General features: G+C 48.6%; 67 protein-coding genes and 1 pseudogene (1 of these 68 running past the window's edge). 25 read left to right on the forward strand and 43 right to left on the reverse strand.

The features are described from left to right. The 5 genes from ACMGGP_RS20340 to ACMGGP_RS20360 form a co-directional block, all read right to left on the reverse strand. The coding region (locus tag ACMGGP_RS20340; RefSeq protein WP_498798782.1) for a hypothetical protein at window positions 1-680 on the reverse strand (680 nt) is incomplete at its 3' end. Between the two features lie 14 nt (window positions 681-694). Continuing rightward, window positions 695-1,447, reverse strand: a complete 753-nt coding sequence (locus ACMGGP_RS20345; protein ID WP_498798783.1) for a DUF6651 domain-containing protein — start codon at window positions 1,445-1,447, stop codon at window positions 695-697. 107 nt (window positions 1,448-1,554) lie between these two features. Further along, window positions 1,555-2,958 (reverse strand): DUF4055 domain-containing protein, encoded by a 1,404-nt coding sequence (locus ACMGGP_RS20350; protein ID WP_498798784.1) that lies wholly within the window; start codon window positions 2,956-2,958, stop codon window positions 1,555-1,557. 12 nt (window positions 2,959-2,970) lie between these two features. Beyond that, window positions 2,971-4,443 carry a phage terminase large subunit family protein gene (locus ACMGGP_RS20355; RefSeq protein ID WP_498798785.1) on the reverse strand — a complete coding sequence of 491 codons (1,473 nt, stop codon included), beginning with the start codon at window positions 4,441-4,443 and terminating at the stop codon, window positions 2,971-2,973. Beyond that, entirely contained in the window at window positions 4,430-4,999 is a 570-nt protein-coding gene (locus ACMGGP_RS20360; protein WP_498798786.1) for a terminase small subunit, read from the reverse strand. Before ACMGGP_RS20360 ends, ACMGGP_RS20355 begins: the two co-directional genes overlap by 14 nt. A gap of 25 nt (window positions 5,000-5,024) precedes the next feature. On the opposite strand from ACMGGP_RS20360, the gene ACMGGP_RS20365 reads away from it, so the two are divergent. Continuing rightward, window positions 5,025-5,615, forward strand: a complete 591-nt coding sequence (locus ACMGGP_RS20365) for a hypothetical protein (RefSeq protein ID WP_139221420.1) — start codon at window positions 5,025-5,027, stop codon at window positions 5,613-5,615. On the opposite strand, the gene ACMGGP_RS20370 is transcribed toward ACMGGP_RS20365, so the two are convergent. From ACMGGP_RS20370 to ACMGGP_RS20425, 12 genes are all read right to left on the reverse strand, one after another. Beyond that, a complete protein-coding gene (locus ACMGGP_RS20370; protein WP_498798986.1) occupies window positions 5,608-5,751 on the reverse strand; it encodes a lysis system i-spanin subunit Rz in 144 nt (47 codons plus the stop codon). The two genes, ACMGGP_RS20365 and ACMGGP_RS20370, sit on opposite strands and share 8 nt — an antisense overlap. 62 nt (window positions 5,752-5,813) lie before the next feature. Then, a complete protein-coding gene (locus ACMGGP_RS20375; RefSeq protein ID WP_498798787.1) occupies window positions 5,814-6,197 on the reverse strand; it encodes a hypothetical protein in 384 nt (127 codons plus the stop codon). A gap of 92 nt (window positions 6,198-6,289) precedes the next feature. Further along, on the reverse strand, window positions 6,290-6,547 hold the full coding sequence (locus tag ACMGGP_RS20380) for a hypothetical protein (RefSeq protein ID WP_498798788.1): 258 nt from the start codon (window positions 6,545-6,547) through the stop codon (window positions 6,290-6,292). Further along, window positions 6,544-6,777: an Rz1-like lysis system protein LysC gene (gene lysC, locus ACMGGP_RS20385; RefSeq protein WP_442417730.1), complete on the reverse strand. Its 234-nt coding sequence runs from the start codon at window positions 6,775-6,777 to the stop codon at window positions 6,544-6,546. Before lysC ends, ACMGGP_RS20380 begins: the two co-directional genes overlap by 4 nt. After that, a complete protein-coding gene (locus ACMGGP_RS20390) occupies window positions 6,683-7,084 on the reverse strand; it encodes a hypothetical protein (protein WP_498798990.1) in 402 nt (133 codons plus the stop codon). The genes lysC and ACMGGP_RS20390 overlap by 95 nt, the downstream gene beginning before the upstream one ends. Beyond that, window positions 7,074-7,508 (reverse strand): lysozyme, encoded by a 435-nt coding sequence (locus ACMGGP_RS20395; RefSeq protein WP_498798789.1) that lies wholly within the window; start codon window positions 7,506-7,508, stop codon window positions 7,074-7,076. The genes ACMGGP_RS20390 and ACMGGP_RS20395 overlap by 11 nt, the downstream gene beginning before the upstream one ends. Window positions 7,509-7,580: 72 nt before the next feature. Then, window positions 7,581-7,802: a phage holin gene (locus tag ACMGGP_RS20400; protein ID WP_122889451.1), complete on the reverse strand. Its 222-nt coding sequence runs from the start codon at window positions 7,800-7,802 to the stop codon at window positions 7,581-7,583. A 215-nt stretch (window positions 7,803-8,017) separates the two neighbouring features. Further along, window positions 8,018-8,719: an antitermination protein Q gene (locus ACMGGP_RS20405; protein ID WP_122889452.1), complete on the reverse strand. Its 702-nt coding sequence runs from the start codon at window positions 8,717-8,719 to the stop codon at window positions 8,018-8,020. 54 nt (window positions 8,720-8,773) lie between these two features. Then, window positions 8,774-9,058, reverse strand: coding sequence for a hypothetical protein (locus ACMGGP_RS20410; RefSeq protein WP_010670497.1), 285 nt, complete (start codon window positions 9,056-9,058; stop codon window positions 8,774-8,776). A 16-nt stretch (window positions 9,059-9,074) separates the two neighbouring features. After that, complete coding sequence (locus ACMGGP_RS20415) at window positions 9,075-9,671, reverse strand: helix-turn-helix transcriptional regulator (RefSeq protein WP_498798790.1); 597 nt, start codon at window positions 9,669-9,671, stop codon at window positions 9,075-9,077. A gap of 1,252 nt (window positions 9,672-10,923) precedes the next feature. Continuing rightward, window positions 10,924-11,745, reverse strand: coding sequence for a DUF2254 family protein (locus ACMGGP_RS20420; protein WP_498798791.1), 822 nt, complete (start codon window positions 11,743-11,745; stop codon window positions 10,924-10,926). 639 nt (window positions 11,746-12,384) lie between these two features. Then, window positions 12,385-12,645: a hypothetical protein gene (locus ACMGGP_RS20425; RefSeq protein ID WP_498798792.1), complete on the reverse strand. Its 261-nt coding sequence runs from the start codon at window positions 12,643-12,645 to the stop codon at window positions 12,385-12,387. A gap of 269 nt (window positions 12,646-12,914) precedes the next feature. On the opposite strand from ACMGGP_RS20425, the gene ACMGGP_RS20430 reads away from it, so the two are divergent. Next, a complete protein-coding gene (locus ACMGGP_RS20430) occupies window positions 12,915-13,118 on the forward strand; it encodes a hypothetical protein (RefSeq protein WP_498798793.1) in 204 nt (67 codons plus the stop codon). A 2-nt stretch (window positions 13,119-13,120) separates the two neighbouring features. Here ACMGGP_RS20430 and ACMGGP_RS20435 read toward each other — a convergent pair whose 3' ends face one another. The 3 genes from ACMGGP_RS20435 to ycgZ all read right to left on the reverse strand — a co-directional run bounded on the left by ACMGGP_RS20435 (window position 13,121) and on the right by ycgZ (window position 14,046). After that, entirely contained in the window at window positions 13,121-13,381 is a 261-nt protein-coding gene (locus ACMGGP_RS20435; protein WP_122889457.1) for a biofilm development regulator YmgB/AriR family protein, read from the reverse strand. Window positions 13,382-13,459: 78 nt separating this feature from the next. After that, window positions 13,460-13,762 carry a hypothetical protein gene (locus ACMGGP_RS20440; protein WP_244213004.1) on the reverse strand — a complete coding sequence of 101 codons (303 nt, stop codon included), beginning with the start codon at window positions 13,760-13,762 and terminating at the stop codon, window positions 13,460-13,462. A gap of 44 nt (window positions 13,763-13,806) precedes the next feature. Next, window positions 13,807-14,046, reverse strand: coding sequence for a regulatory protein YcgZ (gene ycgZ, locus ACMGGP_RS20445; RefSeq protein ID WP_122889458.1), 240 nt, complete (start codon window positions 14,044-14,046; stop codon window positions 13,807-13,809). 710 nt (window positions 14,047-14,756) lie between these two features. Between ycgZ and ACMGGP_RS20450 the strand changes: the two genes are divergently transcribed. Next, the gene (locus ACMGGP_RS20450; RefSeq protein WP_498798794.1) at window positions 14,757-16,418 is read left to right on the forward strand and encodes a methyl-accepting chemotaxis protein; all 1,662 of its coding nucleotides are present in this window, start codon (window positions 14,757-14,759) and stop codon (window positions 16,416-16,418) included. Window positions 16,419-16,808: 390 nt separating this feature from the next. Here ACMGGP_RS20450 and ACMGGP_RS20455 read toward each other — a convergent pair whose 3' ends face one another. The 4 genes from ACMGGP_RS20455 to ACMGGP_RS20470 all read right to left on the reverse strand — a co-directional run bounded on the left by ACMGGP_RS20455 (window position 16,809) and on the right by ACMGGP_RS20470 (window position 21,648). Next, window positions 16,809-18,386, reverse strand: coding sequence for a sensor domain-containing diguanylate cyclase (locus ACMGGP_RS20455; protein ID WP_498798795.1), 1,578 nt, complete (start codon window positions 18,384-18,386; stop codon window positions 16,809-16,811). A gap of 589 nt (window positions 18,387-18,975) precedes the next feature. Next, entirely contained in the window at window positions 18,976-19,644 is a 669-nt protein-coding gene (locus ACMGGP_RS20460; RefSeq protein WP_498798796.1) for a winged helix-turn-helix domain-containing protein, read from the reverse strand. A 528-nt stretch (window positions 19,645-20,172) separates the two neighbouring features. Next, on the reverse strand, window positions 20,173-20,448 hold the full coding sequence (locus ACMGGP_RS20465; RefSeq protein ID WP_346551633.1) for a hypothetical protein: 276 nt from the start codon (window positions 20,446-20,448) through the stop codon (window positions 20,173-20,175). Between the two features lie 168 nt (window positions 20,449-20,616). Then, on the reverse strand, window positions 20,617-21,648 hold the full coding sequence (locus tag ACMGGP_RS20470) for a P63C domain-containing protein (protein WP_498798797.1): 1,032 nt from the start codon (window positions 21,646-21,648) through the stop codon (window positions 20,617-20,619). 324 nt (window positions 21,649-21,972) lie between these two features. Between ACMGGP_RS20470 and ACMGGP_RS20475 the strand changes: the two genes are divergently transcribed. Continuing rightward, entirely contained in the window at window positions 21,973-22,395 is a 423-nt protein-coding gene (locus tag ACMGGP_RS20475; RefSeq protein ID WP_498798798.1) for a VOC family protein, read from the forward strand. A 200-nt stretch (window positions 22,396-22,595) separates the two neighbouring features. On the opposite strand, the gene ACMGGP_RS20480 is transcribed toward ACMGGP_RS20475, so the two are convergent. The 14 genes and pseudogenes from ACMGGP_RS20480 to ACMGGP_RS20545 all read right to left on the reverse strand — a co-directional run bounded on the left by ACMGGP_RS20480 (window position 22,596) and on the right by ACMGGP_RS20545 (window position 35,879). After that, window positions 22,596-23,300, reverse strand: coding sequence for a PIG-L deacetylase family protein (locus tag ACMGGP_RS20480; protein ID WP_498798799.1), 705 nt, complete (start codon window positions 23,298-23,300; stop codon window positions 22,596-22,598). 2 nt (window positions 23,301-23,302) lie between these two features. Then, window positions 23,303-23,896 carry a sugar transferase gene (locus ACMGGP_RS20485; RefSeq protein WP_498798800.1) on the reverse strand — a complete coding sequence of 198 codons (594 nt, stop codon included), beginning with the start codon at window positions 23,894-23,896 and terminating at the stop codon, window positions 23,303-23,305. 756 nt (window positions 23,897-24,652) lie between these two features. Continuing rightward, window positions 24,653-24,925 (reverse strand): hypothetical protein, encoded by a 273-nt coding sequence (locus tag ACMGGP_RS20490; RefSeq protein ID WP_498798801.1) that lies wholly within the window; start codon window positions 24,923-24,925, stop codon window positions 24,653-24,655. Further along, window positions 24,862-25,686 carry a hypothetical protein gene (locus tag ACMGGP_RS20495; protein ID WP_498798802.1) on the reverse strand — a complete coding sequence of 275 codons (825 nt, stop codon included), beginning with the start codon at window positions 25,684-25,686 and terminating at the stop codon, window positions 24,862-24,864. Before ACMGGP_RS20495 ends, ACMGGP_RS20490 begins: the two co-directional genes overlap by 64 nt. A 166-nt stretch (window positions 25,687-25,852) precedes the next feature. Further along, window positions 25,853-26,707, reverse strand: a complete 855-nt coding sequence (locus ACMGGP_RS20500; protein ID WP_498798803.1) for a hypothetical protein — start codon at window positions 26,705-26,707, stop codon at window positions 25,853-25,855. Between the two features lie 18 nt (window positions 26,708-26,725). Then, complete coding sequence (locus ACMGGP_RS20505; protein ID WP_498798804.1) at window positions 26,726-27,673, reverse strand: hypothetical protein; 948 nt, start codon at window positions 27,671-27,673, stop codon at window positions 26,726-26,728. Next, complete coding sequence (locus ACMGGP_RS20510) at window positions 27,674-29,701, reverse strand: ORC-CDC6 family AAA ATPase (RefSeq protein ID WP_498798805.1); 2,028 nt, start codon at window positions 29,699-29,701, stop codon at window positions 27,674-27,676. It abuts the gene before it with no gap. A gap of 13 nt (window positions 29,702-29,714) precedes the next feature. Beyond that, window positions 29,715-30,659 carry a phosphoribosyltransferase-like protein gene (locus ACMGGP_RS20515; RefSeq protein ID WP_498798806.1) on the reverse strand — a complete coding sequence of 315 codons (945 nt, stop codon included), beginning with the start codon at window positions 30,657-30,659 and terminating at the stop codon, window positions 29,715-29,717. Further along, a complete protein-coding gene (locus ACMGGP_RS20520; RefSeq protein ID WP_498798807.1) occupies window positions 30,646-32,049 on the reverse strand; it encodes a hypothetical protein in 1,404 nt (467 codons plus the stop codon). The genes ACMGGP_RS20515 and ACMGGP_RS20520 overlap by 14 nt, the downstream gene beginning before the upstream one ends. A 245-nt stretch (window positions 32,050-32,294) precedes the next feature. After that, window positions 32,295-33,473 (reverse strand): annotated as a pseudogene (locus ACMGGP_RS20525) (IS3 family transposase). 233 nt (window positions 33,474-33,706) lie between these two features. After that, window positions 33,707-34,426: a replication protein P gene (locus tag ACMGGP_RS20530; protein WP_498798808.1), complete on the reverse strand. Its 720-nt coding sequence runs from the start codon at window positions 34,424-34,426 to the stop codon at window positions 33,707-33,709. Beyond that, complete coding sequence (locus ACMGGP_RS20535; RefSeq protein ID WP_498798809.1) at window positions 34,423-35,235, reverse strand: helix-turn-helix domain-containing protein; 813 nt, start codon at window positions 35,233-35,235, stop codon at window positions 34,423-34,425. Before ACMGGP_RS20535 ends, ACMGGP_RS20530 begins: the two co-directional genes overlap by 4 nt. 38 nt (window positions 35,236-35,273) lie before the next feature. Beyond that, on the reverse strand, window positions 35,274-35,600 hold the full coding sequence (locus ACMGGP_RS20540; RefSeq protein WP_498798810.1) for a hypothetical protein: 327 nt from the start codon (window positions 35,598-35,600) through the stop codon (window positions 35,274-35,276). A 51-nt stretch (window positions 35,601-35,651) separates the two neighbouring features. After that, on the reverse strand, window positions 35,652-35,879 hold the full coding sequence (locus ACMGGP_RS20545; RefSeq protein WP_498798811.1) for a helix-turn-helix domain-containing protein: 228 nt from the start codon (window positions 35,877-35,879) through the stop codon (window positions 35,652-35,654). 77 nt (window positions 35,880-35,956) lie between these two features. On the opposite strand from ACMGGP_RS20545, the gene ACMGGP_RS20550 reads away from it, so the two are divergent. The 19 genes from ACMGGP_RS20550 to ACMGGP_RS20640 all read left to right on the forward strand — a co-directional run bounded on the left by ACMGGP_RS20550 (window position 35,957) and on the right by ACMGGP_RS20640 (window position 48,212). Beyond that, entirely contained in the window at window positions 35,957-36,682 is a 726-nt protein-coding gene (locus ACMGGP_RS20550; protein ID WP_498798812.1) for a LexA family protein, read from the forward strand. A 765-nt stretch (window positions 36,683-37,447) separates the two neighbouring features. Further along, window positions 37,448-37,717, forward strand: a complete 270-nt coding sequence (locus tag ACMGGP_RS20555; RefSeq protein WP_122889474.1) for a hypothetical protein — start codon at window positions 37,448-37,450, stop codon at window positions 37,715-37,717. Window positions 37,718-37,785: 68 nt separating this feature from the next. Continuing rightward, window positions 37,786-38,004, forward strand: a complete 219-nt coding sequence (locus tag ACMGGP_RS20560) for a hypothetical protein (RefSeq protein WP_148037982.1) — start codon at window positions 37,786-37,788, stop codon at window positions 38,002-38,004. A 53-nt stretch (window positions 38,005-38,057) separates the two neighbouring features. Continuing rightward, window positions 38,058-38,324, forward strand: coding sequence for a hypothetical protein (locus tag ACMGGP_RS20565; RefSeq protein ID WP_122889476.1), 267 nt, complete (start codon window positions 38,058-38,060; stop codon window positions 38,322-38,324). Between the two features lie 71 nt (window positions 38,325-38,395). Then, a complete protein-coding gene (locus tag ACMGGP_RS20570) occupies window positions 38,396-38,539 on the forward strand; it encodes a hypothetical protein (RefSeq protein ID WP_167467444.1) in 144 nt (47 codons plus the stop codon). Window positions 38,540-38,544: 5 nt separating this feature from the next. Continuing rightward, window positions 38,545-38,751: a ParE family toxin-like protein gene (locus ACMGGP_RS20575; protein WP_122889477.1), complete on the forward strand. Its 207-nt coding sequence runs from the start codon at window positions 38,545-38,547 to the stop codon at window positions 38,749-38,751. A gap of 244 nt (window positions 38,752-38,995) precedes the next feature. Beyond that, window positions 38,996-39,220: a hypothetical protein gene (locus ACMGGP_RS20580; RefSeq protein ID WP_283545030.1), complete on the forward strand. Its 225-nt coding sequence runs from the start codon at window positions 38,996-38,998 to the stop codon at window positions 39,218-39,220. 131 nt (window positions 39,221-39,351) lie between these two features. Beyond that, window positions 39,352-39,561: a hypothetical protein gene (locus ACMGGP_RS20585; RefSeq protein WP_122889479.1), complete on the forward strand. Its 210-nt coding sequence runs from the start codon at window positions 39,352-39,354 to the stop codon at window positions 39,559-39,561. After that, window positions 39,558-39,851 carry a host nuclease inhibitor GamL gene (gene gamL, locus ACMGGP_RS20590; protein WP_033779864.1) on the forward strand — a complete coding sequence of 98 codons (294 nt, stop codon included), beginning with the start codon at window positions 39,558-39,560 and terminating at the stop codon, window positions 39,849-39,851. Before ACMGGP_RS20585 ends, gamL begins: the two co-directional genes overlap by 4 nt. Continuing rightward, window positions 39,848-40,654 (forward strand): PD-(D/E)XK nuclease-like domain-containing protein, encoded by an 807-nt coding sequence (locus tag ACMGGP_RS20595; protein ID WP_498798813.1) that lies wholly within the window; start codon window positions 39,848-39,850, stop codon window positions 40,652-40,654. Before gamL ends, ACMGGP_RS20595 begins: the two co-directional genes overlap by 4 nt. Window positions 40,655-40,668: 14 nt before the next feature. Then, window positions 40,669-41,748 (forward strand): RecT family recombinase, encoded by a 1,080-nt coding sequence (locus ACMGGP_RS20600; protein ID WP_485520144.1) that lies wholly within the window; start codon window positions 40,669-40,671, stop codon window positions 41,746-41,748. Window positions 41,749-41,783: 35 nt separating this feature from the next. Further along, complete coding sequence (locus ACMGGP_RS20605; protein ID WP_485520146.1) at window positions 41,784-41,999, forward strand: ANR family transcriptional regulator; 216 nt, start codon at window positions 41,784-41,786, stop codon at window positions 41,997-41,999. A gap of 175 nt (window positions 42,000-42,174) precedes the next feature. Further along, window positions 42,175-42,483 carry a hypothetical protein gene (locus ACMGGP_RS20610; protein ID WP_485520148.1) on the forward strand — a complete coding sequence of 103 codons (309 nt, stop codon included), beginning with the start codon at window positions 42,175-42,177 and terminating at the stop codon, window positions 42,481-42,483. Between the two features lie 106 nt (window positions 42,484-42,589). Continuing rightward, entirely contained in the window at window positions 42,590-43,366 is a 777-nt protein-coding gene (locus ACMGGP_RS20615) for a fimbria/pilus periplasmic chaperone (RefSeq protein WP_498798814.1), read from the forward strand. A gap of 26 nt (window positions 43,367-43,392) precedes the next feature. After that, a complete protein-coding gene (locus ACMGGP_RS20620) occupies window positions 43,393-45,876 on the forward strand; it encodes a fimbria/pilus outer membrane usher protein (RefSeq protein WP_498798815.1) in 2,484 nt (827 codons plus the stop codon). Window positions 45,877-45,892: 16 nt separating this feature from the next. Next, complete coding sequence (gene afaD / locus ACMGGP_RS20625; protein ID WP_498798816.1) at window positions 45,893-46,336, forward strand: AfaD family invasin; 444 nt, start codon at window positions 45,893-45,895, stop codon at window positions 46,334-46,336. 73 nt (window positions 46,337-46,409) lie between these two features. Beyond that, the gene (locus ACMGGP_RS20630) at window positions 46,410-46,922 is read left to right on the forward strand and encodes a hypothetical protein (protein WP_498798817.1); all 513 of its coding nucleotides are present in this window, start codon (window positions 46,410-46,412) and stop codon (window positions 46,920-46,922) included. Window positions 46,923-47,364: 442 nt separating this feature from the next. Continuing rightward, window positions 47,365-47,745, forward strand: a complete 381-nt coding sequence (locus ACMGGP_RS20635) for a SecDF P1 head subdomain-containing protein (RefSeq protein WP_498798818.1) — start codon at window positions 47,365-47,367, stop codon at window positions 47,743-47,745. A 173-nt stretch (window positions 47,746-47,918) separates the two neighbouring features. Next, window positions 47,919-48,212: a hypothetical protein gene (locus ACMGGP_RS20640; protein WP_498798819.1), complete on the forward strand. Its 294-nt coding sequence runs from the start codon at window positions 47,919-47,921 to the stop codon at window positions 48,210-48,212. A 593-nt stretch (window positions 48,213-48,805) separates the two neighbouring features. Here the strand turns inward: ACMGGP_RS20640 and ACMGGP_RS20645 are convergent. Then, window positions 48,806-50,053 carry a tyrosine-type recombinase/integrase gene (locus tag ACMGGP_RS20645; RefSeq protein WP_498798820.1) on the reverse strand — a complete coding sequence of 416 codons (1,248 nt, stop codon included), beginning with the start codon at window positions 50,051-50,053 and terminating at the stop codon, window positions 48,806-48,808. Between the two features lie 214 nt (window positions 50,054-50,267). On the opposite strand from ACMGGP_RS20645, the gene ACMGGP_RS20650 reads away from it, so the two are divergent. Next, on the forward strand, window positions 50,268-50,483 hold the full coding sequence (locus ACMGGP_RS20650; protein WP_010246960.1) for a YdgH/BhsA/McbA-like domain containing protein: 216 nt from the start codon (window positions 50,268-50,270) through the stop codon (window positions 50,481-50,483). Window positions 50,484-50,546: 63 nt separating this feature from the next. Here the strand turns inward: ACMGGP_RS20650 and ACMGGP_RS20655 are convergent, their stop codons facing one another. From ACMGGP_RS20655 to pdxR, 4 genes are all read right to left on the reverse strand, one after another. Beyond that, on the reverse strand, window positions 50,547-51,749 hold the full coding sequence (locus tag ACMGGP_RS20655; RefSeq protein ID WP_187500348.1) for an MFS transporter: 1,203 nt from the start codon (window positions 51,747-51,749) through the stop codon (window positions 50,547-50,549). 166 nt (window positions 51,750-51,915) lie between these two features. Further along, entirely contained in the window at window positions 51,916-52,656 is a 741-nt protein-coding gene (locus ACMGGP_RS20660; RefSeq protein ID WP_010246958.1) for a nitroreductase family protein, read from the reverse strand. An 83-nt stretch (window positions 52,657-52,739) separates the two neighbouring features. Then, the gene (locus tag ACMGGP_RS20665) at window positions 52,740-54,116 is read right to left on the reverse strand and encodes a glycoside hydrolase family 10-like protein (RefSeq protein WP_242640429.1); all 1,377 of its coding nucleotides are present in this window, start codon (window positions 54,114-54,116) and stop codon (window positions 52,740-52,742) included. A gap of 97 nt (window positions 54,117-54,213) precedes the next feature. Then, window positions 54,214-55,749, reverse strand: a complete 1,536-nt coding sequence (pdxR, locus tag ACMGGP_RS20670; RefSeq protein WP_498798821.1) for a MocR-like pyridoxine biosynthesis transcription factor PdxR — start codon at window positions 55,747-55,749, stop codon at window positions 54,214-54,216. Between the two features lie 65 nt (window positions 55,750-55,814). On the opposite strand from pdxR, the gene gabT reads away from it, so the two are divergent. After that, window positions 55,815-55,829 carry the start of a 4-aminobutyrate--2-oxoglutarate transaminase gene (gene gabT, locus ACMGGP_RS20675; RefSeq protein WP_163641182.1) on the forward strand. It continues 1,272 nt past the right edge of the window, so 15 of the gene's 1,287 nt are visible here — the first part of the coding sequence; it begins with the start codon at window positions 55,815-55,817; its stop codon lies beyond the right edge, outside the window.

The raw sequence follows: 55,829 nt of genomic DNA on the forward strand, positions 1-55,829 counted from the left end.
TCACCCGACTCACTTTTCACCTGAGCGACGCCGGCTGATTCACGCAATGTAAAACCATGTAACTCCAGAAGTGTGCCCTGAGAACGCAGTGCTGTGGTTCCGGCCTCATTGGCTTTGGTCAGCTGCGCCATGGTTCGCAGTGCCGCGCCTGCAGTGGTATCGATGACACACTGCAAATCGCTGAGCGGTGCGCCATTGTCCGTCAGGATTTTGCGCACCTGTGCTGTGTCAGTCAGGGTATCTTTAAATGGTGTTTTACCCGCTTCACCGGATGCGCGTGAAGCGCGACGGAACAGCTCGCCCAAATCTTCTTCGATTTCATTAACCAGCGTGCGCATCGCCTGGGTAACCTGGTCGCGGCGGATACCATGGTAACCCGGACCGGATTTAATGCCCTTCTGCTGTTCGCCTTCCCAGCGGAACGGCACCATACGCGATTTGGTAATGGCCAGCGGCACATTACCAATATCCTGGTCACCGTCATCCGGGGGCAGTTGTCCGGGCTTCACATCTTTAGCGTCTGAAGCCGGTGTCACAGGGATACGGATCGGCTGGTTGAGCGCTGCGCGTTCTGCTGTGGCGTCCAGCGTGATGGAGGGAATAAACCCGCAGAGTTCACGGGACACGATGTCCAGGGACTGATACAGGTCGGGAATGAGTTGAGTCAGGGTATTAGACATGCAGGGTTATCCTGTTAATCGGTAATCTGTACACCCGCACAGGCCCGTTCGCTCTGCTCCTGAGGGCTGAGGGATTCGAACTGTTCACGGGTAAGTGTGTTGGGGCTGCTGTTGCCATTCCCCCCAGCAGAGCCGCCGCCTGATGCGCCAGTGCCCTTGAGGATCTGGTCTTTATACGGGTAGTGCTCAACGAGAATGCTCAGCGCTTCATCAAACCCCGCCGCTTCGCCGGGTCTGACCGCACTGAAGATTTTGTTTCCGTCCCGATCAAACGCCGTGACGGCGTCACCGACTACCTGAAAGTTGCTGCCGAACCGGGCTTCCACCAGGTCAGCCGGAATACTCATTTTCTCGGCAATGAATTTTGAACGGGCGAAACTACCGCCAATTTTCTCCGCCGTGAGCTTCTGACTCAGGTCGTCACGCTCTTTTACGATGGGCGCATACTTCTCTTCCAGCGCACGGACGGCTTCAGTGCGGACCTTTTCGACTTCACCGGCATCCACCAGCGTTTTGTCTTCCAGGTTCTTCACGGTGTCCAGTGCTGCCAGCGCCGCTGACGGATCATCAATCCCTTCAAAGGTCTTAAGCAGCGTTTCTGCACTTTCCGCACGCTCACGGTGTGACTTTGCTTCACCGTTAAGACGTGAGATGGTCTGCAGGGTGCCGGGGGCATCAAATGTCAGCTCTTTGCCGTCCTCCTGCACGTAGACAGGTTTGCCATCGTTTACGACCACATGGCCGTTCTCATCGAGTTTCAGTTTCATCAGGGTCATCCAACCATTAATGAGCCATCCGGCCCGTGGCACCGCACTGCATCCGCAGCGAGCGGCAATAAAAGAAGGCCCATGCATCTGCACGGGCCCGGAGAAGGTTAAGCCGGCGTTGTTGTGGCCTGTTTATCTGATACCGGGGACGGCATTGCGCGGATACGCGCCTGCTCTTCCGCCCAGCGGAGTTCGCTGTTAATAAGGCCACGGCGCTGTATCTCGTTAAACAGCGTCTCGTCTGACAGCGCCCGCGTTTTATACATGTCCACCAGGAAGTCAGCTGACGCTTCAGCCAGGGTAGTGGCACCAAAGTCACTGAAGATAGTGACGTGTCCGCCTTTGGACTCACCAATCCACTCCGCCAGATACTGCAGCGCCAGTCGGGCCGCATCGGTGAGGTCACACACCATGCGCTGCAGCGCACTGGTGCTTGCTTCGTTATCGGTCAGCGTCTGCACCACGGTACGGTGGCCGGGTTTTACCACCAGCAGCTCGGCTCCTATCTGGCGCATTTTCTCTTCAAGATCGATAATATCTGTGCGCCCGGCCTCGATGGCTTTGCCGCTGTGCTCTACATAACGCAGGTCTGCTTCATCCTCTTCTGACAGGATGGCCGATGCCGCACCCACCGAAATGGGACCATCACCGAGCATTTTGCCGAACAGCACCGGTACACGGGCGACATGAAGAATGGTCTGCTGGTCGCTACGGGACTGCCAGTGTTCGACGTTGAGCCAGGCCAGTTCAGCCAGCGGCGGCCGGCCATTCATAAACCCGCGTTTGTCACCGTAGACCGGAACAAAGGTGATTTTCTTCAGGCTGGTGGTGCCTTCATCGTGCAGCTGCCACTCCAGCACCCCGCTCGTTTCATTCAGCTTTTCGCGATAAATCCGCCAGCGGCCGGGATTCAGCACCCTGACCTGCTCAATGTTTTTCACGACAAATTCATTCTGCGGGTCACGTTCACTGACCGTCTCGACGAAGCGCAGCAGCGTGAACGTCTCCTGTCCGTTGACCCGTTCTGAGTCGTAATCCAGCAGGCTGGTGGCATTCACCCTGGCGAAATAAGGCCGCAGTCCGCGCTGGCGCTCTTCAGCCAGGGAGAGCGGTTTATCCGCAGGTGGATGCTCGACAAGGATGCCGCAGAGTCCGTAGGCCATCGCTTCTTCAAAGGTGTCAGCCAGAAAGGAGTGTAGGTTAGTGCCCTGCATGTCCACATCCCCGAACATCTCACGTATGCGTGCAGGCACCGCGTCTTCATTCCAGGTGACTGGACGGGAAAAAGGTTTGCCACTCAGCACCTCGACCGTACGCGAAAAGGCCGGGAATAGCGTCGCCACCGACAGCCGGTTCTGATAAAACGCCTCTTCTTCACTGGGCCATTTGGGCAGATACGTTTTGCCCGCAGCACGCATGGTGGCCGTGCCGCCCAGCAGCGTGCTGATCATCGGCCAGCAACCAGCCATCGCCTCGATTTTGGGCGATCGCTTCCGGACGTCGTTGCTCATAATGATGTTCTGTCAGGCAGAGAATGGACGGACTGTTGTGCCCTTCGGCTGGAACAGTTCTGTGATGGCCCAGACCAGCGCATCCAGGCGGTCGGGTGATTTCTTCGCGGTAGCGGGCACGTATTCCAGCAGCTGATTTTCGAGCTGGTAGAGGTTGCCGCGGTGCGCCACCCGCCCCTGCTCATACAGCGCTGAAATGGGCTCAGCCCGGGCAAACTTACCCTTACTGGCATGGACACGGACGATGCGCCCGCGGAAGCCTGCATTGCGCAACGTATCTTCAGCCATGTCGCCGCCCTGGTTGGTTTCAATGACGATGGCTTCAGCGTGATGCTCTTCATAAGCGCGGACTGCCCGCTTCGCCCAGTCGTTCGGCGAGTATTTCCCGGAGTAATCCGCGTCAGCCGAGAATAACCGGTCATTACCGCGCCCGTAACTGCTCGCCACGACAATACCGGTTTCGTCGCTCTCTTCGCTGTTCGTCGCCTGCGGGTCGATGGCAACGACCGTTCGCGACGGCTGCAGGGTGATCTCCAGCGCACGCGCACCGGAAACCATCGCTTCGGTCCAGAGTGCCCCGTCGGCATTAAACCGTCGGGGCCGCTGCATGTACTGCGCTTCCGCGGTGCGCCGGTGTGAAAACAGAGAGACGCGATGCGATTCGTTGTGCTTGTACGGCCAGAGCCAGCCGTCAGGCAGACCATGATCGATGGGGATCGCGTGCGTGTTTTCCGGGTACACCAGCGAATACGGTTCGCTGTTATCAATCAGCACTGGCAGGTTCAGGTGGTGCCACTGTTCGCCACTGCCACCGCGCAGCAGATAGCCACTCAGGTCGTGGTAGTGAATGCGCTGCATGATGACCACGATGGGTGTGGTCTCAATAGCCAGACGGGAACGGATGGTTTCGTTGAAGCGGGTGTTCACCCCGACGCGTATGGTTTCGCTGTAAGCGTCGTCTGGCTTCACTGGATCATCAAGGATCAGACAGCCCTGCCACCCCGGCTCCATATGCCCGGCACGAAACCCGGTAACCTGCCCTGCAGCGGATGAGGCATACACCCCGCCGCCATATTCGGTCCACCACATTGCTTTACTGTCGGCATCATCGCGTAGCGCCATCGGCCACATGGCCTGAAAGGCAGCAGACTTCACGATGCTGCGCGTGGTAGATGAGTTCAGTAATGCCAGGTTGTGGGAATACGACAGGTGCATAAAGCGGGCACGGCGGTTCAATGCCAGACCCCGGCCCATCATGTTGATGGTGGCCAATTCGGTCTTGGTGTAGCCCGGTGGAACGTTGATGATTAGTCGCTGAATGTCACCATCAATCACGCGGTCCAGCGTCTGCTGTATGACCTGATGATGTTGTGCCACAATCATTCTGCTGCCGGTGCGCTGCCTGAAGAAGTAGCGGGCGAAGTACATCCCGTCCTCTTCACACTCTATACGGCGTGCAGCGGTCTTAAAGTCAGCAGTCGTCATCCTCTAACATTTCCCGGCGTGCCTGCCGGTATTCCTCGCGGGAGAGCAGCTTAACTTCAACCGGACCACCATCCTTGCCCGTTAGCGCATGCGTGGCCTGCTCTCTGAAGGCCTGCACTGAGATGTGCTTACCCAGCAGTTCAAGGTTCTTCACTTTATCCGGCCACTTGATTTTTTTTAGTATGTTTTCAGTGGTGGTTTCGTCGAAGTTAGTGATGGTCGTCAGCACATCCAGACCACTTAGTGTCGTACGCCAGACTTTTGGCCACTCATGAACAAGTTTGAGGCCACCGTCGTCTTTCAGGATGTCGAGTACGTCCATTTCATCGATCTGAACCAACCGCTGCAGTACGTAATCTGCATTAATCTCTACCCTTTCATTTCGCGCTGATTTAAGTTCTATGATGCGCTTCGCAATATCAGGTTTAGAGAGGTTTTCAGAACCCATACGGCTTGCTGTTTTCTGACTGTAACCTGCCCGAATGGCCGCTTGCGTGGCGTTCAAATCGATGAGGTACTCGCGACAGAACATTTCTTGTTTGTCGGTGAGTGCCATATTTAACCTTTGGGATTATTTCGCTATGAATCTTTTTATATTTCGCAAGCTGTTTGATACAGACGCTGTAAGGAATGCCTTCATTGCGTCTACTGACAGCACTGACGATTTGGGTGTTGTGCTGAGGCTTCATCTCGTTACCGAAAGTTTTCTTGAAGCTTTTATTTGTTCAGCAATCCGAAGAGAAGATTTATTCGACACCGAACCGAAGGAAGGCAGGGCATTCAAATTAAATTATTTTAAAAAGTTAGAGTTGGCAGCCAAGCTTGGTCTTCCCTTGCCTACCTTTAAGGCATTGGACAAGCTAAACCTATTAAGGAACAACCTTGCACATAAAATCCAAAATGATTTCATAGAAAATAGCGTCATTGAATCTTTGTCTTCGCATGTCAAATCAATAGGCGGAGAAGACAAGGTTTCCTTAGCTGAAGAAGCCGCTGAGTTCTTCAATGAGGATGGCAGTAAAAGAGCCACCTATCATTTAAAAGATTCTGAAACTCCAAACCGCGTCAAACTAATGATTCTGATATCGTCCCTGATACGCCGTACAACCGGGGAAACTTTAGGTTTCTATCAGCTTCACGCCTATCATCAGTTCACAATGAAATCTACTTAAGGCATTGTTCCCTAATGTACTGCTGCAAGCCGGCTATTTGCTTTCCGGCAACTTCGATTCGACGTCTGAGAGTGAAATAATTGCGTTCAAGGGCGTCATCAGATCGGGGGCTGGCTGCATCATCCATACCGGGGATACCGGTAGCAGATTATTTCTGACATGTAGCGTTGAGCTGCAGTCGGCGCTAGTCTGGGAAAGTCACTTTTTACTGAATTCAACACTGTCTGTGGTGCAATCCAGCATTCCAAAGTATTCCCCGATAGCTGACTGGCCGTTACGCTGAGTAAAAGGGACTAACCAGATATCGTTCCCGAATGTCAAATGCCCATAGTCAATCAGAATCCCGTTCTTTTCAGCGGCGTCCTGAGCGTCAGAGAAAGTTTTCCATTCAGCCTGGTCTCCGGTCTTGGCCCGGATCACCTTAGCCATAATGGTCTGATTATCATAATGCCGGCAGGCTTCAATCTGGGCAGCATCAACTTTTGAAGGTCTGATCGATACTATCAACAGAATCATTACAGCAAATGCGAGCACTGCCAGAACTGTGATGGCGATGACTAAAATTTTGACTACCCTTTTCATATGATCCTCATCCTGAGCTATTTAGATGCGAATCATACCTGAAGCTTCTTGTAATGATCACTCTGCCTTGCACGACAGGTGCACTGCATTGCTCACAGATACTTAATCGCCAGCGCTTTTACATCGTCCTTTGCTGCGTCACCCAGCAGAGCAACCCCACTTTCAACAAACGCCAGCGCAGCTTCAAAATCATGAACGCCCACTTTGACTTCAGCTGAAGGTGGCGTCTGCGCTGCTTCGGCAGAGAATTCTGACTGTTCAACGACTTCGTCATTCAATGATTCTGACATTTCATTACTCCCTTCTTCAGGATGAATAAACTGACCTTTCAGCCAGCTGAGGATGTTCATTTCTGCCGCTCCCGTTCGATTTGCCGGATGGCGGCTTTGTCGTGGTTACACTGTTCCAGAGCGTTAAGCAGACGCTCATTCAGCTCCAGGCTGTCTCCCCAGGTCAACGGATCAGGAATCAAAGGTACAGTGCAGTCAGCCAGCAGACTCACCGGTATCGGTACTGGCGGAACCGGTACGTACTTTGTCCCGGTGCGCACGCAGCTGGTCAGCAGCAGGACGAGGCACATGTTCAGTGGCACAGCTGTTATCCTTGACCAGCTTGTGAATAACCACGACCCTGCGCTCGCTTTCTTCATTGCCTGCCTGATTTGCACCCTGAGTTGCCCGGGCAATGTCGCTGAAGAGGGCTGTTACCCTGAGGACATTAGTCGCGAGTATCTCTGCTGAGGCTTTTTCCTGTGCCAGTTGCCTGTTCTGCTGGGTGAGCAGCGCTTTCGATAAAGACTGAAGCCTCAGGATGACACCAAGCGCCATGACCAGCAGAAGCAGACCCGTGATGGTAACGGCACCCCACTTAACCCTGCTAAAGATCATCACTGGTTTCCGCCAGGCAAAGTGCACGCTCGGTTTGGCGGCGGTTCATCAGCCCTTTCCACTTCCTGCCGCCCGCAAAAACCCAGCGGCGCAATTCACTGCACGCACCTGTCGTGTCGCCTGCGTTGAGTTTTTTCAGAAGTGAAGATCGGGAAAAAGCGTCAGTACCGGTGTTATAGACAAAGCTGTAGAGTGCGGCGCGCTGGTAATCGCTGAGAGTAACCGTGACGAGGCTGTTTACTTCTGACTGAACAGGTTTCAGGTCAGCGCGCAGCAGAGCGTCGCATTCCTGGTCGGTATAATTTTTGTTTCTGACAATATCCGGGCCTGTATGACCATCACAGACGGTGAGCACACCGGCGACATCCGGATAAGGAACATAACGACGCCCTTCTAAACCATCCGGACCACCCAGCAGCGTCATTGCCAGAGTCAGAGCACCCGCACCGGCTGCAGCCAGAAGTCTGTTACGCAGCGCAGCGGAAATAGCCATGATTTATTGCGGCTTGTTCTGGCAGGTACAGCGCAGCGCCCTGATTTCTGCCAGTGTCGCCTTGCGCCGGTAATACCCGTTGATGACGCAGGTTACGGTCGCAAGACTAATACCGGCCAGAACGCCGACGGCGCTCCACTCTTCCGGACTGAAAAAGGTCAGGATGCCGTGGACGATTTCGCCCGCGGATACGCCATAAGCGACACCGGTTGTGAGTTTGCTCATCAGGATTTGCCGCGCAGAATAGGAGAAAGGTAGCCGGAGCCGGTGGATGAGCAGGATACAGTGACGGCATCCGGTCATAAAAAAAGCCCTGACAAAAATGCCAGGGCTGAATAGAAATCTCTCGAGGGTCATTTACCCATCGTTGGAACCAATCTAACACAAAAAATGGAAAAGTAAATAGTGAGCTATAACATCGTTACATGAATTATCGCTCGCTATTTAGTAATGCGCGATAACGCCTTCTCTGCCCAGGCCTCTTCCCGGTGCAGCTCGGCGACCAGAAACTCCAGTAGCTGCTTAACGCTTTTGTTCCACGTATCAAGAGTAAGAGCCTGCGTGACCTGACACACCGCCCTGAACACAACAGCGGAAGGGATACGTTCAAAGCCGCGCCCGGAACACCGCTTACAGGGCTGATAAACCGGCACACCCTGAAATCGTGTCATCACACGGTTAACGGATTCCCCTCGCCCTTTGCAGTCCTTGCAGGCAGCCCGCACGACACCTTTTCCGTTACATTTGCTGCAGCACTTTCCGTTGCACAGGCCTGTGCCGTCACAGGCATGGCATGGCGATTCGGTATCCGGGCTGCGCGCATAATCGAGAAAGGCATAGCCCGCAATAATCGTGATGACGGCCATGCGCTCTTCTTCGGAAAGTTTTGTGAGCGCAGGATAACGTGAGGATGCCTGCAGGCCTGTCATCGCCAGCAACCGTATGGCGCGCGCTCTGTCCTGACCGGAGACATTCATTTTTCCAAAAAAGGCAGAGTACCCGAGCGGAGCACGTTTCTGTGTCATGCCCAGCGCAGCCATTACATCGCTGCCGGACATGGCATCAGGTGACAGGGATGACTGACAGACGATTGGGGTAACGGAACGCGGGGAATGGTACTTAACAACACTTTCAAGTTTCATGGTAAAGACTCTGTGCCGGTAAGAATGTCACCGGCACTATGAGTCGTGTCAGATTCATTTTTCTGAATGCCTGCAGGCACGTTCTGACGAATGAAAAATGAATTTCTGCACAAATTTTTCTCTGGGCAGCTGATGCCTGCCCTTCTCCGTCACCCGGCACCACAGTTCAATGAGCGCTTCGCCAGAATGGTGACGGGGGCTGGCCCCTTTCTTCCACCCGATAAGTGTGGAGGCAACCACATCCAGTTCATCTGCGATGTCCTGAAGGGAGTAACCGGAACGGCTCAGGTCTGTGAGGATCCGGAACCAGTCGATTTTGTGGATATTGATGACAGGCACGCGACTTCCCCTGCTGTTACAGCCTGAGTAAATCTTTGAGATTTCTGACGCCCAGCTTATTAGCACAGTTTTTCCGGTGCTGATAGAGCGTTCGCGTTTCTATGCCCAGTTTTGAAGAGTGATTTACTGCTTCGACACCGTTCAGAAACCCATCAATAACGGCGAGTTCACGCAGAGATATTTTACAGTTTTCCCTCAGAGAGCGCTTCCTGTTGAGATAGTGCTCAAGGACAAAAGCGATGTAGGAGACCGGCATTGATACATCCATGACATATTCCATCTCACAGACACGATCCAGAAGGCTTCTTTTACGGCTGTTCAGCAGAACATGACTGTCCGTGAAGACCAGCACATTACCGTTTGTTTTTCGGAGCAATGTGAGAAATGAGCTGAACCACCGCGGGAAAAAGTCACTGTATCCAAGGCACATCACCGCCAGATGAAAGTATCCTGAATATCTTTTTTCTGCATCAGTACGAAACAGCCGATAATCCTCGCATGGTAATACAGCCAGTTGCTTCCTGCTGCATTCTGTGTCTATAAGGCTGAACAGCCCATAATGTAAAATATTATTATCCCCGATAACGACAACACAGCGTTCGTTGCTTTTCATATCCTGCTTTCCATTTCATGTAGTTCAGGTTGCGGTAAATAACTCATACTCCCTTTAACGAGAGTAATTACTACTCACATCCTTAAAGTTATTCAATGCAATCGTTTGCCTGCATTTATCATGAAACAACATCATGTCAGCATAACTAATTGAATGTTAATAAATAAATTTAAAAATAAGACAACTATTAGGAACAATTTTCAGACTTCTGTTAGCACCTTATCTCACTCAAATAAACGTCAGTGACTCAGTAATAAAGCTGAATATTTCTGTTTTTTTTAAGCGGCTAACTAACTTCTGCTTTTTAATGTAAAAAATCACCCATGTTGAGTGATAAATTAAATTTAACTGAATAGGAAGGCATATTGACACTGAAATATGAATCGGCGGCTGAATAGAAAACACACAGGCAGGCTTTATTAACATTAACCTTACATACCAGATAAAGAGTCAGAACATACAGTGGCTCACCAGCACACATTTAACCGGCCGGAGGATGGCAGATCTTTCCCCTCGTGCTAAATCAGCTTTGTGTTGCAGTAACACTTCGTCGATCTGGCTCTGCATCCCCCATATCCGGACGGCTACGGCGGATTGGCAGTCAAACAGAAAGACTGCAGTGGCTGAAGTAAAATTCTACATCACCCCTGGCAGCTCCGAAAGACTCTGCTAAGGACCCGGAAATCATGCTTTCGTGTCGCAATCTGCCTGCCGGGATTGAAGCGTCTTCACTGCTGTGAATGGGTTAAGGCAGTTCAGCAAATGGTATGGCAGGCTTTAAGGCCTGTATCCAGCTGCGTCCGGCAAGCGGCGTCGTAAAGTATCGGCACTTCTGGCAGCGCCATGCTGCTAATTTTCGTCATACGGGCAAACATGCACCTGCAGCTGACTGCCGGAACACGACTTCAGATGATTTCTGTTTTGTCACGAAAAGCAGGCTCAAAAAAAATACCTGCATCAGAGGACGATAGCAGGCATAAATTGCGGTGGAGATGATGAAACTCTTAAGCGGCTTCTGGGTGTTGTATAAGAAATGCCAGGCGAGCCAGCCAGACATTACTTCAGCCAGCGGTAGGAGCACAGGCTGTTTTACAACACTCTCAGGTTAGAGGGTAGTGCTGAGATGACAAGCGTAGGCGGTAAAATATATCTTAAGGTCAGCGTTTCTATGATTTGCAAACAGGAGAGAAGGAGCAATGTCAGGATCTAAAAAAAGAGGAGCTGCCTCCTCTTTTTAAAACTCCCGATTTCGTCAGCGAACAATATGCAGGAAGTGCAGATGCTTCTCATACTGGTCGAGAATATCGTTGATAATCTGCTCCTGATTCCAGCCCATCACATCATAATCCTGACCACCTTCCTTGAGGCAGACAACAGCACGGTAATATTTCTGCTCTTCAGCTTTCTCGCCCTCAGACATGCCTGCCAGTGCAAAGGCGGGTTGCAGATAAGCGCGCGCACGGACTTCATAGACAAAGTTGAGTTCATTACCCAAATCTACCTCATAAGCGCAGCCCATACAGCGCGCCTGTAGGCGATTATGCAGTGCCGTCGTCGTGGCTTCCTCAACGCGACGTGATGTGTCAGACATACGACCAAACTGTGCCAGATGCTGTATGCAGCGCAGTAAGGTAATAACAATCATCGCAATGACCGCCAGGGTAACAAAGAAAAGAACAGCGCGCCCCTGTGAGCCATACGCGCCCATGCCGAGTGCGATAATGCCCACCAGAATGTAAAGGAAGGATCCGATAAAGGTTGCCAGTACATTCTGCGTCGTCCCGTCTTCAAGCAACAACACCGTGGCACGCGGCGTGACGCTGCTGCTGGCCGAATTATAAGCAGACACCATGATATTGAGTGAAAAGGTGGTAACAGCCAGCATACTGGAGGCGAGAATGGCCAGTATTTTATCCACCGCGTCACTGCCCACGATGCCTGATACAGAAACCGGTATGAAAGGTTTAATCGCAATAGCGACCAGCGCAGTAATAATGGCCAGTACAGCGAATAGTGAACTACGAAACCAGAGCTGTCGGGTCATCCGGTGAATAAGCCATTGCGTTTTAGACATTACGGTACCTGATGTAATGAGTTAATGATTTTCGCAGTTGCGACTCCGCATCATGCGTACGCCGGCAGGCGTATAGCAGTTTGGTATCACTGATACACGCTGAGCTGAAATCACTGAAAAAGAATAACTATCACGGATGCGATGAACAACAGCCTGAAACCGGAGAACGCCGTTATGCAGATTACTTCACAGGTATCGGCCCGCCCATATATGACAATGGACGCAGCCTTCGTTCTCAGTTTTTTAAGCCTTGCTGAGTTCTGTCTGATTCCAGAGCAGGCATAGCCTCGGGACTGAACATTTACGCCAGTACGTCCGGGCGAAAAGGCTGACGGACCAGATGCAGTAAATGGATTTATCCATGGAATCCGTGAGACAGGAGCAGTGTGATTGAAAGTGGCTCATCTGCGTAATGTTGAAACTCTGTTTCAGACCCGCGGCCGTACTGCATAACACGTTTCGGTCTGACAGCGTCACATTTCTGCCTACAGTATTAGTGCAAACTTCTGCACACTCTGCGGGACAGAGGCAGCGGTGCTATCCCTGAAAATCTCTCCAGCCGGTAAGCGCTTTTACGCCACCGGTAGGGTCATCTCGTAATCTCGTCTTTAGGCCGGAGCCAGACGACATCCTGTGGCGTTAATGCTTTTCTTCGTTCAGACCGGCAAGAATCTGCAGGAACGGCACGGGCTGCTCGGCGCGTTCGGAATAAGCACACTTCTTCAGCCAGTTTCGGGCCTCGAATATGTCGCGAAGCCTTTCATCACAGGATACATTTGCAGCAAAATGACCCAGTTCAGCAATGAGAGAGAGAACATTAATCTCTTTTTCAGCCAGCGCCAGGTACAGTGCCGCTTCGCCAATAATGACATGGCCCTTCCTGTCGTCTTTAGTTAACACGATACATCCTCCTTTAGCACGATTGCGGATAACCTCATCTGACTGTAGTCGCCCTGGAGAATGCCGCACATGTAATAAATCGGTGTTAACACCGCCGGTGTTCTTTTTCAGGGATACAACCGGACACACCTATTGCTGACAGATGCTGAGCCCGCCTGATACCATCTGCCTCGTCTCCTGCCATCAGAAAATATTTACAGCGACGACCGCTGACCGGGTGGACAGTCTGAGGCATCATAGACTGGATATGCATACATTCAGGGGGCAGTGTGAAAAACAATGTGCAGAATATTTCAGAGGAAGTCCGTGCCCTGATTGGGCATGTTGCAACCGGACTGCTTTCTGCCGGGAGTGCCGTAACGCCTGAGAAGCTTATTCAGGCTCTGTATCAACTCAGTGAAAACGCCAGTGATGCCAGAACGCGTTCAGACTGCCTTGAACTGATGCGGCAGTTCATGAAGAAAATGCACTGAAATCAGACCACGCGTGCAGCGTCATTAAGCCCCAACAGAATTTCCAGACAGGTACGCAAAACATCCAGCCTGATAACATCAGTTGTGGCTTCCATTTCAGCGATAAGATAGAAAAGCACATCTTTGCTGGTCACACTGTCAGCTCCTGAAAGAAGATTCCTGATTGCGGCAGAAAAAATTTTTTTCTCCTCATCATATACATCGTCAATATTCTTCAGTGCGTGTATCAGGTCGTGCCCGTCTGGTTTAAGCATCTGTTGCATATGAGTATTTATAGCCTTATCTCTGCTTTTAAAGAAATTCTGCTTTTTTATCCGGTTATAGCTGTAGAGTATCTGTCATCAATGTCGGGTCAATCGGTGCAGGTCTTCAGATGAAGTTATGGTAAGGGTTTCACGAACTTCATCCCGGTCAGAACTTCGCCGCTGCATCTCTGCCCTGACGTCATGAATAGCTGTTTCGAAGATCCGGACTCTGGATTCATCCTGTTCTTCTGCCAGCCAGACTTCGAGTCTGCGCAGGATCCCCGCTAATGACACAGGTTTTTTTGCATCAAGAAGCGATAATGCGGCCTCGCCTATAAGTAATTCGCCTGGCGCTTTATTTCTTTTCTTTTCCATTACAGCTTTTGCTCTAAGAATCATGTGCCTGATCCGCATAGCGGGTTCAATGTCCGGCACAGGACAGTCTATTCATGAAATAAAAGGCTGACGAGTTCCTGCAGATGCTCTTCCTCATCCGGCGCAGAAGCCTTTTCAAGTCGCGCGATGAGACGAAGACAGATGGTCTTACGGCTGAGCGTCCGGCCCGAACGGAGCACTTCCCCCACAACAGCACCAAGTGTTTCCTGCTGTGACGGCATAACGGCACGGCTGAAATAGGCAGTAACTTCTTTGTTCAGGCTGGCTGTGGACAGGGTCTGTGTCATGATAAACTCCGTTTTATGTAATACTGGATAAGCTACGTACATAGCTAAAGTTATACAATAAAAAAGACTCTGTACAGTTTTTCATGGGTACAACAAAGCAAAAAAGTCAGTTCGATAGGGGTGACGTAAATAAATCTGACAGGTAAAGAGTAGTCAGGCCCTGAATGCCGCGACAGGAGCATGTGGGCGCCAGATGTCGCTAAGAAGGGATCGGGTACAAAATGGCCCGGACTCCGCGACTAGCCGGTCACATGCGCATACATCCTGTTATTCCATTCCCCTGTCCTGTATAACCTGAACGCGCCGTAAGTAAATAAATTATCTCAATCCCCCCTTTTCATCCCCCTTGAGCAGACTTCGCGACGCGAAAGGCATAATTGCTGGGCCTGAGCTGCGACTGCCTGCTGCTGAGCTGTGAAACATGGAATTTAGCCCACTCGCTGCTTAACACTGCGTAAGCTCTAAAAGGGTTGGCTTCTCTTTGCTCGCCTGCGGAATCTCTCCTGAACTGCCATTCCATTTCTTGTTTTAGCAGGCAGCTCTCTGGAGTAGTTGTGCGCCTGGCAACACAACGCTCTGATATTCACCTCGTTACAATGTAATTTTCGTTCTTTAGTAATTAAATTCCTCTTTTTGCCGATAAATATGCTGGAAGTTTTTTAAAAAAACATCACCAGGATATCAATCACTTATAATGGCAGGAAATTAAGATGACGATTACACAGCGATTGTTGCTCACCTTTTCACTTCTCTCGGCAGCGCTGGTCACGATGGTTATCGTGGCCGTTGTGGTGGCAGGAGGATTTCAGTCCCGCTTTCAGTATGTGCAGGAGAACACTGTTCCCTCGCTCCTGGATCTCGGCATTATGGTCGATAGCAGTAATTCACTCATCATCTGGCTTTATCGTCATCAGAATGCGACCGAACCCCGTCTTCAGGCTAATATTGAAAAGGAAATTAACGGGGCTATCAGTAATATTAAATCCCTCAACCAGCATTACCTCAATAATGACGTATCAAATGGTGAAGACCGCAGAATGACGGAGGCGGCCTTTTCCACACTAAAGCGGATTGAATCCACCCTCCCGGCGTTTCTGGCAGGCTCACGGGCACAGAATGATGCCGTGGCGCTGGGCGCACTCCAGGGAAGTGACGGCATTGGCGAGGCCGTCCGTCAGTTGATTGCGGGCTATCAGCAGCAGCGCACGCTGAACGTCGATATCGGCAAAACACTGCGTAAAGAAAATGACAGAACCTATCAGACAACGGTATGGAGCCTGGTGGGGGGTTCAGCACTGGCTGTCATTATTCTCGCTTTCTTCGCACTCCGGACTATCTTCAGCATCCGCCGTCAGCTGAACGGCATGCGTGAAACAATGGAAAGTGCCAGTAAAAACCTTGATCTGACGCTCCGGGTGGATACCTCACGCCGGGATGAAATCGGCCTGACGGCCCTCGCGTTTAACCAACTGATTGGGAATGTCTCAGACTCCCTGTCTAAAGTTGAGGCGTCAGCACAGTCAGTCAGTTCTGCTTCGGCACAGATATCAGCAGGTAACGAAGACCTGTCATCCCGAACTGAGCAGCAGGCTGCCTCCCTGGAGGAGACCGCAGCAAGTATGTCTGAGCTGAGTGAAACGGTCCGTCAGACCGCTGAAAACACCCGCCTGGCCAGTCAGCTGGCGAAAAATGCGCATGAAATCTCTGAAGACAGTGCCGGTCGCGTTCGCACACTGCTGTCGACTATGGGTGATATCAGAGGAAGCTCAGCGAAAATTACCGATATCATTGCACTGATTGAAGGAATTGCTTTTCAGACGAATATTCTGGCCCTGAACGCGGCTGTAGAGGCTGCCCGTGCGGGGGAGCAGGGTCGCGGGTTTGCCGTGGTGGCCGGTGAAGTCCGCAATCTGGCACAGCGCTCATCGTCTTCGGCCCGTGAAATCAAGGAACTCATCGAGTCGTCAATGGGCTTTGTTGAAGCCGGCTCCGCACAGGCAGAAGGCGTGGGAGAAAACATGTCCAGGATGAATGATGCCGTACGTCAGGTCACCGACCTGGTGGATGAAATATCCGTGGCGGCCAGTGAGCAGTCTCAGGGGATTGGACAGGTTCATCAGGCTGTCGATCAGATGGACGATGTTACCCAGCAGAACGCCGCGCTGGTTGAAGAGGCTTCTGCAGCCTCCCGTTCACTGATGGAGCAGGCAGCAGCTCTGAACCATCTGGTAAACACATTTACGCTTGATTCTTCTTCAGCCCCTGCTTCAGCTGCACACAGTCCTGTGAACCGTCCGGCACCGGCCGTTGCAATTTTGCGAACGGGCCCTGCCGTTGCGGCCGCGGGTAACGAAAACTGGCAAAGTTTTTAATGCTGTACAGAGTTTAGCGGAAAATACAGGGGGAATCTGAGACTTCCCCCTGTATCCTTTGATTAACTTCCGTCAGACGAGCGGCGAGGGGGAAGTTTAAAAAAATGATTATGCGCATGTCAGCCGGATTTCGCTCCCAGCACCGTGCCGCCTTTCTGCCCGAATCATTACCGTGACGCCTGCAGACTTTAATCAGAGGATGCTCATTTAGCAGAGCCTCAGCGACAGAGTCGGTTATAACACGCATTGATTACAGATACTGTCAGGCCCGCTTTGATTGTCAATAGTCTGTCCGGGAGCGTGACAGGATGAGAAACGCACGTGGAGTCTGCGTGATCAGTGATGCCCCCTTCCCGCCCCGGATAAAACCTTGTTGCAATAACCATTACATCAGCATTCTTCGTGCCGCTTTAACCCGCCTGGGCCGGCCACGATGACGGCATTTCGCCCGGCACGTTTAGCCTCGTAGAGTGCCTCATCTGCGCGGCGCAACAGGGCATCACGATAACCACAGTCAGCCAGCGCAGCCACTCCGGCTGAAACGGTCATTGTCCCCACGAACGGAAACGTTGCCGTGCTGACGCTCTCCCGGATGCGTTCCGCCGTGCGTGCGGCATCTTCCAGAGACGTCTGAGGCAGCAAGATAACAAACTCCTCTCCGCCGAAGCGGCTGATAATATCTCCGGCCCGGCACGTCTCCCGCAACAGACCCGCGAGCCTCACCAGCACAGCATCCCCGGCATCGTGACCGAAACAGTCGTTAATTTTTTTAAAGTGGTCAATATCAAGGGCTATTGCACATTGCAATGATCCGTCACTGCACTTGTCCATCAGTAAAGTGAAACCCCGGCGGTTGCAAAGCCCTGTCAGCGGATCGGTCATGGCCTCATCGCTGAGCGCCGCCATACGGCCTGCCACAGCGTGACGATGCTCCTGAACGGCATCTCTCAGACGGTCCGCTTCATGATACCAGGTCTTAATTGACATAAGTGACGCCAGGGCTGACGCATTGCCTTCTTCACGCACCATGCTGGCCAGTTTCTCAAGTGGCGACGCGATGCTGCCGGCAAGCAGGGCCACGATGGCTGCCGTCAGAACAATAATGCCGGACAGAAACCATAATGCCTTCACAGCTGTGCGCATCAGGATGTGTCGCACCGTTTCTGAAGTGCCGGTAATAAAAACATTCCAGTCGGTTCGGTGGAGGCTGGCATATCCTGTAAGAAATTGCTGACCATCAATTTCCGTGCTGAACCTGCCGCTGTTCGTCGCAGCCAGCTGTTTCTGCAATGCTAAGCTCAGTGCCATTTTCATCCCAACACGCGCCGGATCGTGACTGAAAATAATCAGACCATCATTACTGACGATACTGACGGAAGCATCTCTGGAATAGAAGTGCTGGCTCAGAATCTCGCTCAGCATACTCTGTTTTTTCAGGTAGATGGTGCCACCGATGTAGCCCATATAGCCGCCGTCAGGCGAAAAAAGTGGCTGTGACAGAAACACCACATAGTTTCCGGAGGCGGAGGTGAAAGGCGCTGAAATAAACGGTTTCTGCGAGGTGATGGCCTGCCGGCTGGCGGCGGAGTGCAGCTTGACGCCCACCAGACTCATGCCATCCGGTGAGGTAGCGGCGATGACAGCATCCCGGTTAACCACCACAACCGTATTAAAAAAACCTGACTGGAGACGGAGCCGATCAGTCTCGCCTCTGAGCAGTGCCGCGTCGTTGAGGCCTTTTATCTGTGTGGCGCTCCAGGCCAGCTCACGCTGTGCTGTCGCAAGGTAACGGTCGGTGGTATCTGCAAGCTTTAGCGCGTAAGCAATGTTGCTCTCAAGCAGGCTCTCCTCAATGTTGCTTTTCTGAAAAACAAACAGTGCCCCGAGCAATAAACATGATGTCAGAATGACTCCACCTACTGAAAGTAATATGAGCAGAGTACGAAGGCGGAGTTTTTTAGAGGGCATAATTTTTATAATCCGGTACAGTTTCACAATAGTGTAACTGCCGAAGTGATGCCTAAAGGCAGAAATAGCGCAAATTTTATACGCCTTGCCGGCTGATAAACACGCCGGCAAGGCAACTCTTCAGCCCGACAGGCGTCAGGATAAACCTTCCTAAAAGCTGACATCATCCGGCTAATTAATGCGGGAGGCGGCCGTGCCTGAAATAAAAGAATGGCAGGCATAATAGTAAACGATATGCTCAGCGTGGTTCAGGACAGGTTATTGAACTACTCCTCCCATCCAATTAATGAGAGTTGCTAAAAAAATTATGCCTGTAGCGGTCATCAGACTGACGTCTGTCAGCGTTGTGCCAAAAGCGGACGTTGAGTTGCTCTCGGCTGTCAGAATTGAGGTTTTTTAGCTCCCGTTTTAAATGAGTTTTATTCTGAAAGCGGATATTATTAATTTCGAAGTCTGAGTCTACCCTGTACAAAAAATTGGTAATTTCACGTGAATAATAATCCGAATCGTGGCGGAGCCAGATAGAAAGATTGCTCATGCTGATTAACGTACGCGGTAGCTTAATAGTGGTTTTTAGTCGTAACGGAAGCTATTGTGGCCGGAAAACATAACCCAGTCCGCGAATACTCTTAATCTGAAACCCGGTGTCCCGGCACAGCTTTTTCTTCAGTCGACATATCAGAACATTGATCACATCGTGATTTCGCAGGTCAGCATCTGAGTAAAGCTGAATCATCAGCTCTTCTCGGGTCACTATCTTTCCACTTCGCTTTATCAGAGATTCCGCAACCACGTACTCAAAGTTTGTCAGCTCAACTTCCTCTCCATCCTTCAACAGCTGCTTGCCAGATAAATCCAGTTCATAAGGCGGAAGATCTATCCGATTTGACGCGTGGCCCTGGTTTCGGCGGACGATAGCGCTGACGCGCGCCACAAACTCTTCCGGCTCAATGTCACCCGAAACAATGTCGTCTGCCCCTGCCTGATATGCAGTAATCCTAAGCGCCTTAGTGCTTTCGGTAGCAGTTAGGATTACCGGGGTACGAAACCCTCTCTTGCGGTAGCGCCTGATAAGCGCGCAATGCTGCTCGCCGAGAAAATGGGTGCTGATAATGAATAAGTCAGGATTAAACTTTTTAACTGAGCGAAGTGCATTATCAATATCTGTAAACGTATCCGTCAGAAATTCCAGCCGCGAAATCAACACGGAAGCATAGCGAGCGGAAGCCTGATCTCTATCAAATACAATTACGCGCATTTCACAAATCCAGATCAGAGGGAAGGTTAAGAAAATATTAACTATAGTTAACAGGGAAAGCAAATTATACCAATCTCTGGATCTTACTTTTCGCTGTACCTGCAACCTCTTTCATACCGGACTTTCTAAGATTTTTACCCCGTCAGATCTATAGCTTAAATCGCCGACTAGACTTACTGGCATTTCATTTTAGTCATCAAACGCAGGCTGGAGGGGTGTCAGAACCCACCAGCACCTCTTAAATTTTTCTAACCTTTTTTGTGGCTACGACACATTAGGTCATAGGTATGGTCAAAGCGCGACCTGGAGGCCATAAGAGAGAAATAAAATGAGACAGCCCCGCGTGCACGAATTTCAAATCAACTATTGGTGTACGCTTTTCGCTCATAGCGGACATCTGTCAGACGTTCGGCCACTCTGTGCCAGAAGCGGATGCTGACATTTTATCAAACGAATTGAGTATAATCGGGTTAATCCTGATTAAGGCTGGATCGTCATAAGAAAAAGCCGCCCAGAGGTGGCTTATAATTATTTACGTGGTTTACCCGAATCCGAGCGTTTCTCCCGAACTCTTCCATCATTGTTACGATCGCGGGGCTGGGTACCACCGCCGGGTTTAGGAACAACTACGCCAGGATTGAGTGGTCTTCTATCCGCCATAATTCCTTTTCCTAATAAAATGGCAAAAGTGCCGCCTTTTTTGATACGCCTGATAACGTGAGCTTTCAACCCCGACAAGAAGATATGTTGCGCGGCATCATCTTCTTTCCGCTTTTTGTACGAAGCGAACGATGCCAGCCACATGCCAGTATAACTTCATCGCCTTGTAACTATTGACTATAGGACCAGCAGTAGCATTCGCAATAGCTTCATAGCGTGGTGCTCTGCTGTCTCTAAACTCATGTACTTTGACAAATGCTTAACAAGCGTCAGATGAAACAACACTCCTGAATTTTCGTCATTAGAAGTAGATTACTGTTCCCGGGATGTATCGTTCAGTTCAAGCTCAAATGTGCCGCCTTTACGTGGCATCACCTGGTCAACCATTTTTATAAAACGATTCCATCCATACCCGTTAGCGATGGCTAAACGCTGAACCATAATTAAAGAATGCAAATGCTGTGATAACATAGGGTTGCCAACATCATCAGTAAGCCATTGATGCATTTTATTTTTTCGCTGTCCATTGGATTGTTTTGGCGTTTTTTTCTCAAGCTCCTGAAGGATAGAGTCACCGAGTCGTTCATAAACAAGGTCCCGCGTATAATGGGCAACCACACTAAATCGGTTTTTACTCATGCCACTCCATGGCCAGTTTCTCAACTTATAGATATTTTCATAAAACTCATCTGGGAACTTTTTCGCCCACGCAGCGAGTTCTTTGCTAATGATTTTGTCCAGATAAGCTTGTAATGCATCTTTGGGACGGATTTCCTGATAGCCCGTTGCTTCATCGACAAGGGCAATGATCCCTACCTTTGCAAGAGAGCGAACCAGGATTTCAGCTTTTTGGGCAGTATCCATCTGGTTTGCTTTAAGTGCACCGTCCTGACGGGCTTTCAGATAAACATCACAGACTAATGGCAAAATTGATGCATCATATCCTTCAAGCGTTGCACCTGAATTATCGGTAAAACGCTCGCGTTTGATCGCTTCCATAAGGTCATGATTAAGATAGGGAAGCAGGTTCGCAGCATCCATAAAAGCAGGCAGTTTGATCTCGCCGTCAATCGTTGCTCTGACACCTCGACTTGGTCGACCAAGAGCTTTGAAAACGGAGGACTGAGAGATGATGCGCTTGCCATTGTTAAGAACGGCCACTTCCAATTCAGTGTCATTGATTTTTAGTACACCTTCGAACTGAGCGGATGGAAGATTATTTTTGATTTTTTCCCAACGCTTATTGGCAGCATTTTGAGCGACAGCTTTTCGCTCATCAGCCGTCATTTTCTCCGCTCGAGCTTTACCGCCTTTTGCCTGAGGTGATTCTTCTTTATCAGTCATATTGAATTCCGTGCTGAAGTGATGAGGATATTGTCTTCATCATCATATGTCTTAGCAAGCAAAAAATTAAAAATGCTTGCTGAAGCATCCGAGATGGAGAGTTCAAAATGACAACCCGGACTATAATTATGGCTGATTAAGCACCTTCTCTTTGAACTGTGACAGTTTTAGCTTCCGCCGTTTGCACGGGCTCGGAAGCAAGAGTGCCTATCCGCTTTGTGCCAGAAGCGGACTTTATTTTTGACTCATCAAATCAGATAGTAGCGTTCAGTTGTGTTCAAGAATTGTTTCATGACACTATATTCAGCACCTGATGGAGCAGAAATGAGAACGCAAAAACGATGCATGGGTTATGTGGCCATCGTGGTCAACGACTATGACCGCGCGATTGAGTACTACACCGACAAGCTGGGCTTTACGCTGGTTGAAGACACGCCGCAGCAGGGTAAGCACTGGGCCGTTGTGACGCCGAATCCGGAAAGTGACTGTAATCTTCTCCTGGCCCGTGCTTCAAACGAGCGGCAGGAAGGCTTCATCGGCAACCAATGCGGCGGACGGTTATTCCTGTTCCTGCAGACTGACGACTTCTGGCGCGACTTTAACGCTATGAAGGCGAAAGGCGTCAACTTCTGTCAGGAGCCGCGAGAGGAGGTGTACGGGATGGTCATAGTATTTGAGACATATACGGCAACCGCTGGGAACTTTACCAGAACAAGCAAAATTAAAGCTCTGGGGTTCAGGTTATAAATGCGTAATCGGTCCTAATACAAAGTCCGTTTTTGTCTCTAAGCAGGTGCCTCTCATTTACCACTTCGGCGTACCACCTGACTAAGTGATAAACTGAACGTACAGCCGCTGACTCCAGGCAACAGACTCCTTTAACAGATTTTAAGATCTTCAAAGCTCGTTATTCCGGCCTGAAACTCAGGTTCCTACCAGGCCTGATACTAATCAATACGGCCACGCATGAGGTAAATCATCTCTGCATAGTCATAACCGGCCTCAAGGCCGCGGAATGAAGCCAGCCTTTTAACCCCGTCAATCGATATCAGGGCATTATCAGCCGCGGACATCTGCGACTGGTGCTGTTCCAGCATGGAAATTTTTGCCGACAGATGACGGCTAATGTTGATATAAATCGCACCGCGCGAACCGTCCCAGGAAGAGGAATTTCCCCAGCCTGCCGGCGGATATTCATAAGCAGCTATCAGCCGTAGCGGATTTCCAGGCTTTGTCGGACGGGTGGCGGCCACGCAGCATTGATAAACCCACTGGTGCTCCTGATGAAAAGAGGGAACCGGCATCATTATCAGCTCGGGCTGTATCTCATCTATCAGCTTATCCAGCTGGCTTATGCACACAGACTGACTGGATGAAGCAAGATCGAAGGTTTCCCCTTCCCTGACAAAATTCAGAACTGAGTACTGTGCCCCTGCGGTCTCCATGGCTGCGGCAAGCTCCTTATGACGCTGCGATGCGGAAACATAGCATTGACCGCGCAGGTGGTTTTCACCTTTGAGTACCACTACGGCAATATGGACCTCAATACCAGCCTCGGTTGCCCGAGCGATACTGCCACCCAGTCCAAGCTCGGCATCATCGGCATGGGGACTGATGATGAGCCAGCGCTGGCAGGAAAAAAGTTTGTCCATGCTCAGTTAACTCCCTTCATGCCCGCAACCACGCTAAAGGTCTTCACGAAAATGAACATGTCCATGCGTGCTTTACGACGACGGCTGTAATAGCGATCTATTGCAACACGGCGCTGATAAGGCAGATCGTCACGTCCTGATACCTGCCAGAGGCCGGTGATCCCGGGCTTTACCGAGCAGTAGTGACGATAGCTACGGCCGTACTTATCTTTTTCGTAGGCGGCGATGGGCCTTGGACCGATAACGGACATGTCGCCCAAAAGTACATTAATAAACTGCGGTAGCTCATCAATACTGGTTTTACGGATAAAAGCACCAAAACGGGTTACGCGCGGGTCATTTTTTACCACGCTATAAAGCTGCAACTCATGACGGATACGCAGCTGTTCATTTTCGGAAACCTTATCCATTGGCAGCATTGATGTAAATTTGATGCAATGAAATACTTGTCCGTTCTGTCCCATTCTGGGATGACGGAACAAGGGGTTCATTCCTGTCAGGAACAAAATCAGTCCGGTGACCAGCATTACTGGCATAAGAAGTAAAAGGCAGAAGGAGGCAACAAGAATATCGAAAAAACGCTTTTTACCCGTCATAAGGTCTCTTTAATAACAGGGTTTCCATCAAAGATGGAAACATATTTTAATGTTGAGACACAGATTGAAATTAAAAATAATGTATGTAAAGAAGATAGTAGGATATAAACCTACCCTAAATCAAATTAACTTTACTATTCAGTCGCTTATATAAAATTTAAGCGATGATTTTCAGAGTTTACTCAGATGAGCTTTTACAGCAGAACCTGCAATAACTTACTGCTTGGAAACAAGTTACGGTAATTCCACCGGGGTTGGTCTGCAGGATTGATTTACGATGAGCGAATGGGTCAGAATACCAGGTCAATCACAACAACGCGGTACGTGAAGTAAAATAAAAAAGTGCACAGATACGAAGATGCCAGTGAAAATGTCCTATAGCAGGCATTCCGGGTAGGAAAGAAATTAGTGTGAATGCAGGCTGGCAGCAGGTACATCGGCACTATGTAATGTTCATCTCAATCTAACCTCTGCGATTATCAATGAAACTGGGATGAACTTGACGAATTTGAAGGTAGTCATTTTGAGCGCGTCCCCGTCAAAGTTACTATCGATTATGGGGAAACCGTCAGTTCCTGCATATACCTGTTAAAAAAATAATGGCCTTAAGCCCGATGATCAGCAGGCTGGCTTTTTTAGAACAATAATATTTAAAGTAAGCTTTTCGCTCATAGCGGACCCCGTGATACTGACACGTAAAGTAAAAGCGCGCAGATAACTGCTCTGTATCTGTCAGCAAGGTGAAATACGGAGTATTTACTTCAGTCGCTCCTCAGGCGTTCGCCATTTGAGTAGTCGCTGAAGCGCAGTTTCGCCCTTTAAGAACTCCTTTGCGGCCCTTAGACGTTCTCTCAACTGTTCCTGAAGTGCTGCATCGCATCTCTCAATGTCTTTTTCAGCATCAATGAAGAATTGCTCGACGCGCATATCTTCTGCCCATTTAGCCATGATGACCTGCAGTTCATTCACACTGGCTTTATGCGCCTCTTCCTGCTTACGGATAGCCTCACCTTTTTTATACTCGGCCATCTGCTGCTCCATCCGAACCCGATGGGCTTCAGCACATTTTTTATTGTCTGGATTTCCTTTTTCAAAACAGGCAAAGCAGCTTGAGCCGCTTTAATGATTTTCGGTATCTGACTTATCAGGCTGCAGGTGTTAGTTTGAGAGAAAACCTGATGCCAGCCTTCAGACTCATAAGGTGAGTAGAGCTGCAGCCTGAATCGGCCACTCGGTATGTGTCGCCGACTGTAATAGCCCAGATGGGCTGAATTTTTACCGCGGGACCAGTTAATCATTCTTTCATCCCGCACATAACGCCCTTTCACTTCCTTAACTGGCACCTCTTCTGTCATCTCAACCAATGAGAACCCTACGCTTACGCCTTCTGCACTGATGATGCTGTGACATGAGGGCCTCCACAGCGCCGGGTAAAGATAATTGCAGATTCCGTGTTCAGAAAAAGTGATATCTCTACGCCGAAAGCAATCTCCATGTTCAGCCAGCCTTACCAGAAATACACGTCTCTCAGCTGCGGCAAAAAACTGCAGGAGGAAAGCTTCAGCATCGCTAAGGCCTGTATCCGATACATTCACGTCCAAGAGTTTTCGCTTTGTCGGTTTGTAATATCCTAACTCAGTGACAGAAGATTTCAGCAAAATCTCTTTGCTGGCAAAAAACAGCTTCGCGCCCTGAGCTGGATGGGATGATGACTTCGCTCTGCGCTTTAGAGTGGGTTTATAACTACCCGATGCCTGCTGCTCGTTTACAACAGGTAATTGCGGCGTCACTACTTCCTGAACGTCAATACTGTCATGTAAGTTTGTTTTTAAAGGAGGCAAAGGGGGAATGGTTGGTAGATTGCCCTTTCGCTTTTTACACCTGTAATCGTCTATGGGACGCGGGATCTGGAGCTTAATGAAACGGGCAATAAGCGTCTAATTACTGCATGCCAATTTATTCCCGAGATTTAATAGCCACAGCTCTTAAATATACATAAGCTATAATACATAAAGGAAGTAACACAACAATCACCGAAAGAAAAATATAAAAAATTAACTTTAAATTTTCGGAAGATAAGTCTATAGGTAAAAAGTCATAAATTACTTTTTTTATAGCATCATAAAAAAAATATATATAACTAAAAAGAGTGGAAATATAAAAGGTAAAAAAACTCAAAAAAAATTCTCCAAGGTAAAACAATCTCTTTTGAGCTTTTTGTACAAATCTAACATTGTCCTCCGGCTTTAGTGAGTAAATATATGCAACCAAAAACCTCCTATTAATATTTTTAATGCATTTCTCCTCTTCATATACCACATCCCCCCTTAATTTAAACCCAACATCTTTCAATTCAGAAAATGTATATTCTCGCCTTAGATGCTTCCACCATTTATAAGAGTGAAAATAACGAAGACCATAAACTATCGGCTCAAAAAGCGAGATATCACGCGGATTTTCAATAACTAATACGTAGAAACTTTTTTTTGAATCCTTAACTTTCTTCCCGAGAAACGGATTCATACTGCTAGTTGTATGTAGCTTTCCTCCAGCAAGCGAGAGCGCCAGCCTCTTATTTAAAATTTTAAAAAAAACCTCCTCACTTTCAACAAAATGATAAAGCTTATCAGGCTCCCTCCTCTTTTTTGAATATAAGAACAGAAATGGGATTATAATAAACTCAGAAAATGGCAGATTTTGAAAAAAAAGCAAACATGGCGAAAAAAATGATAACCAATCTTTTTTATAACAAGGCAGCAACTGGAGACTTGGTTTAATTTTATTTTTTATATCATTATTATTTAAAGCCATTTAATTATTCCTTTTCGATTATGAAAAAAATTCAATGTCATATGACCAAAGCCTTTTTAAACCTTGACTAGTCTCTCTAGAATAAGAGATGCACTCTGGGAGTAATATACTTACTCCGCCACGACTCTTTCCTTCTAAAATCCAATATAATGCAGCACCCAATGTTTGTATCTTCGTTGAAAGAGGAGACAAATAAATGTTTGCATTTTCATTAATTTCATCAATAGATCTTACAATCTCTGAAATCACAGCAGCGTTAGTAAAGGGATCATTCGCAGGGGCAAAATGTCTATTATTAATCCAACTTGCCGTTTGTGCTGTACTGCCGGCTTTAGATGCCCTAATTGCACTTTGTTGATACATATCTGCACTTAGAGATGGAAATGAAAAAATAGGATATATAACAGACCCTTCTTTATTATCCACCACTTCGCCAATAAGTTTATGATCGTATCCAACATTAATTATTAGATGGTCATTTCCCCCATTGCTACTATATGTGCCTTTGACAGTGACAGGTGTTCCTTTGGAAGCGGTACTAAAGTTTGTATCACCATGCTTATCATAGTATAAAGGTTCTGAATATAAAGCCGTAAACTTTTTTACATTTCTCATATATAAAGCAGCCATAAGGAAAATAATAACATGCCTCATAAAACCAGTAGTATCAATACAGATTGATTTATTTTCAATCTCTCCTATTTCGTCGAGTAATATTTTAACCTGAGAGGTCTCGCTCATTTCGACTGGACACACCTTAGGATTATCAGCAGGATACTCTATTGGGCTGTAGTTATACTCAGGGTGTATAAGCCATATTTTTTTAGTTGCTCTAATCGCGTCATAGACTCCATTTACTCGCTGACTAGAATTATATGCCGAAACGAACACATCGAAAACAGGCAATTCAACACCGATACGATTAGTATCTATATTTCTTTTATAAAATATTGAATAATCTATCATTTAAAAAAGGTCTCCTTGTTTGGTCTCATTTATCAGAGGCTTAGTAATAGAATTCCATTTAGCACTTAACTTTTTTAAATACAGATCAAATTCATTTTTATGATCGCTAGAAAAAACAGCAGCAAGCAATTCTTTATTCAGGCTGATATCACCACGTCTTGAGACAGGAAGTGACCATTTAGGAGATAGCATTGGATTTAACTGTATTTTCCTGATAATTTTATCACTATTACGGTCAGCTCTACCTTCAGTAAGCTCGAAAATAAGAGAGAAATTTAGCGCATCTTGTAGAATCTTCTTCGCGCTATCAGAAAGGTCATCATTCGAAAAACTGAATGCCAATGGTGATACCTCTGGTATATTCATAGCAAATCTAGCCGTACGTAATAAAGCAGCTAATCTGTCTACCGCCCTGAGAGCTATATCTGAATCTAAGCCAAAGTTTGTATCAGCTTCATACATAAACCTTGCTGAGTCTAATACTGCTTCAGTTTGTATCTCTAAGCTAATTTTTTCTTTACCAAGAAAATTAGCGCCTCTGAAAGTCGCTACCTCATATATTTTACTTAGTATAATTAGAAGGTTTCTTGGATTAGCGGACGTCATTTTGATAATAGTATCAAAACCGGCATAACATACTCCAATACCTGCTGGTGAATCCTTACAAATTTGTGCAAAAAGGTCGACAGCATAGTGACCATAAGCATTGTAGTAAAAACCCGGGCTTCTATTTTCGATGTATTCTACAGCTGAGCATCGTATAAAGTTTGCAAATTCAAGGGGAAGAAGATGTTTTTTAAATTTCTTGATATAGAGTAGTACGTTTAACCTCTGAATTATAAGAGGAAAACCATCAGTTAACAATTTGACAATATCACCCATTTGAGTATTAAACTCTGTGTCTTTATATGCATATCCTAAAGCCTTTTCAAAATTAGAAATAAAAGCACTTTTATCAACTTGTAATTTTAATCTCGCAATGGCTTCTTCGTAAAAAGAATCACCATCAACCTCTTCAAAATAATCCCTACCACTTATCTTACTTTTATTATCATCTAAAATTAAATCATGGATTGCCACCGATTCTCCAGCTAATGATAACCTTTTAAAAATAAGGCGTTCTGAAAAATCAGAAAACCTAGCACCCAGTTTTAAAAGTAATTCATCTAGAATAACGGTTGTAAATTCCGAATTTATTCTGTTTATTTCACCATCAGCTAAAGTAGAATAAGTTTTGATAGCATATTGACGCCCTGTAACTCTGAACGTTGCCTTAGACTCGCCATATCGAATCAATGTATTGACTACTTGCTGCTGTTTTAATGAAAAATTTTCTATTTCATCGATAAGATAAAACAAAGTAACTTCTGATAGCTCACTATGCCATAAACTTATTGCATTACTAATAGTTAAACATAAAGCACCAATTGCGAAAGGAGCCCTAAGATCGATTTCGCCAGTAAAAGCAGCATTATTTACAGCATCGTCAATTATTCGCCTTTGATTAATCAACCAGTCCTTTAATTCAATTAGACTAGTTGCACTATCCAGACCATTATGAGTCACATTATTACGAACTTCATTTACTAAGCTTAAATCATCAAAAGATTCTGAAGGAGAGGTTTGCTTTATATCACAAAGAGCTTCAATGACCTGCTCAGTTAATTTTAACTCTAAATACACGCCAAACAATCTTTGCCAGTTTATATCGACACCCGAACTTACTTCGAATCTTGACGCATCTACGCCAGTAGCGCGTAAAAAAACCGCAAGATATTTATTTGACTTAACAATATCTATGCCTTTTTTATCAGCATTTCTTAGGCGTGTAACATTATAGGAGTAGTATCTTAACAAATGAGTCTTACCAGTCCCCTTGCCCCCGAGTATGTATTTTGATGATTTCTTAGAAGGTTCAAATATTGCATTAATGATTTCAGGATTACCTAAATCAGTCCAAAATGAATTAATCTGCTTATCAGTAAATCCTGAAGCATGAGATAGTGAAAATGGATTTTCGGTTATCATATAACACCCTATTTCAATATAATTTATGGTATCTAAGGAAGGCAGGATTCCATACTTGCGGCCTTGAATGCCAATAAATTGGCGGCACATTATCTGGAGTATTGTGGGAAAAACTTATCAATAACTGACCACTTTTGTAGCCTAAAGGATTTCCTGGCCATATTTCCAATCCATAATCATGTAAAACTGATTTCATTACATTAATGTTAAACCAATTAGGTGTATTTTTAAAATACCTTGAATGCTCACTCAAGCATCTATATGAATCATCTAACTCAAATAAGCACATAGCATTACCGTCAAAAACTTTATCACTATTTAATCTTTGAAGACCTTCCGTAGTCGAAAATAAAGACATAAACTTAATATCTAATTCTGGCTCATTTAACTTCAACTCTCTAATGTAACTTCCAAGATAATTACTAGCCTGTGTTCCAGACCCAACGATGTCATCAAAAAAAACTAATCGCCTTATATTCTTTTCAACTTTATAAGTAATGGTATCATTCCTATCCTTGACAGGCGTGATTACTGATGATAAATCAGAAAACAAATCTTTAGGTAAATCATTAATCTGTCTAAAGTAATACAATAAATGAGCTCCACTTTCTGATGGATTACCCACACCTATAAATCTGGTACTGGATAGCTCTACATCATATTGTTTTTTTATCATACTAAAGTCTAATGTATCGCTATGATTTCTCCGTATTCGTTGTTTTATTGGGGAGGAAAAATAATCACGATAAAGAGACTTTAACATTTCTCTAACCAATCTCTTACCAAAATACATATATTGAGTAATAGAATAAATTGCATGTAATTTTTCATCATCCGCAGCATGATAACGGCCTTTAAAATTATTAAGCCATCCTTCAATCTCATGCCACTTTACCTCTTCATCCCAAGCATGGCTCATCAATTCACGAATCTTACCATCAATATCAATTCGTTCCATACATTGCCTCTTTACTAAAAACTAAAATATGCTCTTTGTTTATGACAGATGCTGTTTTATTTCTTTTTGTCATAAGGCCACGTGACTTAATATCATCATATAAATGCAGTTCTAGTTTTAGCCCTGCCTCAATGAGAACATTTTTAATGAAAACATCATTTTCTAAAACCCTGCCACATACACTGTTATTACCAGTAATAATGACTACATGCCCGCCGGCCCTTGAAACTTTAGCCATTTCTAAAAGAGCCACTTTCATTTCGTACAAATACTGACTAGTTATATGAAATCTCTCTTCATTCACTGACTTTATTTCATCCAGTAAAAGCATCAATTTCACCGGCAATCCATTTATATGATTCCTCTTCCTATACAAAGGAACGTGCTCTCTACCAATTGATAATGCTTCATACTTAGTGAGGTTTTTAGAATCAGCAAACCCAAGCCAGTTTAATGACAAACTAGATGACCGAATGTATTTCTGTGCACTTCCATACGGAGGCGAGGTAATTATCAACGCTGGCCTTTCACAACCTTCATAACGTCTAACCAAATCGCATGCATTATCAGAAATCACATTGACGCTTCGTCTTTCATTATTAAAATCATTAGTGAAATTAACCCTACCTATGTTATTGAAGCATACAAAAGTAAATTCATCGATAACATTAACAGTATTGAGCCAGTCAAGTCTCTTTAAAATATTTTTGTTTTTTTCTAAACTAAAAGATGGCTTGCATTTCAACCTTACTGGTACTGAAATGGCGGGATCAGCAGTGCTTAATTTTCTGGCCGTAGCAGAAAAACAGACTCGAAAAAAATCCTTTACTTCCGGACTCTTTATTTCCTCAATCGCTCTAAGGATAATTTCTAACTTGAGCTTAACTGGGTCAGAATACCACAGTTTGCTATTTACAATATCAACAACTGGAGCTCTACGATAACGTTTTGCTTTACCAACAACATTCAAAAGAGTGGCAGTTAATTCTTCAATATTATAGTTGTGATTTTTTACAGACGTTATGAGTAATGCTAAAGGATTTGCATCAGCAATATGAGGTACACAACCTGCTAGTGAAGCTTCCAGGGCTACAGTTCCAGATCCACTAAATGGATCTAAAACAATCTCATTTTTTTTTACTAAAACTGAAGCGTTAATAAAAAAGTTAGCTATGTGAGGTAGTAATTTAGCTGGATAAGGATGTATTAGGTGAGTGAACTGATCACCTAGCTTAATCCAAGGTAATAAATCACGAAAGTTTACCTGGATAGGCTGCTTACCATTATTTTGAAAACTCTCTCTGAGTGAAAGATACAAATGAGAAGTGTCAACACTGTTAATGTTTTTCTTTATAGCTTCAGGGCTAATATTTGATATATAATTAAGCACTTACAATACCCTAAAAAATCAGCTTTTTCATATTTTACTGACTATTTCACAAAAAAACAATGTTTTTAACAAATCCCTTTTAACATTGCATGTATAATAATGTTAAATTTAATAAAAACCGCGTTATACCCATTCTTAAAATTTGCTTAAACTAATAAGAGTAAAGTAAATTTAATGCACTAGCCCAAAAATTATAAAAAGTATATATTTTTAATGAAATATGTATAATATGTTTATAATGAATTTTACGGATAGTCCACATACTCCCAAGAAGTTAGTAACACTGGTTTTTCACATTCTGTAGGTGACATCTCATCGCTCGAACCATGCCGATGCTTAAATAAAAAATTCCGTTGTTATCAAAAATATCGCTGCGGAGTTCTTATTGCGTTCCAGTGACCTTTCTCTTTATCCGCTCGCGTTTCAGTAACTGGAAAAGCTTTCTGCAACCGTTTTATCATGACTTTTACCGCTACGGCTCAGACTCGCCTCCAAGCCGTATGATTTCAGGAACGAGCGCCACTTATGGATTGTGTACTGACTACACTAGTCCGAGTGAACCAGCACCTGTCTTTTGGGATTACGCCATCATACAATCATCAGAAGTGTGTTCAGTACAATGGCCTTTGTCATCTGGGATTGCATTGACCAGCCAATGACCTTACGTGAGAAGAAGTTAACAACCATGGCTAGTTAAAATCGTCCTTTGTGGGTGCTGATTTTGGTTATATTTTTTACTTAACGCTCGTCTGGAGCATCCGTATCAAACTGCCGCTGGAGCCAGTTAGCCGATACAATGCTGACCTAGCCTTTATGCACACGGGCTCCGGTACCCGACCTGAACCTTTATCCCAGCACACTTCATTTTTCGCCAGACTCTGTTCACTCCGCACTGCTGCCCGCTGTCACTCAGCTCCAGATGTATCTTGCGATAGCCATAAACCCAACAGGACTCCAGCAAGAATTGTTTGATCTGTTCCGTTGGTTTAAGATCTGCTTGATGGCGCTGAGAATGCGGCTGCTGAAGCCAGGCGTAAGAGCTTATTATCGAATATTTAGCATCCGGCAGAGCAGACGAACAGGCCAGCAACAGGTGTTGTCACGGATAAAGGCATATCTTAGTCGGGCAGCTTTGCGAAGTGTGCTATGGTTTTTTTAATATGTCCAGTTCTTCAGTAGCCCGCTTCAGATCCTTTTGAATACGGCGGATCTCGGCCTGATCATCTGACTGATCCTTATTAATGGTTAATGGATTAGTCTGGACCTTACTTCTTTATACAGGCATACAGGCTGTAGATGGTGATATCAAAACGTGTTGCACACGCTGGAAATAGAATGACAGCGATCAACAACCTATTCGAAGTCTTAAATTTTAAACTCTTAGGGTAACGCTTAGCGCCCGTAGCCACCTCTTCTCCAGTCATCTTAAATGACTTTTATGTGTCTGTTAAACCCTTGGCGATTCACTCTTTATACTTGTTACTCTCTAACCTCAAAAACCTTCTTTAATCCTTTAGGAATATCAGGTGCTGCATAAAGGTCACGGAGTAGAATTTAACTCACCTTGTTATTCTTTCCCCCCCGGGCGCTGAGCCTGCCTCGGGGAATGCTGCTTACACCTCACTCGCTTCACTCGAAGGGCTGGTATACATGAAACTTAATGCATAGCGCCAAGACCGCCCTTCTCGGCTGAAGCTGACTCTGGTGCACTGACTGACCTCAGAGCATGCATGGATTTTCTTTTCACAAGCCTTTTAAGCTGGTTGATATGCGCTCTGGCCCTCTCAGGACTCACCGGTACATAGATTTTTTCAAGTTGCGCGCGCGGTGGCGGTATTGACTCCCCTTCGCGAATACGACGGGACATCTTTTCAAGCTCTTTTTCGCACGCCTTACGTAACTCAGCCTCAGACAGATTATGTGATGTCATCTGGCTGTAGAGGCTCGTTACCATCCAGTAATGCGTATTATCCTGCCACGGACAGGCTTCAGGAGAGTGATATAAACCCCGTTGTGCACAGTAACGCATGACCATGTCATAAAGCGTATTTTCATCCGGCAGGCCTGCAGCGACATAGTCGCCCTTCCGGCACCAGCTGATGAACTGCCCGGGGGTTGGCCAGAACGGTGAAACGCTGGCACGCGCACGCTTCATCCCTGCTGAAATCTGATGCCCCGAGGTAATGCCGTTTTCGATAAACGCAGCGACCCACTGGCGTTTCGCTGTTGCTTCATCGCGTGGATGCTTTAACACCGTGCTGAAGGATGCGGGAAAGATAACCTTCAGACAGGCGAAGAGAATATCCACCAGGCGTTCAGCGTTTGAGTCAACTAAACGGCCGTCCTGCTGCTCAAATCCGGGTTCTGGCTTCGTCATAAGAAATTATTCTCCCACTCGCTGCGATCGTTCCAGTGTGGCGTGCCTGTACCAGCAGGCGCTATCTGGCCCCGCAAGGCTGCCTGTTTGTTCTGGTAGCTGAGCTTCTGGCTGGCCGTGATGAACCAGTGTCTGGGTTTCTGGTATGAGAATTCGATGTCGAGTTTTTGTAGCTCGTAGACCAGGTCCAGATGTGCGTAGAGTTTTTGCCACGATGCGAAATCTGCGTGATTAAGCTTCACGACTTTGCCCTCGAAGGCATAACGTGAAAGAAGCCATTCACCCTGACACGTCGCCCTGGCGGCGGGTGTTTTATTTAAAGGTTCTATGACTGGTTCTAAAGAGTGACTGGTTATGGGGGCAGCTCCTGACCCACCCCCTGGGGCATGAGCTGACCTAACCTGGGTCATCTCCTGACCCCCCCCGGTCAGCTCATGCCCTACCCCGGTCAAATCCTGCCCCACCCCCTTGCCGGGTTTTAACCCAACCATTTCTGCCGCTTTGTTTCTTAAAGTCTTAGCTTTTGAAGCGTCAGTAAATGATTTATTAAAATTCAGGTGGAAGAGATTTGACTGATTCTGTGCACCATTTTTACGATACTCTCTGCGCACAAGACCCATATCTTCAAGCGCTTTGATATGGCTTTTTACTGTTGACCGGCCAATTTCACATTGATCAGCGATATGTTGATACGAGGGCCAGCATTCACCTTTGTCATTTGCATTGTCTGCAAGCTTGATCAATACCAGTTTGCGTATAGGGTTTCCCACTTTGATGCTCATCGCCTGAGCCATGAGTGTCATGCTCATAACAGCTCCGTTTAGAGAAGTTTGAATGTGGCTGGTTGTCAGGATTTAGCGACATAGCCTTCCGAATCACAGGTTCGCTCAAGTTCATTCTCTGCAAACCGGATAGCGACCTGCATCAGCCAGCGATATTGTTCCTGGGGTATTTTCATCTCCCCCTTCATCACGAAATCCTCAATACCGCTTGCAGCCAGCGTCTCCATGATTTCGGGATATTTTTCAGTGCGTCTCAGAATGGTTGAGTCTGCAACATTAAGACGACGGGCAACCACCGATTGACGCGTGTTGAAAAGAGCTTTTAAAGCCAGAGTATGAAGATGTCGTCCCTGAACTGATGATCCCTGCTTGCGTGTTTTTGCGGTTTCCACAATTTAATTTCCATAGTCGGCGATGACACAGTGAGAAAACATCACCTTTAACTAACGTTCCAGCAAAGATATTCGGCTTTCTTCCAGTAACTTTTCTGCGTCGAACTGACCCTGAGATAGCCTCTCAATGTTCATTGCATATTGAGTTCGCCCATAAAATTCTGTTTTAGGGAGGGAACCCTTTTTGAGCCACTTGTAGACCGCTCGTGGACTGATTCCACATGCTTTTGCTACTTCAGCGACTCCCACAGACTTAATTGCAAGGTTAATGAATGACATGAAAACCTCCTTAATAGTACTTTTGGTTCACTTTAAATTGAACTGACAGTTTTATCAAGTCAGTTAATATTGTACCCATGGTTCAAACAGAAACGATTCGTCATGAATTTGCAGCGCGGCTTACAGAAGCGCTCAACAACGCAAAATACCCGCAACATGGTCGGGGAGTGATGCTCGCTCAGCGTATGGGGGTTACATCAAAGGCTGTCAGTAAATGGCTAACTGGTGAGTCACTTCCGCGGGCAGCGATGATGAAAAACATCGCTAAAGCTTTGAATGTCGATCCTCTATGGCTTCAGCATGGAGATGAGGCTACAGAGGGCGAGGAACGATTGATGAATACCCTCTTTGCGACCCGATGTCCTCTGGTCCGCTGGGAGGATATTGATGACATGGATTCCTTGCTAAAGCATCAGTTCGACAAAGTAAGATACTTTTTCTCCGGCTCAGTGATGGCGCATCATCATGGATTCTGGTTGATAGTGAATGATGATTCAATGACCTCCCTCGTGGGCGCTAGCGTTCCTGAAAAGAGTATGATTCTGGTTGATCCACGTCGCACACCTGAAAATGGACATCTGGTTATAGCAAAACTCAGAAACGCCAAATTAGCGACCTTCAAACAATATGTCGTGGATGAAGGGACAAACAGGAAGTACCTTAAATCACTGAACAGCGTATATAGACCTATTGAAATCAATGATAACTGTACTTTTGTCGGTGTGGTTATTGAGAGCAGAATGAGCTTTATCATCCCAGACCCCGCTGAAGATATTTCATCCCCTCACGATGTAAACCAATAAAATTTACTTTAAAATCAATGCAATGAACTTGTTAGGGTTACTTTTATAAGTTTTATGTACTTTAAGTATTGACCGTAATCGTACTTTCAGTTCATTATTAGTCTGGTAGCTGAACGGCACAGCATACTGTCGGGCGGGAGGAGTGCAGAAGCGCGAGATCCCGAAGTGGCAAAACCCACCTTCCTCTCAACAAATGAGATGGCACTGCCCAGTGTCATTTCCTTTGTTGATGGAGGTTAGTATGAAAAAGCACAGCGTTCTGTGCCCGGTCTGTGGAATCAACTTTGATCCCAGAGCACCTGGAGTTCATATAAAAAAGCATCATAGCGCAGCATCACGCCATGAGTTAATCCTGATACGCGACGCCCGGCGTCTCTGTTTCGGGAAAAGTAAGCCCTACAAAAATAAATCACCCTGCTTACTCTGACTCATCACGACATTGACAGCTTATCTGAAACCCTTTTCGCAGTTTAAACGAGGTGTCAGTGCGAAGGGTTTTCAATTCATTCAGAATTATGAAACGGAATACCTCTATAACTTCACTGTCAGCGAATGCCTGACAGCCTGAAGTACCGAAAGTAGTGGCATCCTGATTGTATAATTATGAGTGTGATCTGTCTGACCAAGTGCCTGATTAACTTTCCCGCCTCGTGCGGGATTTTTTTTGCCCCGGATATGTTAACCGTCTGGCCGGGCCTCAAAACCTCTCTGTCTTAATCACCCTTTCCATAATACCTGAAGGGCAAATTCACTTAAGGAGTAAAGATGTTATATCGCGATGCTGCTGTGCGTATCAGCCAGACTGTGTTGTTGCTCTCCCGTGAACTGAGTGTTTCTGCTGATCAGATGTTTGAGTACCAGCAGGAAGGCAAAGTCACGGAAGAGCAGGCTGCGACACATAGGCATAAAGTCCAGGTTGTTCTCGACGCGCTCTTCACCGAAATCCTGGATCCCATTATGACTGAGCACCCTGACTTACTACCTGGATGTTGCTGTAGCGACGTTTCAGAGACAGACAGGGACGACCCGTCGTGATCGCTCTCGTACCTGTCCACATGACCGCCATAATGGCGGTTTTTTTACGTCCGGAACCGGAGAACACCATGTATAAAGAAAAATCTTCATGTGTCCTGAATCAAAAAGAAATGCGCCGCCTCGCCCTTGCTCATGTACAGGCGTATGTAAATGCCTGTCACTGTCAGTCCCGTCGTGACGTCCTGCTGGCGCTGGCTCACTGGCACGATGTAGGCGTGAACATGAGCAATTTCATCAAAAATACGCGCCTCATCATTATTGATGAAGATGGCATCCATGAACGCTGAGATGTTATTCGGAAACCCCGCCCGCAGGGGCATTACCTGACCCGGAGGTCATTATGCAACATCGTGAAACTGCAGAAAAAGTCACTGAAACACTGCTGGAAGTGGCGAACAAGCTGGTGGCATCGGTAAGGATGGTTGATGCCAGTGAGAAAGACGGAAAAGTCAGTATGGACGAAGCAGATGCATACCGTAAGGGTGTGATGGGATCACTGGATGAATTGCTTCAGTCAACTCTCACAACCATTTTCGCCACGCACCCTGATTTACGACCAGCATGCAGCTGCGCTTCTTCTGCGCCGGAAGACAACAACCAGCCGTAACTGCCTGCCTGAATACGTCAGAGTAAACCGTCCGGCAGGGCGGTTTTTTTATATCTCAACGGAGACAAAGCATGATTATTCATATCCGGGACGGCAGGTTCATCTTCACCGCCAGTTCTTTAAACCGAAGCCGCCGTTTTGTCTGTTTTAGTGAAGGCATTGCCTGGACGTATGTGCAGAAGCTTGCCGCTGCCTGTGCCGCTGAAATGAGGTAACGGTGATGTCCAAGCCACATGCCCCCGTCCGGATAATCAGGCGTGCTGAGCGCATTATGCGTTTATGGCGTACCGGGCAAATCCGGGCGAGGCGAACCTGTCGGGATCAGTATCTTACGTTAAGGGTTACGCCGCAGTGGAGACTGTTATCAAAAGACAATGGACAGAACTGGGAATTACTCAGTCATGCGGATTACGACAATCAGATTTAGTCTGGATGTTTCAGCCGTAATGACCGGTATAGGGCAAAACCGAGAAATTCGCTAGTGGACGCTGAAAAATCACAGCATCGCCCTGCTGTCCATAAACGCTGGCTCGCAAATGCGGAGACCCGGAGCCTGGCTCCGATCAGAGCGGGCGGCATCCGGGAGAAACCAGGTCCGGGATAACAGCCCGTTCAGGCGGGTCACCAACCCCGAAGTTAAACGTTTATTTTCACTTAAAGGAGATTAAAAGATGAAAATTCAGTACATCGCGACCTCAACAGAGGGCACGCTCCATATCAAATCCTGCGTTCTTCGGGCATTTATCCATGAACGTGTTGTCAGGGCGGCTCTCATGGCCGCACCGGATGCCCGGGTGACCCACACTGGTACGTTTGTTATTCATACGCGCATATCAGGAGACCCGGCACAAATCCTTGCAGCCACCCGCGCGGCCCGTCGTGAAGAAGAAGAGTAAACGCAGGGTCTGATGCCGTCGTGCACGGCCTTAATGACACCTGAGTAAACACCTCATCCCTGCCCCTCGTCATACTGCCGGACTTATCAGAACCGGAACAGGTTAACTGACTATTCAAAGGACCATTTCCCATGATGCAACCAGACATCAGGGGCGATGCTGCTTTTGCTCGCCCCTTTAATGCCATCCGCGATATCGAGTTTGCGCCTGAAAACATTGTCAATGGTGCCAGCTTTTCATCGCCCACCTCCCCGGCATTGCCACCTCAGCCACCTCTGCCCGTGATGCAGGTGGTGTTTGACCGGTTTGTCGGCATTCTTCTTAAGGAGGGAAAGCCATGATCACACCGTATGCTTTGCTGGAACGTCACAAAGACCACCTGGATGCCCAGGAGCAGGACGCAATCAGGAAAGAACAGTGGATCGATGACGAAGCCCAGCGCCTGCTGTCCTGTTTTCCTGACCACCTTCACCTGTTCCGTCACTGGAACCTGCATCCTGATGCGATGAAGTGCTGTGCCCACCCTGAAGCCGCTGAGGAATACATCAGCTTTATCACGAATCTGGCCTACCTGCAGGCGGCCCGAAATTACGACCTTCAGGTGCTGCTTGGCTGGGAGGAACCAGCATGATGAAACCGGGTATCTATGAAGGCCTCAGCAACGAGGCCTATCACGCCGGTCCCGGCGTCAGTAAATCGCAGCTCGATGACATTGCGGTTAACCCGGCCATTTACCTCTGGCGCAAACATGCGCCTGTGGATACGGATAAAACAGCCGCACTGGATATGGGAAGCGCGCTGCACTGCATGCTGCTTGAGCCTGAACAGTTTGATAAGCGCTTTATTGTGGCTCCTTCCTTTAACCGGCGCACCTCTCAGGGTAAAGCAGACGAAGCAGCATTTCTGAATGAGACACGCGTCCGGAACATGACGGTAATGGATGCAGAACAGGGCCGGAAACTTCAGCTTATGAGAGAGAGCGTAATGGCGCATCACGCCGCGCGCTTTTTTCTGGAGGCTGACGGCCACTGCGAATCCTCCCTCTACTGGTCAGATGCGGAGACTGAAGAGCTCTGCCGCATCCGTCCGGATAAATATCTGATCGGCAGGCCTGTCATTGTTGATGTGAAAAAGGTCTGTGATATGTCGCGCTTCGCCCGGCACATCGGGGAGTTCCGCTACCACGTTCAGGCAGCCATGTACTGCGAGGGCTTTTATCACTGCACTGGCACATATCCGCAATTCGTTTTTATTGCGGTCAGTGAAGCGATCGACTGTGGCCGTTATCCGGTTCGGGTGTTTGAGCTGCACGACGATGATATGAGCGCAGGATCCGCCCTCTTCCGCCGGGACCTCTGCTCATTTCATTCCTGTCGCCTCAGCAATAACTGGGGCGGCATAGAAATAATTCAGCGCCCTGCATGGGCACAATAACAGGAGTATTAATTATGCAGAATCAATTGAGTGTCACGTCGCCGGTCATCGCGGACACCACTGCCACTATTTTCAGCCCCGATGCCCTGGATAAACTGGTGCGATTTGCAGAAATCATGGCCAGCAGCAGGGTCACTGTCCCGGCGCATCTCGCGGGCAAAGCCGCGGACTGTCTGGCTGTGACCATGCAGGCCCTGCAGTGGCGTATGAATCCGTTTGCCGTTGCCCAGAAAACCTTCACGGTTAACGGTGTTCTGGGATACGAGGCACAGCTGGTGAATGCAGTGATCAACACCATGGCCCCGGCACGGGATCGGCTCCATTACGAATGGTTTGGGCCATGGGAAAATGTTATCGGCAGATTCACCGAGAAAACCTCATCCAAAGGCAATAAATACATCGCACCGGACTGGACACTGCAGGATGAATCCGGATGCGGTGTTCGGGTGTGGGCAACAATGAAGAACGAGCAGGAGCCGCGGGTGCTGGAACTGCTGCTCTCACAGGCACAGGTGCGGAACTCAACACTCTGGGCGAGCGATCCGCGTCAGCAGCTGGCTTATCTCGCTGTTAAACGCTGGGCCCGTCTGCACTGCCCGGACGTCATTCTGGGGGTGTACACACCGGATGAACTGGAAACCTTATCTCCTGCAGAACGCGACGTGACACCGCCAGCTCATGACGATTTGAATGCGTTCATCAATCAGTCAGCCAGCCGAGATAACGGTGTTGCGCTGCAAAACCATTCTGTCCCGGACATGCGAACTGAAGAGATCAAAGCAGAAACGCCCGTGCCTGCAGCGCCACCAGCCAGCCCGGTCAGATCGCCTGACCAGCCGGCGAGCGCACCTCCGCCCTCGCCTAAACACTGTCCGGGTAAAGAACAGGAACGCGCTGAGGACAGGGAACGTTCTTCAGAAGAACTTCTCGCTGATTTTTGTGAGGCAGCCATGAAAAGTCAGTCGGTCAGCGCACTCGCCCGCTGCTACGCCTACGCATCAAAGGTACTTAAACCTGTGCCACTGCTGCTGGATAAAGCCACAGATGTGTTTCTGGTCAGGAAAGCCGAGATTGAAGAAGAAGCCAGAGAATAAATGCCATCTGAACCCCGTTAATTCAGGAGTTATCGATGAATCAGAGAAAGACTGACCGCAACCAGCGTTATTATGCCGTCGCCGAGGCCGCTGCATTTGCCGAACGCTGCGAAAAGTTTGATCAGGCGGGGAAACTCTGGCTGCGGGCGATGAAGCTGGCCGTAAGACCGATGAATGCCCAGTGGGCAGAACACCGCAGTCAGTGTTGTATGAGTGCATTACGTAATGGATGGTCTTATATCAGGGATTAAGCCAGCAGTGATTATCCAGAGGCACCCTCATCATTATGAATATTATATTCACTTTTCTGACTTCACTGTTCTGAAAGTGAGTGTTAGTTTCTTTACAGCCGGCGAATAAATATATACATAAAATTAAAACCCCGCGCGCTCTCTGAGTGTAACATTAATTAAGAAGACGCCACCTATGAACACAAGACTGTTAAGCTATATCGACACCTTTTTATACCATTCTTCTACCGATCCACTGCAGCAACTGGTTTATATCATCGCAAAACTGTGCCTCATTACTGCACCTGCAGCCTGGGTCGTCAAAAGCCCGGCTGGCAAAGACGACAGGCTCTTTACGTCTCAGGAAGAGGCACTGGCGTTTCTGGAAAAGCAGGGCCACAGCGATGACTATGTCGCGCCACTTTTCACAACAGTAAAAGTGGATATGAGTGCCGGGGAAATCCGGCATCTGCTTTTAACGCCGTTACCTGATGAAGAAGATTAGTCATTAATTAAAAGCAGGCAATGATTATCTTATATCTGCAAATCTGAACGCGTCATGATTGTGGCTCGAAATAAAATACAGCTCCAGGGCAGTCAGGAATAATTAAATGACCAGAACAACGAATGCCATTCTTATTATGGCGGCCATACTGTGCTCGCTCCAGCTTGCAAGGGGAGAAAGTATGCCGCTGGAAAATGAACTCCAGTCCTTTTCTGTGAAAACCGGCGCAACCCGGATTATATATTCTGCGGGTTCGAATGGTGCCTCAATGACCGTGATGAACCCGCAGGCGTATCCGATGCTGGTGCAGTCGGAAGTCATGATGGAAGACCGGAAAACCCGGGCTCCGTTTATTGTCACCCCACCACTGTTCCGTCTGGACGGGCATCAGCAGAGCCGGATAAAGGTTATCGCAACCAGCAGTCACAACAATGACACGAAAGAGTCACTATACTGGCTTTGCGTAACAGGCATTCCCCCTGAGGCGGATGCAGACTGGACGGGTGATGCGTATAAAAAGAAAAAGGCCGGGCAGCACGCCACCCTTCTGACGCAACTGCGTATCAAAAGCTGCCTGAAACTACTTGTACGCCCATTCTCCCTCAGAGGCACACCCGAAGACTTTGCCTCCAGCCTGACCTGGGTAAAACGCGGTAAGACGCTCACGGTCAGCAACCCGACACCCTTTTTCATGAATCTCAGAAGTGTTCAGATTGGAAAATCGAGTGTGGCCAACCCTGAATATGTTCCTCCGATGGGTACACGTGAACTGCACATACCTGCGGATGCGTCAGGTCAGGTGCACTGGCGACTGATTACCGATTATGGCGGAGACAGCAAAGCGTTCACGTCCGACATGAGCACTGATCCTCTTTCTCACTGAGAGTACTCACTGCCAGGATTAAAACGATGACTGTTTACAGACCACTTTTCGTGGCCGGTCTGACGCTGGCTGCGGTTCAGGCAGAAGGCAAAGTCTATACCTTTAACCCGGCTCTCATTGCCGGAAGCAATAAAGAAACAGACCTGATGCTTTTCAATCAGGGCCGTCAGCTACCGGGCATTTATCCGACTGAAATCTACCTGAACAATACACTTATCGACTCCCGGCCAGTCAGTTACATATTAAGGCCGGATAAATATGGTCGTCAGGGACTCGTCCCTCACCTCAGCAGACCCATGCTGTCAGGTTACGGAGTACGCATGAAGAGCTTCAAGGTTACTGAGAAGGAAAAACGCTCAGGCTTTTTTGATCTGTCGCAGATACCGGGCGCTCAGGCTGATTTCCACTTTAATGAGCAGTCACTGCATCTGAGTATTCCTCAGGTCTATCTGAAGCCCGGATTTAAAGGCATCGCACCCCGGACATTGTGGGACGACGGCATACCTGCCTTCATCATGAATTACCGTGCCGGGACGAGCCGGAGTGTTACCCGTGGCCCCTCGGGAAGAAAATCTCAGTACTCCTGGCTGCAACTGACGCCAGGCGTCAATATCGGTGCCTGGCGGCTTCGCAACGTCACCAGCTGGCAGCAAACACGTGGAACGCCCGGACGCTGGCAGGCCATGACGACTTATCTGGAGCGCGGTATTAATGGCATCAACAGTCGCCTGACGCTGGGTGAGCGTTATACCGCCTCTGAGATTTTCGACAGCGTTCCCTTCAGAGGCGTCATGCTTGCCTCTGACGATCGGATGGTACCTTCCAGCCAGTATATGTTTGCGCCGGTCATACGTGGCGTGGCGAGAACCCAGGCCCGCGTTGAGGTAAAGCAGAACGGCTACACTATTTATAACCAGGTCGTCGCACCGGGTCCGTTCGCCCTGACTGACTTCAATCCCACCGGCGCAGGTGGTGACTTTCAGGTTACGGTATGGGAGGCGGATGGCGTTCCTCAGGTTTTCACTGTTCCTTTCCAGACGCCAGCAGTCGCCATTAAAGAGGGCTATCTGCGCTACAGCCTGATGGCCGGGCAGTATCGTTCGTCTGACAGGAGAGTAACAAGAGCGCCGGTCATGGAAGCCACCGCCATGTACGGTCTTCCCTTTGGATTCACGCTTTATGGCGGAATCCAGGCAGCCCGGCACTATCAGTCTTCATCCCTGGGTACCGGGCTGAGCATAGGCAACTGGGGTGCACTCTCTTCAGATATCACACTCAGCCGCGCACAGCACTCGGGTAATGACCCGGTACAGGGTTATGCCTGGCGTATGCGGTACAGCAAAGCGTTTGTCGGGACAAATACTTCGCTGTCACTGGTCAATTTACAGTTCAGCCAGCCGGACTATCTCACACTGGCTGAAACACTGGAGAGCTGGCGGATTGATGGAATGGCGCCAGGCATTCGCAGAAAAAGGAGAAAAAGTCGTACCGGACTATCCATCAGTCAGGGACTGGGTAAATGGGGTTACCTGAACGCAGGTGCTTATCAGGATACCTACTGGAACCGCGGCCTGCGCGAAAGCAGCCTTAACGCGGGATACTCTGTTCCGTTCAGGGATATGACGCTGTCATTAAACTGGTCTGCCAGTCAACGTGCCCGGCACCATCCCAGGGAACAGATGATGAGCCTCTGGCTCTCTGTTCCGCTGAAAAAATGGATGGGTGGCAACACGCGCGCGTCGTACCGGTACATACATTCAGCATCTCGTCAGGGCAGTCACTCAGTGGGATTAAACGGTGATGCGTTTGATCAGCGCTTCAGCTGGAATGTTGATCAGCGTTATACCGCCGGACACGCAGTGAGCCGTAGCAATGGCGACGTATCTCTGGGATGGACCGGAACCTACGGGCACATCGCAGGTGATTACAGCTATGGCCGGCATTACCAGCAGCGTACCGTTGCCATAGACGGCGGCCTTATCGCCCATCGCCATGGCATGACTTTCACGCAGGCCCTTGGCGAAACCAATGCACTCATTGAAGCCAGAGGCGCTTCAGGTGTGAAGGTATCGGGTTTTCCGGGCATCGCTACGGACTATCGTGGTTATACAGTACAGCCCTGGCTGAACCCCTACCATGAAAATTCTCTTTCATTAGATCCAACAACGTTGCCGTCGGAGGCTGAAATAACTATCACTGACAGTAAAGTTGTGCCTACAGCAGGGGCTATCATTCCTGTTAAATTTAAAACACGAGTGGGTGCGAAGGCAATCATTACACTTTTGCAGCCTGATAGTACAAAAGTCCCTTTCGGCTCTGTGGTGCGAATTAGTTCAGATTCAGGAAATGAGGGTATTGTTGACAATGATGGGAAAGTCTATATGTCAGGATTACCACCCGAAGGAAATCTTACCGTCACAAGTAAAACACACCCACTCAAATGCCCTTACCATTTGATAAAAAATGACGAAGCGCACGGACTCAACTTCTTTACCGCAAAGTGCAGGTAAAGGAAAGGAGAGCTTTATGCATCATCGATTAAAAAAAATATCAAATCTTCTGGCCATAATGTTTATTGTTTCTTTTCAGAGTTCTGAAGCAAATACTCTTAAACTCACAATAACACCAGAACAGGATTTGCATGCTGGCAGAATAAATGATGGAGCAGAACTGGCAACAATCTACCTATCAGGGATGTCAGAATCCTGCGTGCTCAATGTGTGGATTGAACCACCCGGTAAAGAGATTATGCCGGGACACTATATATTAACTGACCGCAAGAAAGGAGGCGGTGAACTGAATGTAAGACTATCAGGTGATAACTGGAAACCTGACACTCAGGCCGGAAAAGGCGTGTTGTCAAAATTTACATCAAGATTCGCTACATTAAATGTTGTGAGTAATGGCGACCAGTTTATAGAAAGCCATATTTCTTCCATGCAAATTTCCGCTCAATGCCGTAATAAGTAAATAACCAACATTACGAAACCAATTCAAACTAACAACTTGTATTAATATACCACCCCAAAGGAGTTTAAATTAAATGAAATTAATTTCCATAGCATTCTCAGTAGCCATATTATTTGTGTGCACTCCGGCCGCAGCTACAGACGAATTCAAACCTGTAGGTGATCCCGTAACTCGTTCCGTCGATCTGGTTTTCACTGAGAATCCTGAATTGATGTTCAGGCTTACACCAAGGCCGGACCTGGAGGCTGGAGTCAATGTAGATAATAGTCCCGTGGCGTTTTTCACTATTTCTGCAAAATCACCAATGAATTTAGGTATACGCTGGACCCCCAACTCCGGAATCATACAAAAAGACAATTTTTTTAATATAAAAATACCCGGTAAAAATAACCCAAAGAACCAGATCAAGCTTGGTATCACTGGCTATCATGGAATGACAGGATATGAAACGGGAGGTGACCATTGGACATTTTTATCAGAAGGTCCGGTAAAAGTATTCACAGGAATCATTACCATTGAGGGTGACCAATCTGTCACTGCTGATACGTACACGATTAGCCTGGATGCCGCGGCATTTGTTTCTTAGTGTTATCACATCCGGTACGATTAGCGTACTAATCGTACCGGTATTGTATTCCTGGCTGTGAAACTGGTCCATTGTGATTAGATGTAAAAAGGTTTTTTGTCCCCGACGAGGCTCATCTCTTGGTTAACTTTCGGCTGGCATAATCGCAAGACCCTGAGCCTGCAGTGGCCTGAGCGTAAGACGTACAGCAGCTTTTTAACCGCGGGGACAGATAAGGATTATAACGTTATCATTAAGCCTGACACGGCACACAACCATGACGGCAGACGTGATGGGCATTAAGCAAAGACCTGTGGTCGCCAGCATAAGGCGGGGGAAGGCTTAATCACCAGCCTCATCTGGCGGCTTTGCTCTGCCCTGTATCAGCCAGGCTGCATGATAGTGTTCACATGCACCCTAATGGTTTTATAATAACTTTTTAAGCTCAAAATATGGATATTGCATGCTTAAATCCGCGCTCTTTCTCGCTGCCCTTCTCTTTCCTGTAGCCTCTGTCGCCGGGCCAGGTAGTTTTATATTTGAAGTAAATGGCACGAAGGAGACATACTCACCAGAATGCATAAAATCAATAAGTTACGTGGATAGTGATGAGATTGGTTCTGAGAATGTAAATTTCGCCCTAAGTAATGAGTGTGGGAAAATGCTCAATGTAACTACTAAGCAGAACATTCGTAAGAAGTTGTCTATTTATTACAAAGGCAATCTGCTTTCCAGCGCGAATATTGCCTCTGTACTCAGGAATAATTTCAGAATCTCCGGTAAAGAGATGCCACGCATGGTTCTGATGCAGCTTCTTTATGACTATGGGGTTAAGCATAATTAGTGGAAAGGTTGAGGAATTAAGCATGGACGAACGCGACAGGATTAACTTAGATTTTAGTCGTGAGATAAGTATTACCGGAGCTTTGGGCTGCAGTATCCGGGCGGCACTGGCACGATTAATCACAAGGAGAAAAAGCGGTGAGGTGGATTTTTTTATCTGGAATGTTATTTTCCATGACAGTAGTAGCAGAGGACCGCTCATTCGAAACGCCAGAGGTGAAATGCCTGAATGACCACACCATCCCATTCATCAAGTCGGAAATCCCGCCTAAAGAAATTGTTGATAAGGCCTATGTAATCTGCAGGCCAGAACTGGATGAATGGAAGAAATCGCTGGAACCGTTGCCTGATGAAATGAAGCAGCACATGCGCAAAGAGCTTTATGACTTCTACATCAGGATGATTGAAAAACGACGAAACTATGAAGTCAGCAAAGCTGCAAAAGCTTTTCATCGAGACGATCTTTAACGTCTCCGCGACTTAGGTCCTGAGGTCATTGATCGATGCCGTTTCCACGGAAATCAGACCTGATTTTACATAAGGAGGTTGAAAATAGCTTACAGACCGAGAACATGTCCCTTCTGCAATTTCTGGGGACCCCGTAAGCGCCCAGATGGGAAGTTTTCCTGCGATATGTGCGGGCTTGAATGGAAGCCAGAGCAGGATAATCGAGACAAAGATAAACAATGAAGCCCCGCCATACCGGGGTTTTTTATTGCCTGAATCTGGCTTCAGGTTTTATTTCGTTCTGACAAGTCATCCATGACGCTGACAACCTGCAGGCTAGCGCATAAGCATGGGTGACCGGGTAAATATGATCGAAACAACATGACAGAGGTTTAGACAGAAATGATGCACAACCCAAAGATTGATATCCCAACGCTCTTACAGTTGCCCTATCTGAGTCTGAACGAAGCTGCACTGCTATTGCGCGTCGCTCCTCAGACTATCCGCAAATGGGTATCAGTAAACGGGCGCACTAAGCGCCCTCATAATCCTGCATTTCCAGTACCGGTTCGCCGCAGCCGTCTGACCTTTCGCACCTGCGACATCCTGCGCTATCACGAAGAGTGCGCCCGCACCGAGACTTCATCCCCTTCATCCCCTTCATAAACCCACGCCATGACGCGCGCCCACCACAACGAATAAGCGCGCCGCTGTTCATCAATATACTCATAACGATCGTACACCTGCCAGACGCCTGGCAATTTATGCCCCAGCATTATTTCAGCAACGTGTGGTTCAGTCAGATCGGAAAAATTGGTGCGGGCCGTACGGCGCAGATCATGTAATGTCCAGTGTTCCATTTCAATGCCGAAGTGGCGGTGTGCTGACCGCCTGATCCTTGGTGGAATATCGATCAGGGACGAGCGGGCTTGGGGAGCGTCACGCTGAATGTTCGCCATTGCAAAGCGGCTACGCGGTGACTGGTCGAACAGCTCCTTTAGCATTTTCTCTGCTTCCGGAATGATAGGCCTTACCAGCGGCCTGCGCGTTCGCTTACCCGTTTTATGATGCGTTGGCGGAACTGACCATAATTTTTTTTCAAAATCGAAATGAGCCTTTTCTGCATTTGAGAGTTCTCCCACCCGGCAACCAAACAGCAGGCACAACTTAGCCAGCAATTGAAACTTGGGGGCAAGCCTGCTGGCCTCCATTGCGCGGAAAATTGTCACGATTTCTTCAGCAGACAGAACACGTTCGCGCGGTGTCAGCGTGATCCCTAAATCTGCCAGACGCAAATCGCTTAACGGTGTGGTTTTTGTCAGCCGTCTGCGCATCGCCCAGTTATGGGCCTGCCTGGCATTCGTCAGCAACCGGATAGTTATAGCGGGTTTTTTACGCGCCAGGGGTTCCAGAACGTTTAGCCACATGTGTACAGGTGCATCCTCGTGGGGAACACTGCCTAAATGGGGGAAAACGTGTATTTCGAATGAACGCAAAACGTCATGATGTTCAGGCTTATTTGCAGCTCCGTATTTTTCCAGCCATGTCCTGATCACCCCTTCAACAGTCAGTGCGGAAAAAGCATCGTCACGTGCCTTGCGTTTCACTATGCGAGGATTACGGTTTTGTTCGAGCTCGCCACGCAGCCGGATGACCTCGTCCCGCGCCTCTTTTAAACTGGTCGCCGGGTATGTACCGATATCCACGCGCTCCCCTTTCCCATTCCATCGGTAACGGTACTGAAACGTGATCTTACCCTTGCAGGATACGCGGGCAGAAAGCCCGTCACGATCGGTCTTGACCTGCACTTTTTCGTATTCTTTGCCCAGCATTGAACGCAAGGCAGCATCTGATAGCGCCATGAATTTTGTTGTGTAATGGAGGAATTATGTACCTCAGTATGTACACGAAAAGTAAGTAAGAAAAGGGAAAATATATGAATGCTGAGGAACAGTATAAACAAAACATGACCGGTATTTTTTAGATTTACCCTGCTTTATCGGGGAGTTACCGACACATTCAGGAATGAGCGGAAATCGTCAGGAACAGTTACAGGCATATCTCAGGAATATGACCATGAAAAACGTAAAAGCACTTTCAATCGCCGCACTCGCAACTCTTTCTCTGATCTCTTTTGGCAGCTTTGCCGAGAGCGTTTCTGTCACCTCATCCACACTGGATGGCGCAGAATCAAAAATTGCTGCTCAGGCTCAGGAACAGGGTGCGCAGTATAAAATTACGGAAGCGAACACCAACAACCGTGTTCACATGACCGCAGAACTGTATAAATAACGGATGGTCGCAAACGGATTTGCCAGAAGAGGCTGCCCAATGGGCAGCCTTTTTTGTGTCCGATCAGGCCAGACGGGCGGCTGGGGCGCTACCGGTGCGCCACCATAGAATCAGCGCTGCCAGCGCAATTGCGCCGAGTACCGCAAACGCGGTGCTGTAAGAATAACGTGCGGCGATCATGCCCGTCATGGCGGGACTCAGCGCGGCACCTGCGCCCTGCATCAGCATAATAACACTTTGCCCGGCGTTAACATGGCCCGTACCCCGCAGCAGGGAAACAATGTAGCCCGGCACCGCCACACCGAGAATCCCGGCCGCAATACCATCCAGAACCTGAACCGGAATGACAAAAATCGGCCCGGCAAAGCCGGCGGCGAGAACCGCGCGCAGCGGTAATATCATCAGGGCGACCATGATGAACAGGCGATAGCCGTGCGTATCAACGCGTTTAGATACCCACAGCGCGACCGGGATCATCACCAGTTGGGAAATCACCACCGTTGCCGCCGCGTAAAGGCCCGGACTGATCGCCGCCTGGCCGCCTGCCGAGGCGACGCGCATGCTCAGCATCGGCAGCAGCGCGGCATTGGCAAGATGAAACAGCAGCAGCGTCAAACCGGCGATCATCAGCGCCGGGTTTCGCAACAACATTGATAAGTGCAGCGCTGGCTGACGCTCTTCATGCGGTTCATAACCGCGCGCCACATCGTTATCGATCTCATTTCCGCGAATTGCCAGCGTAGCGAAAGCAGCGAAAACCGCCATTACCGTCATAAGAATGAAAACGGCACCCATGCCCCAGTACCAGGCTGAAAAACCGGCCAGCAATGCAGCAATCGTATTCCCGCCATGATTAAACGCCTCGTTGCGTCCCATCTGCTGGTTAAAGCCGCGCTGACCCGTGAGCCCTAAGGTGATCCCCGCCACAGTCGGGCCGATAAACGCCGCAGCCAGGCCTGCTACAACCTGCGAGACCATCGCCGTCCAGGTCTGATTGCTGTACCACAGCAGCAGTGTGGCAACGGTAATCACCAGACAGCCCAGCAGCACAATGATTTTTTTATGACGGGTCGCATCGGCGGCGATCCCTGCCGGTAGCGTGGCAAGTAATCCGGCGATACCGCCACAGGTCATTACCAGACCGATTTCGTCGGGTTGCCAGTGTCGCTCCGTAAGAAAGATGCCCAGAAATGGCCCCAGGCCGTCGCGGACATCGGCCAGAAAAAAGCTCATTAAACAGAGCGCGTAGAGTGAACGCTGAGACATGTTATTTCCCTGGAAGGTAAGTGTTAGAGGCAGTTGCGCTTCGGTTAAAAGGGAAATTATGTGTTACGCCGTGGAAAGTCACCTTTAGTTATAGTAACAAAATGAAAAAGGCCACCCGTAAACTGTACGGATGGCCTTGTGCTATTCACTCAATAACGAGAGCGAATTATTTATCTGTGCCAAAACCCTGCTTCAGCAGTGCTGGCAGTACATTCGGGAAGTAGATGTTTTTATAGTAACCGCTGACGCTTTCGCTCCAGCTCTCACCGTCATTACGACCAATCGTCTTCCAGTGCTGAACCATCTCATCGTTGTAGGTTGCAATCTGCTGCTCCAGACCCTGCGTCTGGTAAATCTCATCATGGCGGAACGTTGCCAGAGGCAGACGTGGTTTCTGATGAGCCGGTTCGTCTACGTGACCGATTACCACACCCGCCACCGGGAAGGTCAGCGGCGGCAGCTCCAGCAGTGAAATCATCGCCTGTGGGTCGCGACGGATACCACCAATTGGCACAATCCCCAGACCTTCGGCACGCGCAGCCGCCATTACCGATCCCAGCGCGATACCTATATCGGTAGAACCCGACACGATACTCTCAATGCTCTGATGGGCGATCTGCTGCTGATCGACAGCGGCCATTCCCACGGCTGATTTATGCATATCCAGCACAAAGGTGATAAACACCGGTGCTTTGGCAATCCACGGCTGACCGCCTGCAATGGCGGCGATCTGTGCGCGACGTCCGGCATCACGCGTGATCACCACAGAAACCTGCTGCGAGTTTACTGATGTAGGTGCGCGATAAGCGGTACTGATAATCCGATCCAGCACAGCTTCATCGACAGGTTGCTCAGTGAAACTGCGTTCACTTTTGTGACTTGTAAAAATATCAATCAGTTCGCTCATGGTTCCTCCCATATAAAGCGCAAGAATAGCAGCAAGTCACAAGGAAAAACTTAACCGCACTGGTCATGCTGTCGCGGCGTTTCTCAGCCTCCCCAGCGGCTTTTAAGATAGCTTACCGCCTGCTGAGTCTGCGGCTGATTCAGATAGTTCTCTCTGAACAGAATCGTGCCATCAATATTGGGGTTCGATTCATTAAGGTCGAGCTGCTTTTTCAGCTCCGGTACGCCGCCCTGCTGTGTCCAGTCAGGCTCAACTTTTGACGGCTCGCCCACTTTATAGAGAGCAAGGCCGATGTAGAGCCGGGTTTTAGTCGGTTTCACGACCTCTGCCCACCAGTTTGCCAGCACATCGTATCGGGCCGCCTGACGGGAAAAAGGCCAGTAGAGCTGAGGTGCAATGTAATCCAGCAAGCCCTGCTGCACCCAGCGGCGGGTATCGGCAAAAGCTTCATCATACGCCGCCGCTCCGCGGGTATCGGAACCGGCAGGATCATGCGACAGATTACGCCAGACGCCCGCCGGGCTGACACCAAACTCCACGTCCGGCTTCAGTTGTTTGATGGTACGTGACACCTGCTCAATCAGCTGCTGAGTATTGTGACGCCGCCAGTCCGCTTTGCTGGCAAACCCCTGACCGTAGCGGCTGAAGGTCTGATTATCGTTGAGCAGTGAACCGGCAGATTCCGCATAGAAGTAGTCATCGAACTGCACACCGTCGATGGGATAACGCGCCACCACCTCGGCCACAATACTGGTGATCCAGTCACGCGCCTCAGGGATACCTGGATCGAGCACATAGCGATCGCCTGCAGTGCGGATCCAGTCGCGATGCAGCACAAAAACGCTGGCCGGGTGCAGTGACAGCGTGCGGTTGAGTTCGCTGACGGTAGACGATTTAGTGTTTACCGACACCCGGTAAGGGTTGAACCAGGCATGGACTTTGATACCGCGCTTATGCGCCTCATCCAGCATAAACTGCAGCGGATCATAGCCCGGATCTTCACCAATTTTTCCTGTCAGCATATCTGACCAGGGGAGGATTTTTGAGGGCCAGAGCGCCGTGGCATCAGGCTTCACCTGAAAAAACACCGTGTTGATGCCCAGGCTTTTCAGCTTATCCAGCTTGTCGATCAGCGATTGCTGCTGCTGGCGGATACGCTGCGCCGGATTGGTGCCATTCACCGAGGCAACCGGCGGCCAGTCAAGACGTGAAACCGTGGCTAACCAGACGCCCCGCATCGGTTCCTGCGCATGAGGTTGTGCTGGCTTGCCAGGCGTCGGTAGCGGCTGTTTCGTCACGGGCGGAAAAGGTGTGACCAGCGATTTCGGCGGCTCAGATGCGCAACTGACCAGCAACAACGCGGCAGCCAGCGCGGCGCCTCGCTTAATAGCCGCACGGGCCGGTGCAGTAAAGGGTTTAAAGGCGATGATAGACTCCGGTATTGTCTGGTCGGGGCGCAAAGAGGAGTATTCTCGGTGACTCTGATTAAATGTCAATGCGTTAGCACAGAGGCGGCAGTAAAACCGCCCTCCTTCAAAACAAGTGTCCCTGAACCCGCTAGCGCTGCGGAGTGAATACCATTCCGGCGGACGCAAGACAGGCTTTAAGTGTGCCAAACGCATCCTGACACTGCCGCTCATTGACGCAGGCGTAACCCAGCAGCAATCCGCGCGCCTCCTGAGGGTGCATATAATATTGCGAAAGTGGCCGTACTTTGACGCCGCGCTTTAGCGCCTCCGCGGCTATCGCCACGTCATCCGCGCCTGCTGGCAGCGGGATCACCAGATGCAGTCCCGCTTCATGATTGAATGCCGGTAAAAAGGCTGGCCCCAGATAGCGCTCGATCAGCCTGCAGAGAAACTGCCGCCGCTGGCGGTAAAGCAGTCGCATCCGGCGGATATGCTCCATGTAATGGCCCAGCCGGATAAACTCCGCCAGCGCACGCTGAATCAGCAGATGTCCGCCGCGATAGAGCTCTGCCGCGGCGATGCGCAACGGCTGTGCCAGCGGTTTCGGCACCACCATGTAGCCAATGCGCAGCGCGGGATAGAGCGTTTTGCTGAACGTTCCCATGTAAATGACCGGCGCATCCGCTTCCAGCCCCTGCAGTGAGGGATGAGGCTGGCCGGAAAAACGAAATTCGCTGTCGTAGTCATCTTCCACAATCCAGCTCTGATGGCGACGTGCAAGGGTGAGCAATGCCTGACGACGGGCCAGACTCAGATGCACACCCAGCGGATATTGATGAGAGGGCGTCACAAACACCATCTTTGGTGCCGGGCCGCTGTCCGGCACCAGTCCCTGCTCATCCACGGGCATCGCCCGAATCTTCAGGCCATTCATGCGCAGCAGATTGCGTGTTCCCCAGTAGCCGGGCTCCTCCATCCAGACCCGATCGCCAGGATCGCACAACACCCGCGTCACCAGATCAACCGCCTGATGAACCCCTTCGGTGATCAGGATCTGGTCAGCATCGGCCCGCACTGAGCGTGCCACCCGCAGATAATCCACCAGCGCATGGCGCAGATCGGGACAGCCACCGCCGCTGCTGTAGACCAAGCGGTGAACGTCAGGCTCACGATTCAGACGCGCCTGAATCTGACTGAACAGCTTGTGGGGGAATTCGGTCACATCGGGCGCGCCAGGGACAAACGCGCCCCACTGGTAAGGCGATGCTGTAGCGTGCCCCAGCAGACTGGCGCCCCGCTTCGACAGCGTCGCCGGTCGTTGCGCCTTCACCGCCTGAAGGTCGGCTATCGCATCACTCTGCAGAGAGTTTTCCGGCAGCGTCTCTGCAATCCAGGTGCCGCTGCCGGTCCGCGCAGTGACATAGCCCTGAGCCATCAGGCTCTCATAAACATGCATAACCGTGTTTCGCGACACGCCCAGTTCGCGCGCCAGATCGCGGGTTGGCGGCAAACGGCTTCCGCGCGGAAACACCTCTTCAGCGATCGCGGCCTGCATGCAGTTCAGCAGCCGCTGATGTAATGAGCCAGTTCTTATAAACTGTAACCGCGCTAATAGATGATCTGCGTATAAGAGTCGCAATTGGCTCCACCTTTCCTCTGACAATTGGCTCTGGCAACTCACCACGCCTCAGGCATAAATAAACGTGTTTGTCGGGAATTGTAAACACGCATATTAACGAGGTGGAATAAATGAGCGAAAAAAAT

It is taken from the genome of Curtobacterium sp. BNK-1, assembly GCF_048685235.1.
Taxonomy (GTDB): Bacteria; Pseudomonadota; Gammaproteobacteria; order Enterobacterales; family Enterobacteriaceae; genus Pantoea; species Pantoea agglomerans.

Coding starts and splice junctions, on each gene's coding strand:
- ACMGGP_RS20345 (WP_498798783.1), bottom strand. CDS start 1,447: ATGAAACTGAAACTCGATGAGAACGGCCATGTGGTCGTAAACGATGGC.
- ACMGGP_RS20350 (WP_498798784.1), bottom strand. CDS start 2,958: ATGAGCAACGACGTCCGGAAGCGATCGCCCAAAATCGAGGCGATGGCT.
- ACMGGP_RS20355 (WP_498798785.1), bottom strand. CDS start 4,443: ATGACGACTGCTGACTTTAAGACCGCTGCACGCCGTATAGAGTGTGAA.
- ACMGGP_RS20360 (WP_498798786.1), bottom strand. CDS start 4,999: ATGGCACTCACCGACAAACAAGAAATGTTCTGTCGCGAGTACCTCATC.
- ACMGGP_RS20365 (WP_139221420.1), top strand. CDS start 5,025: ATGAATCTTTTTATATTTCGCAAGCTGTTTGATACAGACGCTGTAAGG.
- ACMGGP_RS20375 (WP_498798787.1), bottom strand. CDS start 6,197: ATGAAAAGGGTAGTCAAAATTTTAGTCATCGCCATCACAGTTCTGGCA.
- ACMGGP_RS20380 (WP_498798788.1), bottom strand. CDS start 6,547: ATGAACATCCTCAGCTGGCTGAAAGGTCAGTTTATTCATCCTGAAGAA.
- lysC (WP_442417730.1), bottom strand. CDS start 6,777: ATGTGCCTCGTCCTGCTGCTGACCAGCTGCGTGCGCACCGGGACAAAG.
- ACMGGP_RS20390 (WP_498798990.1), bottom strand. CDS start 7,084: ATGATCTTTAGCAGGGTTAAGTGGGGTGCCGTTACCATCACGGGTCTG.
- ACMGGP_RS20395 (WP_498798789.1), bottom strand. CDS start 7,508: ATGACGCTGCTGGGTGGTCCGGATGGTTTAGAAGGGCGTCGTTATGTT.
- ACMGGP_RS20400 (WP_122889451.1), bottom strand. CDS start 7,802: ATGAGCAAACTCACAACCGGTGTCGCTTATGGCGTATCCGCGGGCGAA.
- ACMGGP_RS20405 (WP_122889452.1), bottom strand. CDS start 8,719: ATGAAACTTGAAAGTGTTGTTAAGTACCATTCCCCGCGTTCCGTTACC.
- ACMGGP_RS20415 (WP_498798790.1), bottom strand. CDS start 9,671: ATGAAAAGCAACGAACGCTGTGTTGTCGTTATCGGGGATAATAATATT.
- ACMGGP_RS20420 (WP_498798791.1), bottom strand. CDS start 11,745: ATGTCTAAAACGCAATGGCTTATTCACCGGATGACCCGACAGCTCTGG.
- ACMGGP_RS20435 (WP_122889457.1), bottom strand. CDS start 13,381: ATGCAACAGATGCTTAAACCAGACGGGCACGACCTGATACACGCACTG.
- ACMGGP_RS20440 (WP_244213004.1), bottom strand. CDS start 13,762: ATGATTCTTAGAGCAAAAGCTGTAATGGAAAAGAAAAGAAATAAAGCG.
- ycgZ (WP_122889458.1), bottom strand. CDS start 14,046: ATGACACAGACCCTGTCCACAGCCAGCCTGAACAAAGAAGTTACTGCC.
- ACMGGP_RS20450 (WP_498798794.1), top strand. CDS start 14,757: ATGACGATTACACAGCGATTGTTGCTCACCTTTTCACTTCTCTCGGCA.
- ACMGGP_RS20455 (WP_498798795.1), bottom strand. CDS start 18,386: ATGCCCTCTAAAAAACTCCGCCTTCGTACTCTGCTCATATTACTTTCA.
- ACMGGP_RS20460 (WP_498798796.1), bottom strand. CDS start 19,644: ATGCGCGTAATTGTATTTGATAGAGATCAGGCTTCCGCTCGCTATGCT.
- ACMGGP_RS20465 (WP_346551633.1), bottom strand. CDS start 20,448: ATGTGGCTGGCATCGTTCGCTTCGTACAAAAAGCGGAAAGAAGATGAT.
- ACMGGP_RS20470 (WP_498798797.1), bottom strand. CDS start 21,648: ATGACTGATAAAGAAGAATCACCTCAGGCAAAAGGCGGTAAAGCTCGA.
- ACMGGP_RS20475 (WP_498798798.1), top strand. CDS start 21,973: ATGAGAACGCAAAAACGATGCATGGGTTATGTGGCCATCGTGGTCAAC.
- ACMGGP_RS20480 (WP_498798799.1), bottom strand. CDS start 23,300: ATGGACAAACTTTTTTCCTGCCAGCGCTGGCTCATCATCAGTCCCCAT.
- ACMGGP_RS20485 (WP_498798800.1), bottom strand. CDS start 23,896: ATGACGGGTAAAAAGCGTTTTTTCGATATTCTTGTTGCCTCCTTCTGC.
- ACMGGP_RS20490 (WP_498798801.1), bottom strand. CDS start 24,925: ATGGCCGAGTATAAAAAAGGTGAGGCTATCCGTAAGCAGGAAGAGGCG.
- ACMGGP_RS20500 (WP_498798803.1), bottom strand. CDS start 26,707: ATGGCTTTAAATAATAATGATATAAAAAATAAAATTAAACCAAGTCTC.
- ACMGGP_RS20505 (WP_498798804.1), bottom strand. CDS start 27,673: ATGATAGATTATTCAATATTTTATAAAAGAAATATAGATACTAATCGT.
- ACMGGP_RS20510 (WP_498798805.1), bottom strand. CDS start 29,701: ATGATAACCGAAAATCCATTTTCACTATCTCATGCTTCAGGATTTACT.
- ACMGGP_RS20515 (WP_498798806.1), bottom strand. CDS start 30,659: ATGGAACGAATTGATATTGATGGTAAGATTCGTGAATTGATGAGCCAT.
- ACMGGP_RS20530 (WP_498798808.1), bottom strand. CDS start 34,426: ATGACGAAGCCAGAACCCGGATTTGAGCAGCAGGACGGCCGTTTAGTT.
- ACMGGP_RS20535 (WP_498798809.1), bottom strand. CDS start 35,235: ATGAGCATGACACTCATGGCTCAGGCGATGAGCATCAAAGTGGGAAAC.
- ACMGGP_RS20545 (WP_498798811.1), bottom strand. CDS start 35,879: ATGTCATTCATTAACCTTGCAATTAAGTCTGTGGGAGTCGCTGAAGTA.
- ACMGGP_RS20550 (WP_498798812.1), top strand. CDS start 35,957: ATGGTTCAAACAGAAACGATTCGTCATGAATTTGCAGCGCGGCTTACA.
- ACMGGP_RS20555 (WP_122889474.1), top strand. CDS start 37,448: ATGTTATATCGCGATGCTGCTGTGCGTATCAGCCAGACTGTGTTGTTG.
- ACMGGP_RS20560 (WP_148037982.1), top strand. CDS start 37,786: ATGTATAAAGAAAAATCTTCATGTGTCCTGAATCAAAAAGAAATGCGC.
- ACMGGP_RS20565 (WP_122889476.1), top strand. CDS start 38,058: ATGCAACATCGTGAAACTGCAGAAAAAGTCACTGAAACACTGCTGGAA.
- ACMGGP_RS20570 (WP_167467444.1), top strand. CDS start 38,396: ATGATTATTCATATCCGGGACGGCAGGTTCATCTTCACCGCCAGTTCT.
- ACMGGP_RS20575 (WP_122889477.1), top strand. CDS start 38,545: ATGTCCAAGCCACATGCCCCCGTCCGGATAATCAGGCGTGCTGAGCGC.
- ACMGGP_RS20580 (WP_283545030.1), top strand. CDS start 38,996: ATGAAAATTCAGTACATCGCGACCTCAACAGAGGGCACGCTCCATATC.
- ACMGGP_RS20585 (WP_122889479.1), top strand. CDS start 39,352: ATGATGCAACCAGACATCAGGGGCGATGCTGCTTTTGCTCGCCCCTTT.
- gamL (WP_033779864.1), top strand. CDS start 39,558: ATGATCACACCGTATGCTTTGCTGGAACGTCACAAAGACCACCTGGAT.
- ACMGGP_RS20595 (WP_498798813.1), top strand. CDS start 39,848: ATGATGAAACCGGGTATCTATGAAGGCCTCAGCAACGAGGCCTATCAC.
- ACMGGP_RS20600 (WP_485520144.1), top strand. CDS start 40,669: ATGCAGAATCAATTGAGTGTCACGTCGCCGGTCATCGCGGACACCACT.
- ACMGGP_RS20605 (WP_485520146.1), top strand. CDS start 41,784: ATGAATCAGAGAAAGACTGACCGCAACCAGCGTTATTATGCCGTCGCC.
- ACMGGP_RS20610 (WP_485520148.1), top strand. CDS start 42,175: ATGAACACAAGACTGTTAAGCTATATCGACACCTTTTTATACCATTCT.
- ACMGGP_RS20615 (WP_498798814.1), top strand. CDS start 42,590: ATGACCAGAACAACGAATGCCATTCTTATTATGGCGGCCATACTGTGC.
- ACMGGP_RS20620 (WP_498798815.1), top strand. CDS start 43,393: ATGACTGTTTACAGACCACTTTTCGTGGCCGGTCTGACGCTGGCTGCG.
- afaD (WP_498798816.1), top strand. CDS start 45,893: ATGCATCATCGATTAAAAAAAATATCAAATCTTCTGGCCATAATGTTT.
- ACMGGP_RS20630 (WP_498798817.1), top strand. CDS start 46,410: ATGAAATTAATTTCCATAGCATTCTCAGTAGCCATATTATTTGTGTGC.
- ACMGGP_RS20635 (WP_498798818.1), top strand. CDS start 47,365: ATGCTTAAATCCGCGCTCTTTCTCGCTGCCCTTCTCTTTCCTGTAGCC.
- ACMGGP_RS20640 (WP_498798819.1), top strand. CDS start 47,919: ATGACAGTAGTAGCAGAGGACCGCTCATTCGAAACGCCAGAGGTGAAA.
- ACMGGP_RS20645 (WP_498798820.1), bottom strand. CDS start 50,053: ATGGCGCTATCAGATGCTGCCTTGCGTTCAATGCTGGGCAAAGAATAC.
- ACMGGP_RS20650 (WP_010246960.1), top strand. CDS start 50,268: ATGAAAAACGTAAAAGCACTTTCAATCGCCGCACTCGCAACTCTTTCT.
- ACMGGP_RS20655 (WP_187500348.1), bottom strand. CDS start 51,749: ATGTCTCAGCGTTCACTCTACGCGCTCTGTTTAATGAGCTTTTTTCTG.
- ACMGGP_RS20660 (WP_010246958.1), bottom strand. CDS start 52,656: ATGAGCGAACTGATTGATATTTTTACAAGTCACAAAAGTGAACGCAGT.